Raw genomic sequence first — 57,671 nt, forward strand, 5'->3', positions numbered from 1 at the left:
GTGGTACATAATTGGTGTGTTAGGTGTAATAGCTTTATCGGTTTCCTTTGTTATAAAACGCGGATGGCCGAACCTTTTAAATAAACGATTAATTGGATTTTATTTAATTGTATTGGCGATATTAATGTTTAGTCATATTACATTATTTAACCTTCTTACAAAAGATGGAGCAGTGCAAAATACTTCTGTTATTGTGAGTACGAAAGATAACTTCTTTCTTGAAATGAAAAAGGGGCCAGATAGCGTTCATTTAGGTGGTGGTATGTTTGGTGCGCTTATGTTCGCAACATGTTACTTCTTATTTGACGAAGTAGGAGCTTATATCATTGGTATTATTCTAGTTATTCTCGGTATACTTTGTATAACAAATAAGCATATTGGAGAAGTGTTAGCTCCAGTTGGTAGAATTCTTAGAAGTCAGTTTCAAGTGATGCAAGGGGATTATAAAGATTGGAGAGCCAAAAGAACGGCTGAACAAACAGAAAAGAAAAAAACAACAAGAAGCACAAGAAGCAAACGTGCTGCAGAACAAGAAGAAATTATTGAGCCGATGGAAGAAATCTCAATTGATCCTCCGATTATTTCGAATTTCACTGAGAATTATCCTGTAAATGAAGAAGAGGATAAACGAATCGAAGTAGAGCAAGAAGAGTTGATCACTTCACCGTTTATTGAAGAGACTCCGCCAATTGAAGAACCAAAGAAAAAGCGTGGAGAAAAAATTGTTGAATCGTTAGAGAGTGAAGCGCAAGCACCTCCTATGCAATTTTCAAATGTAGAAAATAAAGATTACAAGCTTCCTTCACTTGATATATTAAAATTTCCAAAGAATAAGCAAGTTACAAATGAAAATGCGGAAATTTATGAGAATGCTCGTAAATTAGAACGTACATTCCAAAGTTTTGGAGTGAAAGCGAAAGTAACAAAAGTGCATAGAGGTCCTGCAGTTACAAAATATGAAGTGTATCCTGATATGGGGGTAAAGGTAAGCAAAATTGTCAGTTTAAGTGATGATTTAGCCCTTGCTTTAGCTGCAAAGGACATTCGTATTGAAGCGCCAATTCCCGGGAAATCAGCTGTAGGGATCGAAGTTCCAAACTCAGAGGTTTCGATGGTAACGCTGAGGGAAGTTCTTGACTCTAAGGCTAATAATCATCCGGAAGAGAAGTTGTTAATTGGTCTTGGCCGAGATATTACAGGTGAAGCTGTATTAGCCCGTCTAAATAAAATGCCTCATTTACTCGTAGCTGGTGCGACAGGTAGCGGGAAAAGTGTATGTATTAACGGTATTATTGTTAGTATTTTAATGCGTGCAAAACCACATGAAGTAAAATTAATGATGATTGACCCGAAAATGGTAGAGCTAAATGTATATAACGGTGTGCCTCATTTGTTAACGCCAGTTGTAACTGATCCGAAAAAAGCATCGCAAGCATTGAAAAAAGTTGTGAGTGAAATGGAACGTCGTTATGAATTGTTTGCTCATAGTGGTACACGTAACATTGAAGGATACAACGATTATATAAAAGAGCATAATAGTCAATCAGAAGCGAAACAACCCGAATTACCTTATATTGTAGTAATTGTGGACGAGTTAGCAGATTTAATGATGGTTGCTTCGTCTGATGTAGAGGATGCGATTATGCGTCTAGCGCAAATGGCTCGTGCTGCTGGTATTCATTTAATTATTGCAACGCAACGTCCGTCAGTTGACGTTATTACGGGTGTTATTAAAGCAAATATTCCATCACGTATTGCATTCGCTGTATCTTCTCAAACAGATTCTCGTACAATTCTTGACGGTGGTGGTGCAGAGAAGCTACTAGGTCGTGGAGACATGCTGTTTATACCAATTGGTGCATCGAAACCTGTACGTGTACAAGGCGCATTTCTATCAGATGATGAAGTTGAGAGAGTTGTAGAATATGTTATTGGACAGCAAAAAGCACAATATCAAGAAGATATGATTCCGCAAGATGTTCCTGATACGAAGCAGGAAGTAGAAGATGAATTATATGATGAAGCGGTTCAACTTGTAGTGGAAATGCAAACAGCATCTGTTTCTATGTTACAACGTAGGTTTAGAGTAGGTTATACGCGAGCTGCTCGCCTAATTGATGCAATGGAAATGAATGGTGTAGTAGGTCCGTATGAAGGGAGTAAACCGAGGGAAGTACTCATTAATGATGTACAAGAAAAAAGTTCTTAAAAAAAGCCTAATTGTTTTTACAATTAGGCTTTTTTATATAGTGTTTTTGTTATATACTATACTCAGCGATAAAGAAAGGGCTTACATTTAGGGGTTCCCTTTAGAATACGAATACTTTTAGTATGTTTTATGTAAATGTTCGATATTTAATGCAGAAAAATGTTAGATTTTGTTGACACGTATGAGAGCAAGTGGTAAGATTACTTCGAAAAGAATCACTGCCTCATATAATCTTGGAGATAAGGTCCATAAGTTTCTACCTGGCAACCATGAATTGCTAGACTATGAGGGGAAAAGTGTGTAACAAAGGATGTAAAGGATCTTTGTGCCGAACTTTTTCTCGAAATGAGGAATGTTTATGGTGCAAAGTTTTTTTATGCAATAAAGAGTGAAAATTTTATTTTAAAAAATTATTATTATTTATTCGACAATTACACTTATTTTGGTGTTTAGTCATTTGTACTATGTTGTAAGTTGAAAAAAGAGAAAAGAAGTCTTACATCAGAGGTCGAATAATTGAAATGCGGGGGAGTCTTATGTCAGTAAAATCTGATAGTCGTCACCTATATCTACGGGTGATTGATCACATCAAAGAAAAAATTAAAGATGGCGCTTATAAAGAACGACAAAAGTTACCATCAGAGTTTGATTTAGCGAAAGAACTTGGCGTAAGTAGAGCGACTTTAAGGGAAGCGTTGCGTATTTTAGAAGAAGAAAATGTTGTCATTCGTAGACATGGTGTAGGGACATTTGTAAATGCAAAGCCATTATTTTCTTCTGGAATAGAACAACTTTCTAGTATTACAGATATGATTTCTAGTGTGGGGAAAACACCAGGAACAATCTTTTTATCATCATCTACTACAACTTTAACAGAAGAGGAAAAAGAGAAGTTTAATAGTGAAGATGGTTTTAATGCAGTGATGATTGAACGCGTGCGTACAGCAGATGGGGAACCTGTTGTGTATTGTATCGATAAACTTGCAAAAGAAATATTGCCAGACTTATCGGGTTACAATGAGGAATCATTATTAACGGTGATACATAATAACACGCATAAGCGCATAACATATGCGGTTGCTCACATTGAGCCAATTGGCTATCACCCTAAAATCTCACCAATTTTAGAATGTGAGCCTGAAACAGCACTGCTTGTATTAAAACAAATGCACTATGATCAAAATGATGAGCCAATCTTATATTCTATCAATTACTTTAGAGCTGATAAATTTAGCTTCCACGTATTAAGAAAGCGTATGTAGGTAAATTCCTTTTTAGGGAGGTGACAGCAAGAAGTAAGGAACAGCAGCGTAAGAATAAATAAATATATATCATTTTTGGAGGGGTTTCTAGTATGAAGAAAAAAGCAGGCCTTTTATTATCATTAACTTTAGCAGCAAGTACAGTTTTAGGTGCATGTGGTAACTCGGATAAGGCGAGCAGTGACAAGAAAGACACGAAAGACAATAAAGATTTCAAGGTTGGTCTTGTAACGGATGTTGGGGGCGTTGATGATAAGTCATTTAACCAATCTTCTTGGGAAGGGTTACAAAAGTTTGGTAAAGATAATGGTTTAAAAGAAAAGACAAATTATCGTTACCTTCAGTCTGAAAAAGAAGCTGATTATATTCCGAATTTAAAAAAATTCTCAAAAGATAAATATGATTTAACATTCGGAATTGGTTATAAATTAGAAGGTGCAATTAAAGAAGTAGCAAAAGAATCTTCAAAACAACAATTTGCAATCGTAGATACTGTTGTAGATGCACCGAACGTAACGAGCATTACGTTTAAAGATCATGAAGGATCATTCCTTGTAGGTGCGGTAGCAGCTATGTCAACAAAATCGAATAAAGTAGGATTTGTTGGTGGAATGAAAAGTGATTTAATTAGTAAATTTGAAAATGGATTTAAAGCTGGTGCAAAGGCAGTAAATCCAAACATTGAAATCGTATCTGAATATGCAGAAGCATTCGATAAGCCTGAAAAAGGTACAGTTCTTGCTTCAGCAATGTATGGTCAAGGCGTAGACGTAATTTATCATGCTGCTGGTGGTACAGGTAACGGTGTGTTCACAGAAGCGAAAAACCGTAAGAAAAAAGGTGAAAATGTTTGGGTAATCGGTGTTGACCGTGACCAACATCAAGAAGGTATGCCTGAAAATGTAACATTAACTTCAATGATTAAACGTGTTGATGTAGCAGTAGAAAAAGTAGCTAAAGAAGCAAAAGATGGGAATTTAAAAGGTGGAAAAATTGAAGAGTTTGGCTTAAAAGATGACGGTATTGGTATTTCAAAAACAACTGATAACGTGAAAAAAGTTAACCCTGAAATTTTAACAAAAGTAGAAGAGCTTGAAAAGAAAATTACAGCCGGTGAAATTAAAGTGCCAGCTACAGATAAAGAGTATAAAGAATACGAAGCTTCTCTAAAAAAATAAATAGAGAAATAGCAAAGGTTAGTTCATAGAACTAACCTTTGTATGTATAAAACTTCCGAATTGCTTAATAAGTTAATAGTGTAATAGGGAATGTTCCCTGTTAAAAGGAGGAACACAATGGAATACGTAATTGAGATGAATAACATTACGAAAGTATTCCCAGGCATTGTAGCGAATGATGATATTACGCTGCAAGTAAAGCAGGGTGAGATACATGCTTTACTTGGAGAAAATGGTGCAGGGAAATCCACATTAATGAATGTACTATTTGGTTTGTACCAACCAGAGCAGGGTGAAATTAAAATTAAAGGTAAACCTGTAAAAATCACAAATCCGAATATAGCAAATGACCTTGGTATTGGAATGGTCCATCAACACTTTATGCTTGTTCATAATTTTACAGTTACAGAGAATATTATTCTCGGAAATGAACCGAAGAAAAAAGGGAAAATTGCTGTTGAGGAAGCTGCTAAAGAAATTCAAAAACTGTCTGAACAATACGGTTTATCTGTAGATCCATATGCGAAAATACAGGATATTTCAGTTGGTATGCAGCAGCGTGTTGAGATTTTGAAAACTCTTTACCGCGGTGCAGAAATTTTAATATTTGATGAACCAACAGCTGTGTTAACACCGCAAGAAATTCATGAGCTAATTCAAATTATGAAAAAGCTTGTGCAAGAAGGAAAATCTATTGTTCTTATTACACATAAGTTGAAAGAAATTATGGAAGTTTGCGATCGTTGTACGATTATTCGTAAAGGAAAAGGGATTGGAACGGTTGACGTTGCAAATACGGATGAAAATAAACTTGCAGAATTAATGGTCGGACGTCAAGTGAATTTTAAAACAGAAAAAATAGACGCGAAGCCAAAAGAAGAGGTACTTTCAATTGCAAACCTTGTTGTTCACGATGCACGTCAACTACCTGCTGTAAAAGGCCTTGACTTAACTGTTCGTGCGGGGGAAATTGTTGGGATTGCAGGGATTGATGGAAACGGACAAAGTGAATTAATAGAAGCAATTACTGGTTTACGAAAAGTTGAGTCAGGTTCTATTGCAATTAAAGGAAAAGAAATAACAAATTGGCCTGTTAGAAGAATAACAGAAGAAGGAATTGGTCATATTCCAGAAGATCGTCATAAACACGGACTCGTTCTTGATTTTTCTGTTAGAGATAATATAGTTCTGCAAACGTATTATAAAAATCCATTTTCAAAGAAAGGGATTTTAAATTTCAGCAAAATTACAGAAAAAGCAAAGGCTCTTATTGAACAGTTTGATGTGCGTACACCTAGTGAGCAAACGTTAGCACGCGCTCTATCTGGGGGGAATCAACAAAAAGCAATTATTGCACGTGAAGTAGACCGAAATCCAGATTTATTAATTGCGGCACAGCCAACACGTGGTTTAGATGTAGGAGCAATTGAATTTATTCATAAGAGATTAATAGAGCAAAGGGATAAAGGAAAAGGTGTATTACTTTTATCATTAGAGTTAGATGAAATCTTAAATGTTAGCGATCGAATTGCTGTTATTTATGAAGGGGAAATTGTAGCAATAGTTGATGCGAAAGAAACGAATGAACAACAGCTTGGATTGTTAATGGCTGGAGGAACAAAGAAGGAGCAGGTGGGTACAAATGGCTAAAAAGCTTTTAACAGAACGAACGATAAATATTTTAGTCCCAGTACTATCCGTTATTTTCGGCTTACTTGTAGGAGCGATTGTAATGCTAGTTAGTGGCTATGATCCAATTGTTGGTTATAGTGCACTTTGGACAGGAATGTTCGGCAGCGCAAGTGCGATTGGTGAAACGCTTCGTACAATGATACCGCTTATTCTTGCTGGCTTATCGGTGGCGTTTGCATTTCGTACAGGTTTATTTAATATCGGGGTAGAGGGTCAATTGTTAGTTGGTTGGCTTGCAGCGGTTTGGTTCGGTTATGCAGTCTCACTACCAGCTTTCCTTCATATTCCATTATCTATTTTATTTGCAGCATTGGTGGGCGGAATTTGGGGCTTCATTCCGGGATATTTAAAAGGGAAGTTTCAAGTGAATGAAGTTATTGTAACTATTATGATGAACTATATCGCGTTGTATGTAACGTATGACATCATTAAGCGTTTCTTACATGCGGGTAATGACAAAACGTATGATATTAAAGAGAGTGCGTCACTATCTTCAGACTGGCTTGCTTCTATTACTGATGGTTCACGTCTACACTGGGGAATTATTGTAGCAATTTTAATCGCTATTTTAATGTGGTTCTTATTAGATCGAACAACTTTAGGTTACGAATTAAAGTCAGTAGGATTTAATCAGCATGCTTCTCAATATGCAGGTATGAAAGTTTCTCGTAATGTAGTATTCTCCATGACAATTGCTGGTGCATTTGCGGGGATTGGTGGAGCGATGGAAGGATTAGGGACATTCCAGAGTATGACAGCGATGTCTTCGTTTACAGGAGTAGGATTTGATGGGATTGCCGTAGCATTACTTGGAGGGAATAATCCGTTTGGTATAATCCTTTCAGCTTTATTATTTGGTGGTTTGAAAAGTGCTTCCCCTCAAATGAACTTTGAGGCAGATGTACCGTCAGAGCTTATTAATGTAATTATTGCATGTATCATCTTCTTTGTTGCATGTAGTTATGTGTTAAGATGGGCGCTTACACGCATGAGCAAGGAGGGGAAATAAATGAGCTTTTTAGATATATTAGCCATTCTTGTGACGGGTACGTTATATACATCGGCACCTATCATTTTCACGGCACTAGGTGGTGTATTTAGTGAACGATCGGGTGTTGTAAATATCGGATTAGAAGGACTAATGCTATTTGGTGCATTTATTGGAGTTGTTACAAACTTATTAATGGGTGATACTTGGGGAACGATGACTCCGTGGATTGCGTTACTATTTGCGGCAATTGGTAGTGGATTATTTGCATTACTTCATGCGGTAGCTTCTATTACATTCCGAGCAGATCAAGTTGTAAGTGGTGTAGCCATTAACTTCTTATCTCTTGGTTTAACAGTATTTGCAATTAAGAAGATTTTTGATAAAGGGCAGACTGACTTTATTCAGTATCGTATTGAAAAGATTGATATTCCAGGCCTTTCGGATATTCCGGTTTTAGGGAAAATATTTTTCTCGAACGTACCAATAACGTCATATATTGCCATTATTTTAGCATTCGTTGTTTGGTATGTTATTTATAAAACACCGTTCGGTCTTCGTCTACGTGCTGTTGGTGAACACCCAATGGCAGCGGATACGATGGGGATTAACGTATATAAAATGCGCTATATTGGAGTCTGTATTTCAGGAGTGTTTGCTGGAATTGGTGGAGCGATTTTTGCAATGTCAATTTCTAATAACTTCTCAGGGGCAACTATTACAGGACAAGGTTTCTTAGCTTTAGCTGCTATGATTTTTGGAAAGTGGAATCCACTAGGCGCACTAGGTGCAGCTCTATTCTTTGGTTTTGCGCAATCTTTAAGTGTAACGGGCGGTACAATCCCTGTATTAGACCAAATTCCAAGTGTTTTATTAACGATATTACCATATGTATTCACAATATTAGCGCTTGTCGGTTTTGTAGGTCGTTCTGAAGCTCCTAAAGCATTAGGAACTCCTTATGAAAAAGGAAAACGATAAGTATTTTATAAGTATAAAAAAGCTCGCACATTAGTGTGGGCTTTTTTACATAGAATATATTTAATACGGAATTTTACTATGTTCCTTACATATTAAAGTTTTTAGAAAGAATCATATGTAAGCATAATAAGGGAGAAAAGTTGATTTTTTATTTCTAAAAACTGTATATTGAAGAGGAATATTCCTATATACGTAAAGGAGGGCTATAAATGAAACTAATGGAACAACAACTACATGAGTTAGGTGGTTTGCGCGTACATATTATTCCGACTGATAAATATAAAACGAATACCTTTGTATTTCGTTTTAAAGCGCCTTTAAATGAGGAGACGGTGACAGAGCGTGCCCTATTGCCATACGTATTGCAAAGTGCGACAGAAAAATTACCTTCTGTAATTCGTCTTCGTCAATATTTAGAAGAATTATACGGATCTTCTTTAGCGGTAGATGTAAGTAAAAAAGGGGAAGACCATATTATCTCCATTTATGTAGACATTGCAAATGAAGTTTATTTACATGATGCACCACCGTTATTTGAAAAAGCGCTTTCTATGTTGTCAGATATTGTGTTACATCCAGCAACGGAGGGGAACGGTTTCCTATCTTCTATCGTAGAAAGTGAAAAAAGAGCACTGTTACAGAGAATTGAAGCTACTTATGATGATAAAATGCGTTATGCAAACGAGCGTTTAATTGAAGAAATGTGCAAAGTAGAACCGTATCGTTTAAGTGCAAATGGAAAAAAAGAGAGTGTTATGTCTATTACAAATGAAAGTTTGTATCAGTATTATCAAAAGGTGTTAGCGGAAGATGAAATGGATCTATATATTATTGGTGATATTTCAGAAAACGCCGTTGATCTTGTAAGTAAGTATTTTTCTATTTCAACTCGTCCAGTGAGAGAAAGAAATGTACTCCTTCATAGACGAAACAATGAAGAAAAAGAAGTTGTTGAAAAACAAGAATTAAAACAAAGTAAATTACACATCGGTTATCGTACATTTGTCACATATAAAGATGAAGATTATTTTGCATTGCAATTGTTCAATGGATTGTTTGGTGGCTTTTCTCATTCGAAGTTATTCGTAAATGTGCGTGAAAAAAATAGTTTAGCGTACTATGCAGCATCGCGCTTTGAAAGTCATAAAGGTTTATTATTTGTTATGTCAGGAATCGAAGCGAAAAATTATGAAAAAGCAGTTGAGATTATTAAAGAACAAATGCTTGCGATGCAAAACGGAGAGTTTTCTGAAGAAGAAATACATCAAACAAAAAGTGTCATCCAAAATCAAATATTAGAGGCAATTGATACACCACGTGGCTTTGTAGAAATGCTATATCATGGTATTATTTCAGATCGTACACGTCCAGTTGAAGAATGGCTTACAGGTATAGAAAGTGTGACGAAAGAAGAAATTGTAAAAGTTGCTAAAAATATTGAACTAGATACAATTTACTTTTTACAAGGAACGGAGGGAGAGTAAATGGAGAAAATTGTTTATGAGCAATTAAAAGAAACACTCTATTATGAAAAACTTCCTAATGGATTAGATGTATATGTTTTACCGAAACAAGGATTTAATAAAACATTTGCGACGTTTACGACGAAATATGGTTCTGTAGATAATACATTTGTACCATTAGGGAAAGAAGAAATGATTCGTGTGCCTGATGGAATTGCACATTTTCTTGAGCATAAATTATTTGAAAAAGAAGATCACGATGCTTTCCAATTGTTTAGTAAACAAGGAGCATCGGCAAATGCTTTTACATCCTTTACACGAACAGCTTACCTTTTTTCATGTACTTCAAACGTAGAACGAAATTTAAATACATTGCTAAACTTCGTGCAAGAGCCTTATTTCTCTGAAAAAACGGTTGAAAAAGAGAAGGGGATAATTGGGCAAGAAATTCAAATGTATCAAGATAACCCAGATTGGCGTTTGTACTTCGGGTTAATTGATAGCTTGTTTGTAAAACACCCAATTAAAATTGATATTGCAGGGACAATCGAATCTATTAGTAAAATTACGAAAGATTTATTGTATGAATGTTATGAAACATTTTATCATCCGAGCAATATGTTATTATTTGTTGTGGGTGCAATTGATCCAGAGAAAACAATGGATTTAGTACGTGAAAATCAAGCGAAAAAAGATTATAAAAACCAGCCAGAAATTGTGCGTTCATTTGAAAAAGAACCAAATGAGGTAAATGAAAAGAAAAAAATTATTTCAATGCCTGTGCAAACACCGAAATGTTTAGTTGGTATTAAAGCGACTAATTTAAAGGAAAAGGGGCAAGCGCTTTTAAAACAAGAAATTGCGCTTACGTTACTCTTAGATTATTTATTTGGAAAAAGTTCTGTTCATTACGAAACTTTATATAATGAAGGGCTTATTGATGATTCATTCTCGTATGACTATACAGAAGAAAATAACTTCGGTTTTGCAATGGTTGGCGGTGATACGAAACAACCTGATGAATTGGCAAATCGTTTAAAAGATATTTTATTAAAAACAGATTATGATCAATTAGATGCGGCGGCATTAGAACGAGTGAAGAAAAAGAAAATTGGTGGTTTTTTACGCTCGTTGAATTCACCAGAATATATTGCAAATCAATTTACACGATACGCGTTTAATGAATCTAGCCTATTTGACGCATTGACTGTATTAGAAGGACTAACCGTTCAAGACTTACAAGAAGTAGCGAAATTATTGTTATCAGAAGACAAAATGAGTATTTGTCAGGTGTTACCGAAAAAATAAAATTAAAAAGATACCCTCATCTTATCATTGAAAAATTGTAAGATGAGGGTATTATTTAGTTATGTGAAAATTGAACTTGTAGAGATAAGAGAGGGACTTTATGAAAAAGTATGCGTTAGTAACTGGAGGGAGCGGAGGAATTGGCTCTGCTATTTCGAAACAATTAATTCAAGATGGATATACAGTTTATGTTCATTACAATAACAGTGAAGAAAAGGTATTGGAATTGCAGAAGGCATGGGGAGAAGTTATCCCTGTTCAAGCGAATTTAGCTTCTAGTGATGGAGCAGAGCAATTGTGGGGACAAATTGAACATCCTATTGATGTTATTGTATACGCAGCTGGGAAGAGTATTTTTGGACTAGTAACAGATGTAACAAACGATGAATTGGATTATATGGTAGAACTTCAAGTGAAGAACGTATATAAATTACTTTCTATGGCACTTCCGCCTATGATCGGGAGAAGAAGTGGTAATATTGTAATTGTTTCATCTATATGGGGACAAATAGGGGCTTCTTGTGAAGTGCTTTATTCAATGGTAAAAGGGGCACAAAATTCATATGTGAAAGCTTTAGCGAAAGAAGTTTCTTTAAGTGGATTACGTGTGAATGCAGTAGCACCAGGAGCAATTGAAACGGAAATGTTAAGTGTTTTTTCTGAAGAAGATAAAATGGGAATTGCTGAAGATATACCATTAGGTAGAATAGGATTACCAGAAGAAGTAGCGAAAACAGTTTCATTCCTCGTATCACCAGGAGCGTCTTACATAACTGGACAAATTATCGGAGTGAATGGCGGTTGGCACTGCTAAAAAATTCTTACATAAAAAATGAATAGTTGCACAAATTAAGGATGATTTTATTACTCAATAGTGAGGTGCTTAATTATGTCAGTATTAGATAATTTTGATCAGTGGAAGAGCTTTTTAGGAGAACGTTTAGAGCAAGCACAAGACAAAGGTTTAGATGGCGGTGCGGTATCAGATATGGCGTTTCGTGTTGGCGACTATCTTGCTAATGAAGTAGAAGGACGCAATGACCAAGAGAAATTATTAGCTGAGCTTTGGAAAGTTGCTGATGAACAGGAGCAACATACAATTGCAAATTTAATGGTTAAGTTCGTACAACATAAGTAAAAGTAGAGAGGAGATTCTCCTCTCTACTTTTTTTGTATAATAATTACACAGGGTAGATTATACATTTAGCTTCCCTATTAAGGTGAAATCATATAATATAGTACGTAGGTGTAAAGTAAGCAAGGGGAGTGATCTTGGATGATTGAATGGTATTTTGAATATGAAATACATAAAAACCGACCTGGCTTGCTTGGTGACGTTTCTTCGTTAATCGGTATGCTCGGCATTAATATTGTCACAATTAATGGTGTAGATAATGCACGACGTGGGTTACTTCTTATGTGTGATAATCAAGAGCAAATCTCTAGACTTGAATCAATTTTAAATACGATGGATAACATAACGGTAACGAAATATCGTCCGCCCAAGCTAAGAGATAAGCTAGCGGTTAGGCATGGTAGGTACATACAACGAGATGCAGATGATAAGAAAACATTTCGATTTGTGCGTGATGAATTAGGCTTACTTGTAGACTTTATGGCAGAAATTATGAAAAAAGAAGGCCATAAACTAATTGGGATACGCGGAATGCCTCGTGTCGGAAAAACAGAATCCATTGTTGCTGCAAGTGTTTGTGCAAATAAAAGGTGGTTATTTGTATCATCTACTCTTATTAAGCAAACTGTTCGTAGTCAATTAATTGAAGATGAGTATAGCGATGACAATATTTTCATCCTAGATGGAATTGTGTCAACGAAGCGTGCTAACGAAAGACATTGGCAGCTCGTTCGTGAAATTATGAGATTGCCTGCAACGAAAGTTGTGGAACATCCTGATGTATTTGTGAGTCAGTCAGAATACACATTGGATGATTTTGATTATATTATCGAGTTGCGTAACGATTATGATGAAGAAATTCAATATAATTTAGTAGATGAAATTGAGCAAGGTACGCAAAATAATTTCTCTATGTTTGACTTTTAAAGAAATATTGAGGTGTTAGTAGTGACGGAATTGGGACAAAAGCTGAAAGAAGCAAGAGAAGCGAAAGGCTTGTCTATTGATCAGCTGCATGAGATTACAAAAATTCAAAAACGCCATTTAGTGGCAATTGAAGAAGGCAATTATGATGTATTGCCAGGAGCTTTTTATGCGCGTGCATTCATTAAACAATACGCAGATGCGGTTGGATTAAATGGAGAGGAACTGCTCGTAGAACATCAGAGTACGATACCACAATCTGAAAAGCGTGAAGTTCCACAAGTATCAACGGGACAAAAAACACAAGAAACAATGCAAAAATCTTCATCATGGCCAATTGCAGATCACATGCCGAAAATCTTAGTTGCGCTGTTAGTAATCGCAGTTGGAGTGGTAATCTGGTTTGTGTTTCAAGCGTTAACTGGAAAAGATGATGAAAAAGTTCCGAGCGCTCAAAGTGAGAAAATTGAAGTTCAAAAAGCGAAAGATTCTCCGTTAGATACGAAGAAAGATGAAGTGAAAGCGGAAGAGCCAAAAAAAGAGGAACCAAAGAAAGAAGAACCAAAGAAAGAGGAGCAACCAGCACAACCAACTGGACAGCAAGAAGTGAAAGTAGTTGGAACAACTGGAAAGGTATCTACTTTGGAAATTCATAATAATAAAACATTAGAACTGGAATTATCGGGTAAAGGTGCGAGTTATGTAGATGTTAAAGATGATGCTGGGAATGTGATTCTAAACGCTACAGTACAAGAGGGCCAAATAGAAAAACGTGATGTATCAACATTAAAAGAAGTGCGACTTAATATTGGAAATGCAACGAATGTTGAAGTTAAACTGAATGGCCAAGTGGTCGCTTATCCATTGGATCCAGAAAAAGAACTTCACCAAAGATTGGTGATAAAAAACCAAGGGATAGAGCAACCTGCACAATAACAGTCATCGCTTCGATGACTTTTTTTCGATGAACAAATGTTTTTGATATGATGGAGGAATAGCTGTGAATTTACCAAATAAAATTACAATATCTAGAATCTTCTTAATTCCAATTTTTATGGTAATTATGTTAGCACCCTTTGATTGGGGTTCATACAAAATTGGTGATGTTGATTTACCGATTCAACATTTAGTGGGGGCACTTATCTTTATCATTGCTTCAGCTACAGATTGGATTGATGGACATTACGCAAGAAAATATAATCTTGTAACGAATTTAGGGAAGTTTCTTGACCCATTAGCTGATAAATTACTTGTTTCGGCAGCACTTATTACATTGGTAGAGATGCAATATGTACCGGCTTGGATTGTTATTGTAATTATCAGTCGTGAGTTTGCGGTAACTGGTTTACGTCTTGTACTTGCTGGAACAGGGGAAGTAGTTGCAGCAAACCAGCTAGGAAAAATTAAGACATGGACACAAATTATTGCGATTGCAGCATATTTATTACACGATGTACCTTTAAATTTAATCCATATTCCAGTTGCGGATATCTTCATATGGATTGCATTAATCTTTACTGTTATTTCAGGATGGGATTATTTCTGGAAAAATAGAGCTGCTTTTGTAAACTCAAAATAGAAGTTTATGGGGGAATTGGGATGAATGCTGAGATTATTGCGGTTGGAACTGAATTATTACTTGGACAAATTGCAAATACAAATGCCCAGTTTTTATCTGAAAAGTTAGCTTCAATCGGAATTAACGTGTACTATCATACTGTTGTTGGTGATAATAATAAGCGATTGCAAAAGGCGATTGAAGCTGCGGAAGAACGTGCTGATATACTTATTTTCACAGGTGGATTAGGACCGACAAAAGATGATTTAACGAAAGAAACGATAGCTACTAGTTTAGATGAAGAGCTTGTGTATGATGAAAAGGCATTAGCCTTAATAAGTAATTACTTTAAGCGTACAGGCCGTGAATTTACGGAGAATAATAAAAAGCAAGCGCTCGTTTTAAATGGAGCAACAGTATTTGCAAATGACCACGGTATGGCGCCGGGTATGGGGGTAAATAAGAACGGAAAAGTTTATATTTTATTACCAGGGCCACCAAAAGAGATGAAACCAATGTATGTAAGTTACGTAGAGCCTTTTTTACGTAATTTTACAACAGGAGAAAACATTTATTCTCGTGTGCTTCGTTTCTTCGGTATTGGGGAGTCCCAATTAGAGGTGAAAGTTCAAGATTTAATTGATGGACAAACAAACCCAACAATTGCCCCATTAGCAAATGATGGAGAAGTGACATTACGTTTAACCGCTAAGCATCAAAATGTTAGCGAAGCGGAGAAACTAATTCAATATGTGGAAGATTTGATTTTAGAAAGAGTAGGAGAATTTTTCTACGGATATGACCAAGAATTTTTGCATTATAAGGCAATCGAGTTATTGAAGAGAAAAGGGTTAACTTTAGCGTGTGCAGAAAGTTTAACAGGTGGTCTTTTTGGAAATCAAGTAACTGAAAACGCTGGTGTTTCTTCTGTGTTTAAAGGCGGTGTCATTTGTTATCATAATGATGTGAAGCAACATGTTTTACGTGTGCCTGAAGAAGTGTTGCATACTGATGGTGCAGTTAGTAAAGAATGTGCTCGTTATCTTGCTGAAAATGTTAAGGATGTACTAAAAGCGGATATCGGAATTAGTTTCACTGGTGTAGCAGGGCCAGATGCTTCAGAACAGAAAGAACCAGGAACAGTATTTGTTGGGCTTTCTATTAAGGATGAACCAACTGTAGTCTTTCCTCTTAATTTAAGCGGAAGTCGTCAACAAATTAGAGAACGAACAGCAAAATATGGATTTTATCATTTATATAAAAAGCTAGAAGAGATATAAGTTTCTTCTAGTTTTTTTACGGTTAAATTTAGATATTATTTGATAGAAAATAAAAAAATCGAATAAATGTTCGATTTTTGTTGGCAAATTGAATTGAAAATAGGTATAATAAGATTAGCAATTCAGTTAAGGAGGAATTTTGAATGAGTGATCGTCAAGCAGCGTTAGATATGGCGTTAAAACAAATAGAGAAGCAATTCGGTAAAGGTTCAATTATGAAATTAGGAGAACAAGCGGAGCGTAGAGTTTCTACAGTTTCTAGTGGTTCTTTAGCACTTGATGTGGCACTAGGGGTAGGCGGATATCCACGTGGCCGTATTATCGAAATTTACGGACCTGAAAGTTCAGGTAAAACGACAGTTTCATTACATGCAATTGCAGAAGTACAACGTCAAGGTGGACAAGCAGCATTCATCGATGCGGAGCACGCAATGGATCCTGTATATGCACAAAAATTAGGCGTTAACATAGATGAATTACTATTATCACAGCCTGATACAGGGGAGCAAGGATTAGAAATCGCGGAAGCACTTGTACGAAGTGGTGCGGTTGACATTATCGTAATTGACTCTGTAGCAGCTCTTGTACCGAAAGCAGAGATTGAAGGCGACATGGGTGACTCACACGTAGGTTTACAAGCACGTTTAATGTCACAAGCACTTCGTAAGCTTTCAGGAGCAATCAACAAATCAAAAACAATTGCAATCTTTATTAACCAAATTCGTGAAAAAGTTGGGGTTATGTTCGGAAACCCAGAAACAACTCCAGGTGGTCGTGCGTTGAAATTCTATTCAACTGTCCGTCTTGAAGTGCGTCGTGCGGAGCAATTAAAGCAAGGTAACGACATCGTTGGTAATAAAACAAAAGTAAAAGTAGTGAAAAATAAAGTAGCACCACCATTCCGTGTTGCTGAAGTTGATATTATGTACGGAGAAGGTATTTCAAGAGAAGGTGAAATCTTGGATATGGCTTCTGAGCTTGATATCGTTCAAAAGAGCGGTGCTTGGTATTCTTATAATGAAGAACGCCTAGGACAAGGTCGTGAAAATTCGAAGCAGTTCTTAAAAGAAAATACAGATTTAAGAGAAGAAATTGCCTTCTTTATTCGTGAGCATCACGGAATTAGTGAAGATTCTGGTGCTGAGGGCGCAGAAGATTCAACTCTTCTTGATTAAAAAAATAAAAGACACGGCCTCGTGTCTTTTATTTTTTTACTTCAAATGCGTTGTGTAAAGAGGGATATTTAAATATTTTAAGTAAAAGAAATGGGAATTACTAAGGTTTTCCAGTATAGTAGGCTCCTTACTTTTAAAATTTAGGTCACATTCAAGGCTGAAGGCAAAGAAAGTAAAAGTAGACAACGCTTGACAATGAAAATTACGATAGATACAATGAGAATGTATATTTTTTCTTATATACAATATACTCTTCTCAAGAAGAGAAGTAATATTCGGAGTAAGGTTTAAATCTTACCGAAATAATAATATGACATTTTAATTGTGAAATGAAGAAAGTCCCTTAAAAAAGCGGGACGACGGTCTTTGCTGTATGTTGTAATTCAATGTACATGCCGACAGTCTTTTTTCATTCATAGCAAGGGGAGGTGAAATCATGACGAGTACAGTTTGGATACTCATCTCCATTTTGCTTGCAACAGTCGGTGCAGTTGTTGGCTTTTTTGTTCGAAAGTCTATTGCTGAAGCGAAGATTAATGGTGCGGCTAATGAAGCGAGACGTATTTTAGACGAAGCGAATCGTGATGCTGAAGCACTTAAGAAAGAAGCGCTTTTAGAAGCAAAGGATGAAATTCATACACTTCGTACAGAAGCTGAATTAGAAATTCGTGACCGTAGAAGCGAATTACAAAAACAAGAAAATCGTTTAATGCAAAAAGAAGAGAACCTTGATCGTAAAGACGAAACGCTCGATAAACGCGAGCAACAGTTAGAGAAGAAAGAGGAATCTCTTGTAGCGAGACAACAACAGATTGAAGAGTTGGAAAGCAAAGTGGGAGAGTTAGTTCAAAAGCAACAAACAGAATTAGAGCGCATTTCCAATCTGACACGCGAACAAGCGAAAGCAATTATTCTTGGTAAAGTAGAAAGTGAAGTTTCTCATGAAATCGCTGTTATGGTAAAAGAAAGTGAAGTTCGCGCGAAAGAAGAAGCGGATAAGAAAGCAAAAGAGATTTTATCTCTTGCAATGCAAAGATGTGCAGCTGATCATGTTGCTGAAACAACCGTTTCGGTTGTAAATCTTCCAAATGACGAAATGAAGGGACGTATTATCGGGCGTGAAGGTCGTAATATTCGTACGTTAGAAACGTTAACGGGTATTGACTTAATTATCGATGATACACCAGAGGCGGTAATCCTTTCTGGATTCGACCCAATTCGTCGTGAAACAGCTCGTATCGCTCTTGATAAACTAGTACAGGACGGACGTATTCACCCAGCGCGTATTGAAGAGATGGTCGAAAAATCAAGACGTGAAGTGGACGAGTATATTCGCGAAGTCGGAGAGCAAACAACGTTTGAAGTGGGTGTTCACGGATTACATCCAGATTTAATTAAAATTTTAGGTCGTTTAAAATACCGTACAAGTTATGGTCAAAACGTCTTAAAACACTCTATGGAAGTTGCATATTTAACTGGACTTATGGCGGCAGAGCTTGGCGAGGATGAAAAACTAGCAAGACGTGCAGGTCTATTACATGATATCGGAAAAGCGATTGACCATGAAGTAGAAGGAAGCCACGTTGAAATTGGTGTTGAACTTGCAACGAAATATAAAGAGCATCCTGTAGTTATAAACAGTATCGCATCTCACCATGGTGACACAGAACCAACTTCTATCATTGCAGTTTTAGTTGCAGCAGCAGATGCTTTATCAGCTGCAAGACCGGGAGCTCGTAGTGAAACACTTGAAAACTATATTCGTCGTCTTGAAAAGTTAGAAGAGATTTCAGAGTCTTATGAAGGCGTTGAAAAGTCATTTGCAATTCAAGCAGGACGTGAAGTTCGTATTTTGGTAAAACCAGATACAATCGATGACTTAGAAGCTCATCGCTTAGCTCGTGATATCCGAAAACGTATTGAAAATGAACTGGATTACCCAGGACATATTAAAGTAACTGTTATTCGTGAAACACGTGCAGTGGAATACGCAAAATAAAGTGGTGAAACACCACTTTATTTTTTTGTGTTGGAATTGGATAAAATAAAGACAGTTAGTTATATAGTATAAAAGTGAAACAAACTTATAATAAACATATTATAAGGAATTTACTTGATGCTATAGCAATAAAAAATGCAGTACATAGAAAGGGTAAGACATATGAGAATATTATTTGTTGGGGATGTAGTAGGATCTCCTGGTAGAGGTATGATTCAACAATACGTACCGGCATTAAAGAAAAAATATACACCTACAGTAACAATCATTAATGGAGAAAACGCAGCAGGTGGCCGTGGGATTACAGAAAAAATATATCGAAACTTTTTAGAATGTGGGGCGCAAGCAGTTACACTTGGAAACCACGCTTGGGATAATCGTGAAGTATTTGAATTCATCGATGATGCAAAATATCTTGCAAGACCAGCTAACTTCCCAGAAGGAACTCCAGGAAAAGGACTTATCTTTGTGAACTGTAATGGAACAGAAGTTGCAGTTATTAACTTACAAGGACGTACTTTCCTTCCTCCGATTGATTGTCCATTCCGTAAAGTGGATGAATTAATTAATATTGCGAAAAAACGTACGAATATTATCTTTGTTGATTTCCATGCGGAGACTACAAGTGAAAAACAAGCGCTAGGTTGGTATGTAGATGGGCGTGCTACAGCAGTAGTAGGTACGCATACGCATGTCCCTACAGCAGATAACCGTATTTTACCAAGCGGAACAGCATACATTACAGATGTTGGGATGACAGGGCCATATGACGGAATATTAGGTATGGACAGAGAAGCAGTATTGAAGAAGTTTTTAACAAACTTACCAGTACGATTTGAAGTAACAAATGGTAGAACGCAATTAAGTGCAGTGTTAATTGATGTGGATCCAAATACAGGAAAAGCAAAGAAAATTGAACGTATTTTAATTAATGACGATCAACCATTTTTTGAGTAAATTCTCGTTAAATTTTAGATAAGTTATTATATTTTAATTTTTTAGAAAAATTACGAAAATTTAGCAGGAATACGCGCCATTCCTCGTGAATATAAGTTAAAGTGAAATAATTGCTAATACTTTTTAAAGAAACGAGGAGGAAACGCGGAATGGAAATATTAAAAGTTAAAGCAACGTCGGTCCCTAATTCTGTAGCTGGTGCACTTGCAGGTGTTATTCGCGAACGCGGAACAGCAGAAATTCAAGCTATTGGTGCAGGTGCATTGAACCAAGCGGTAAAGGCAGTAGCAATTGCAAGAGGATTTGTAGCGCCTAGTGGTTTGGACCTGATTTGTATCCCAGCGTTTACAGATATTATGATTGATGGCGAAGAGCGTACAGCAATAAAATTAATTGTAGAACCTCGTTAAGTTTTAAACAACCTGTTTGCAGTATGCAAACAGGTTGTTTTTATAATGGAGGAATGAAAATGAAAATTTTTGATGCTCATTGTGACGTGCTTCTTCAGTTATGGAGTGCACAAGGGAAAAGGAATTTTAACGATGATTCACAATTACATATTACATTTGAACAGTTAAAGAGAAGAAAAGGAAGTATACAATGTTTTGCTATATATGTACCAGAAACAGTGGCATATGAAAACCGATTTGAAGCAGCATTACAAATGGTAGATATTTTTTATAATGAAATTTTATCCCTACCAGGTGTAAAGTTTATTCAGACAAAAGATGATATTAACATGTTAAAACAGGACGAGGTTGGAGCGATATTAACACTAGAAGGATGCGAAGCAATTGGAAAAGAAGCAATGAAATTACGGTTGTTGTATCGCCTAGGAGTACGTTCTTTTGGACTAACATGGAATTATGCCAATCTCTTAGCTGATGGTGCGCTAGAGACACGTGGGGCGGGTTTAACGAATTTTGGTAAACAGGTTGTACAAGAACTGAATGCGCTACATGTATGGACTGATGTGTCTCATCTGAATGAAAGAAGTTTTTGGGATGTTATAGAGATTGCAAAAAATCCTATTGCTTCCCACTCAAATTGTATGAAACTTTGCGAGCACCCACGTAATTTAAACGATGAACAACTTAAAGCTCTTATAAAGAAAAATGGCATGATCGGTGTCACTTTTGTACCGCAGTTTCTAACGAATGAAAATGAAGCAAATATAACAGATATAGTAAGACATATCGAATATATTTGTTCATTAGGTGGAGAGTACAATATAGGATTTGGTTCAGATTTTGATGGGATTTTAGAAACAGTTGTAAATGTATCAGTTTATCGAGATTATGAAAATGTAATGAATGAGCTTTGTAAACACTATGCTGCATCTACTGTAGAACGATTTTTATATGATAATTTTGTAGAACATATGAGTTTTTAAGTTTTGGTTTAAAATTCAGAAAAATTAAAATTAATACATTTGATTTTATTGCTTTTTTTAAGACCTAATACTAGAATGAAAAACAAAATAGCTTTATACTAAAGATTCAGGGAAATCAGAAGAGGCATAATTTGCGTCCGTTGTAGTTTATTTGCATAAAAAATGCTAAACTATTACTGTAAAAAAATACACTACAATGAATGCAGCCAAAAGGGGTGTAGGAGATGATTAGTCAACTTTCATGGAAAGTTGGAGGCCAACAAGGTGAAGGAATTGAAAGTACAGGAGAAATCTTCTGTATTGCATTAAACCGATTAGGATATTACCTATACGGTTACCGCCACTTCTCATCACGTATAAAAGGCGGCCATACAAATAATAAAATTCGTGTAAGTACAACAGAAGTACGAGCGATCTCAGATGATTTAGATATTTTAATTGCTTTTGACCAAGAAACAATTGATTTTAATTTCCACGAACTACGTCCAGGTGGAATTGTAGTTGCGGATGCGAAATTTAATCCAACAATACCTGACAATACAGATGTAAATCTATATGTGATACCGTTTACAGATATTGCTTCAGAATTAGGCACATCATTAATGAAAAACATGGTTGCTGTTGGAGCATCAAGTGCAGTATTAGGATTAGATGAAACAGCTTATTTAGATGTTGTTGAAGAAATCTTTGGTCGTAAAGGAGAGCAAGTCGTTCAAAAGAATATGGACGCAATTAAACGCGGCTCTCAATATATGAAAGAATTACTAGGTGAGAAAGTAAACATGATGCAGCTTGAAAAAGCTGATGGTAAAAAACGCATGTTTATGATTGGAAACGATGCAATCGCATTTGGTGCGGTAGCTGGTGGTGCTCGTTTTATGTCAGCATACCCAATCACACCTGCATCAGAAATTATGGAATACTTAATTAAAAAATTACCGAAAGTCGGCGGAACAGTAATCCAAACTGAGGATGAAATCGCAGCTTGTACAATGGCAATCGGTGCAAACTATGCTGGTGTTCGTACATTAACGGCATCTGCTGGTCCAGGTCTTTCATTAATGATGGAAGCAATCGGTTTAGCAGGTATTACAGAAACTCCATTAGTAATTGTTGATACACAACGTGGCGGCCCAAGTACAGGATTACCAACTAAGCAAGAACAGTCTGACTTAATGGCGATGATTTACGGTACGCATGGTGAAATTCCAAAAATCGTAATGGCGCCAAGTACAGTTGAAGAAGCTTTCTATGACATTGTAGAAGCATTTAACTTATCTGAAGAATATCAAGTTCCTGTTATTTTCTTAACAGATTTACAGCTTTCTTTAGGAAAACAAACAGTAGAACCACTTAAATTAGATAAAGTGGAAATTCGTCGTGGTAAGCTTGATTTAGAAGTAGAATTACCAGAACGTGAAAATAAAGCATACTTCAAGCGTTATGAAGTAACAGAAGACGGCGTTTCACCACGTGTTTTACCTGGTATGAAAAATGGTGTTCACCATGTTACAGGTGTAGAACATGATGAAACTGGAAAACCATCGGAATCAGCAATAAACCGTAAAGATCAAATGGACAAACGTTTCCGTAAAATGGAGAACTTGAAGTTTAATACCCCTGTTTATAAAAATGTTAAGCATGAAGAAGCAGACGTATTGCTTGTTGGATTTAACTCAACTCGTGGTGCGATCGAAGAGGCAATGACGCGTTTAGAACAAGAGGGTATGAAAGTAAACCATGCTCATGTGCGTTTAATTCACCCGTTCCCAACAGCTGAAATCGATCCACTTGTGAAAAAGGCGAAGCGTGTTGTAGTAGTAGAAAACAATGCAACAGGTCAGCTTGCTAACATTATGAAAATGAATCTTGGTAATGGTGAGAAAATTTCTAGTCTTTTAAAATATGATGGAAACCCATTCTTGCCGAAAGAGATTTACAACGAATGCAAAAAAGGGGTTGTATTAAATGGCAACATTTAAGGACTTTCGTAACAGTGTAAAGCCAAACTGGTGCCCAGGTTGCGGAGACTTCTCAGTGCAAGCTGCAATTCAACGTGCGGCAGCTAACGTTGGCCTAAATCCAGATGAACTTGCTGTTATTTCTGGTATCGGCTGTTCAGGCCGTATTTCAGGTTATATTAATTCATATGGTGTGCATAGTATTCATGGTCGTGCCCTTCCAATTGCGCAAGGTGTGAAAATGGCAAATCGTGATTTAACAGTTATCGCTTCAGGTGGTGACGGTGATGGGTTTGCGATTGGTATGGGTCATACAATCCATTCTATTCGTCGTAATATCGACATTACGTACATCGTAATGGATAACCAAATTTACGGATTAACAAAAGGGCAAACTTCACCACGTAGTGAAGCTGGATTTAAAACGAAAAGCACACCACAAGGTTCAATTGAACCATCACTAAATGTAATGGAAATGGCCTTAACAGCTGGTGCGACATTTGTGGCGCAAAGCTTTTCGAGTGATTTAAAAGAATTAACACAAATTATTGAAGCTGGTATTAACCATAAAGGATTTTCATTAATTAACGTATTTAGCCCATGTGTTACTTACAATAAAGTAAATACTTACGATTGGTTTAAAGAGAATTTAACGAAACTAAGCACAGTAGAGGGATATGATCCATCTAATCGCATGATGGCTATGCAAACTTTAATGGAAAATAACGGTTTAGTAACAGGGTTAATTTATCAAAATACTAAGCAACCATCATATCAAGAACTTGTTAAAGGCTATAGTGAAGAGCCTTTAGTGAAATCTGATTTAAATATGGATCAGAAAATGTTTGATGAGCTTGTTGCTGAATTTATGTAATGTAAGAAGAGGAGGTTGCCGATTTGGTAACCTTTTTTTATGTACAAAAATATAGGGTAGCCTTATTTACTTAGAAAATTCAGAATGATAAAATAATATATAAATCGTTGTATGAAAATGGCAAGTTCATTGCTTATGAAATGTAAGATAATAAAGGGCCTCTTTATTGTTAAAATTGGCGAAATACATCATACTATGGTAATGTTTATAGGGATAAAGCAATATGCTTTTTGGTAGGACAACAAGAAATGATAAAAAGGGAATGTCTATTTGCGTGGGGAAGACTTCATTCTTATGAATGATTAGATTGATTACTCAAGTTTCAAAGGACAAGTTATCTCTCAAGCTATCTAACCATTTTTGAGGTGAGTCTAGGCGCATTAAAATGGACTATAGAGTATGTATAGTTAAGGGTGAAAGGAGATTACCGATGAACGAGCAACAACGATTAGCAAGTCAACAAGCAAATTCCTCTACGAAAAAAGAAGAGAAAGATTATAGTAAATACTTTGAAAATGTATATCAACCACCTTCCTTAAAGGATGCGAAAAAGCGTGGGAAAGAAGAAGTTAAAATTGAACGGGATTTTGGCTTACCTGAAGAGTTTCGCAATTTTGGTACAGGAAGAAAGTTCTATATTCGTACATATGGTTGTCAAATGAATGAGCATGATACGGAAGTAATGGCAGGTATTTTCACCGCACTTGGATATGAACCAACTTTTTCAACTGAGGATGCAGATGTAGTTTTATTAAACACTTGTGCAATTCGTGAAAATGCTGAAAATAAGGTGTTTGGTGAGCTAGGCCATTTAAAGTCACTCAAACGAAGAAATCCAGACCTTTTAATTGGTGTATGTGGTTGTATGTCTCAAGAGGAATCTGTTGTAAATAAAATTATGCAAAAAAATCAGCATGTAGATATGGTATTTGGAACGCATAATATTCATAGATTACCGTACATTCTAAAAGATGCGATGTTCTCGAAAGAGACGGTAGTTGAAGTATGGTCAAAAGAAGGTGACGTAATTGAAAACCTTCCGAAAGTACGTCGTGGTGATATTAAAGCTTGGGTAAATATTATGTATGGCTGTGATAAATTCTGTACGTATTGTATTGTACCGTATACACGCGGAAAAGAGCGAAGTAGACGTCCAGAAGATATTATCCAAGAGATTCGTCATTTAGCTGCAAATGGTTATAAAGAAATTACTTTACTTGGTCAAAACGTAAATGCATATGGTAAAGACTTTGAAGATATAGAATACGGTCTTGGCGATTTAATGGACGAACTTCGTAAAGTTGATATTGCCCGTATTCGTTTTACAACGAGCCATCCACGTGATTTCGATGATCACTTAATTGAAGTGCTTGGAAAAGGTGGCAACCTAGTAGAACATATCCATTTACCAGTTCAATCTGGAAGTACGGATATGTTGAAAATTATGGCACGTAAATATTCGCGTGAGCATTATTTAGAACTTGTAAGAAAAATTAAAGAAGCAATTCCAGATGCAGTATTAACAACAGATATTATCGTTGGTTTTCCAAATGAAACAGATGAGCAATTTGAAGAAACGATGTCGTTATATCGTGAAGTAGGGTTTGATACTGCCTTTACATTCATTTACTCTCCTCGCGAAGGTACACCAGCTGCAAAAATGAAAGATAATGTACCGATGGAAGTAAAGAAAGAACGTCTTCAACGCTTAAATACACTAGTAAATACGTTGGCAATTGAAAAGAATAGTCGTTACAAAGGTCAAATTGTAGAAGTGTTAGTTGATGGGGAAAGTAAAAATAATCCGGAAGTACTTGCAGGTTATACTCGTACGAATAAACTTGTAAACTTCGTCGCTTCAAAATCTTTAATTGGTCAGCTTGTGAAAGTAAAAATAACGGAAGCAAAAACTTGGTCTCTTAACGGGGAATTAGTTGAAGAGCCGATTGAGGTGAAATAATAGATGAAAGTATATTCGAAAGATGACATTGTTGAACAAGCGAAAGAATTAGCAAAAATGATTTCTGAAACAGAAGAAGTTGATTTTTTTAAGAAAGCAGAGGCGCAAATTCATAAAAATGAAAATGTAAAGCGCGCAATCGATGAAATTAAAGCACTGCAAAAACAAGCAGTAAACTTGCAACATTACGGGAAATGGGAAGCTTTAAAAAAGGTAGAAGCTGAAATTGATGCATTGCAAGATAAGTTAGACAGTATTCCAGTCGTACAACAATTTAAATCTTCACAAACATACGTAAATGACTTATTACAGTTAGTTGCTAGTACAATTTCTAACAACGTAACAGATGAAATATTAATTTCAACTGGTGGTGATGTACTAAAGGGTGAAACTGGCGCAGCGGTAGAAAGTAAAAAAGGAAATTGTGGTTGTTAAAGAGATGTCATATTGACATCTCTTTTTTTGTGGATTAAACGTAAGGTCTTCTCAAAAAAAGAATGACACATTCCGCTATTGTCACGCATATGATTAAGTGAATAGTGATTGAGGAGGGTTACGAATGTCCGAATTTAGAGAGATTATTACAAAAGCAGTGGTTGGAAAAGGACGTAAGTATACAAAGTCAACGCATACATGTGAATCGAATAATGAGCCAACAAGTATTTTAGGGTGCTGGGTAATTAACCACTCGTACGAAGCAAGAAAGAATGGAAAACATGTGGAAATTGAAGGTTTCTATGATGTGAACACTTGGTATTCATTTGATGGAAATACAAAGACTGAAGTTGTAACAGAACGTGTGAACTACACGGACGAAGTAAGTATTGGTTATCGTGATAAAAACTTTTCTGGTGACGATTTAGAAATTATTGCTCGTGTTATTCAGCCGCCAAATTGTTTAGAAGCACTTGTATCACCAAATGGTAATAAAATTGTTGTAACTGTAGAACGTGAATTTGTAACAGAAGTAGTTGGAGAAACGAAAATTTGTGTAAGTGTAAATCCTGAAGGCTGCGTAGAATCAGATGATGATTTCCAAATTGCTGATGATGAATTTGAAGAATTAGATCCGAACTTTATCGTTGATGCAGAAGAAGAGTAATAGAAAGCTAGGGAGAAGTTCTTCCTAGCTTTTTACTTTACATAAGTGGCGCTGAATGAACATGATTCTTTATGAAATATGTTATAATGAAGAAAGACTCCTGAAATAGGAGATAAGAGTGTCCGTGAAATGCGACATATATGAAAATAGATTATCATGTAAGAATTATGGAGGAAAAGTATGACTCAATATACGCCTATGATACAGCAATATTTAAAGGTTAAGGCAGATTATCAAGATGCCTTTTTATTTTTTCGCTTAGGCGATTTTTATGAAATGTTCTTTGAGGATGCTGTTAAAGCAGCCCATGAACTTGAAATTACATTAACGAGCCGAGATGGCGGTAGTAGTGAACGTATACCAATGTGCGGTGTACCATATCATGCGGCTAAAAACTATATTGAACAACTTGTTGAAAAAGGATATAAAGTAGCTGTTTGTGAGCAAGTAGAAGATCCGAAAACAGCTAAAGGTGTAGTACGTCGTGAAGTAGTACAATTAATTACGCCAGGAACGATGATGGAAGGGCGTACAATTGATGAGAAAGAAAACAACTTCTTAGCCGCATTAACACATTTTGAAGATGGATCATATGCATTAGCTTGTAACGACTTAACGACTGGACAAAATACAGTAACGTTACTGACTGGTTCAGTAGAAGATATTTTATTAGAAGTGTATGCAACTGGTTCGAAAGAAATTGTTGTTGATTCTTCATTTTCTAAAGATGAACTAAACAAGTTAACTGAAACATTGAAAATGACGATTTCGTATGAAGATGCAACGGCAATTCCGGAAGGATTAGAACATCTTGTGAAAAATGTTTCACAAGCAAAATTAATTAAAGCAGTTGGACGTTTATTTAACTATGTAATAAGAACGCAAAAACGTTCTTTAGATCATTTGCAACCAGTAGAAATTTATTATACGAATCAATTTATGAAAATTGATGTACATTCAAAGCGAAATTTAGAACTGACAGAAACACTTCGGACGAAAGAAAAAACAGGATCACTATTATGGTTATTGGACAAGACGAAAACAGCTATGGGTGGTCGTATGTTAAAACAGTGGATGGAACGTCCACTTATACAGAAAGAAAGAATTGAAGAGCGTTTAGAAATGGTTGAAACGTTTGTAAATGATTACTTCTTACGTGAAGATTTAAAAGAAAAGTTAAAAGAAGTATATGATTTAGAACGCTTAGCAGGAAAAGTTGCATTTGGTAACGTAAATGCAAGAGACTTATTACAATTAAGACGTTCATTACTTCAAGTGCCAGCTATTTTAGAAGCAATTAGTTTGTTAGATAACGCTTATGCATCGAGATTAATTCAAGGTGCAGATCCATGTGAAAGCTTAACAGAATTACTAGGAAGAAGTATTCAAGAAAACCCACCGCTTTCAATTAAAGATGGAGATATTATTAAAGATGGTTATAATGACAAGCTTGATCAATATCGTTACGTGAGTAAAAACGGGAAAACGTGGATTGCTGAGCTTGAAAAAAGAGAACGTGATATTACTGGAATTAAATCGTTAAAAATCGGATACAACCGTATTTTCGGTTACTACATTGAAGTAACGAAAGCGAATCTTGCAGCACTTCCAGAAGGTCGCTATGAACGTAAACAGACGCTTGCTAATGCTGAACGTTTCATTACAGATGAACTGAAAGAAAAAGAAACGTTAATCTTGGAAGCTGAAGAAAAAATCGTACAGCTAGAATACGATTTATTTACAGCACTTCGTGAAGAAGTAAAAGTATTTATTCCGAAATTACAACATTTAGCGAAAGTAATTAGTGAATTAGACGTACTGCAAAGTTTTGCGACAGTTAGTGAAGAAGAACAGTTTGTAAAACCTGTACTGACAACGAAGCGCGAAATCTTTATTAAAGATGGTCGTCATCCTGTCGTTGAAAAAGTATTGAACGGGAAATTGTATGTACCGAATGATTGTATTATGCCAGAGAATATGGATGTCTTTTTAATTACAGGGCCGAACATGTCTGGTAAAAGTACGTATATGAGACAATTAGCACTTGTAACGGTTATGTCGCAAATCGGTTGTTTCGTACCAGCAACAGAAGCAGTATTACCTGTATTTGATCAAATCTTTACGAGAATTGGTGCAGCGGATGATTTAATATCAGGTCAAAGTACATTTATGGTCGAAATGTTAGAAGCGAAAAATGCAATTGCAAACGCATCAGAAAGAAGTTTAATTTTATTCGATGAAATTGGACGCGGTACATCTACCTATGATGGTATGGCACTTGCACAAGCAATTATTGAACATATTCATGACCAAATTGGTGCAAAAACGTTATTCTCTACGCATTATCACGAATTAACGGTGTTAGAAGAGAGTTTAGATCAACTGAAAAATGTACACGTTTCAGCAATTGAAGAGAATGGAAAAGTAGTATTCCTTCATAAAATTCAAGACGGGGCAGCAGATAAAAGTTACGGAATTCACGTTGCGCAACTTGCAGAGCTTCCAGATAGCTTAATCGCCCGCGCGAAAGAAGTGTTAGCACAGCTAGAAGGACAGGAAGAAATTATTATTCCAAAACGAGTAGAAGTGAAAGTACAAGAAGCTGCTCCAGAACCTGTAGTTGTAAAAGAGGAAATAGCAGAAATACAGGAAACGAAAGTAGAGACTGAAGAAGAATCGCAACTATCTTTCTTTGGAGGAGAACAGTCTTCGAAGAAACAAGACAAACCTCTGCTAGATCAAAAAGAAACAGCAGTATTGGCGCAAATTAAAAAAATCGATTTACTTGATATGACACCTTTAGAAGCGATGAACGAATTGTATCGCTTACAGAAAAAGTTAAAGAAAGGATGAGTAAGTAGATGGGGAAAATTCGCAAACTCGATGACCAACTCTCTAACTTAATTGCGGCAGGGGAAGTAGTAGAGCGCCCTGCTTCAGTCGTAAAAGAACTTGTGGAAAATTCTATCGATGCGAATAGTACATCTATTGAAATCCACTTAGAAGAAGCTGGGTTATCGAAAATTCGTATCATTGATAACGGTGATGGTATTGCAGAAGAAGACTGTATCGTCGCTTTTGAACGCCATGCGACGAGTAAAATTAAAGATGAAAACGATCTGTTTCGCATAAGAACACTCGGTTTCCGCGGTGAGGCATTGCCGAGTATTGCCTCTGTTAGTGAATTAGAATTAATTACTAGCACAGGTGATGCGCCTGGTACACACCTCATAATTAAAGGTGGAGACATTATAAAGCAAGAGAAGACTGCGAGCCGAAAAGGAACAGATATTACAGTACAAAACTTATTCTTTAATACACCAGCGCGTCTTAAATATATGAAAACCATTCATACGGAGCTCGGGAATATTACAGATATCGTGTATCGTATTGCAATGTCACATCCAGAAGTATCGTTAAAACTGTTTCATAATGAAAAGAAATTGCTTCATACATCAGGTAACGGTGATGTAAGACAAGTACTTGCATCGATTTACAGTATTCAAGTTGCGAAGAAGCTTGTTCCAATTGAAGCTGAATCTTTAGACTTTACAATTAAAGGTTATGTAACATTACCAGAAGTAACGAGAGCATCTCGTAATTATATGTCAACGATCGTAAATGGTCGTTACGTTCGAAACTTTGTACTAATGAAAGCAATTCAGCAAGGATACCATACATTACTGCCAGTCGGCCGGTATCCAATTGGCTTCTTATCGATTGAAATGGATCCAATGCTAGTTGACGTTAACGTACATCCAGCGAAGTTAGAGGTTCGTTTTAGTAAAGAACAAGAATTGCTAAAGCTGATCGAAGAAACATTGCAAGCTGCATTTAAAAAAATACAGCTCATTCCAGATGCAGGCGTAACAACGAAGAAAAAAGAAAAAGACGAAAGTGTGCAAGAACAGTTCCAGTTTGAGCATGCGAAGCCGAAAGAACCATCTATTCCGGACATTGTTTTACCAACTGGCATGGATGCAAAACAAGAAGAACCGCAGGCTGTGAAACAGCCACCACAACTGTGGCAACCGCCGAAACAAGAATGGCAACCACCACAGTCGCTCATAAGAGAAGAACAAAGTTGGCAACCATCCACTAAACCGATAATCGAAGAACCAATTCAAGAAGAGAAATCGTGGGACAGTAATGAAGAGGATTTTGAACTAGAGGAATTAGAAGAAGAAGTTCGGGAAATAAAAGAGATTGAAATGAACGGGAATGACTTACCACCACTTTATCCAATTGGACAAATGCATGGAACATATATTTTCGCTCAAAATGATAAAGGCTTATATATGATTGACCAGCATGCCGCGCAGGAACGTATTAATTATGAATACTTCCGTGATAAAGTAGGAAGGGTAGCGCAAGAAGTACAAGAGTTACTTGTACCGTACCGTATTGATCTATCTCTTACTGAATTTTTACGTGTCGAAGAACAGTTAGAAGAACTAAAAAAAGTCGGGCTATTTTTAGAACAATTCGGCCATCAATCTTTTATCGTCCGCTCGCATCCAACATGGTTCCCGAAAGGACAAGAAACAGAAATTATCGATGAAATGATGGAGCAAGTTGTTAAACTAAAAAAAGTGGATATTAAAAAGTTACGTGAAGAAGCAGCCATCATGATGAGCTGTAAAGCATCCATTAAAGCGAATCAATATTTAACGAACGATCAAATATTTGCCTTACTGGAAGAATTACGTACAACAACAAACCCATACACATGCCCACACGGAAGACCGATTCTTGTGCATCATTCTACTTATGAGTTGGAGAAGATGTTTAAGAGGGTTATGTAGAGTGAATAAATTATATTTCAAAAGGGAGCAACATTTACTGTTGCTCCCTTTTCATATGTAGATTTAATAGTTAAACGAGAATAAGGTGGAGTAATTTTGCAGTTTATTTCTTGGTTGCGTTAGCTTAAATTTATCTATGTATAAAAAAGCGCTGTATACAGCACTTTTTAAAATGTGCATGAATTGTATCATTACTAACTAAATAACTATGCATGGCCAAATGTTGCTTCTTATTTGGCTAATTGTTATAAAGGTCTATACAATTACTTATTTTTATTATTATTAATTTTTTCAGTGTATAGAACTTGCTCTTTATAGTGCTTCTTAATTGGGAAGTTATGTGTACCTGTGCCGTTCTTGAATTTTTTATCAATGGGGTTCTTTAGAGGAACTGTTGTAGTTTCAGTAAATTCATATGGGTAATTTATTTTAGATTTATCTTCAAACATGAAAATGCCTCCTTTTAGGATCTCCTAAATTCTTTACTATAACATGATATGCATATAGATATTTTTTGGACTAGTTATTTATATAGGTTAATGGAATTTAATTACATAACCACTGAAACATTTTAAAGGAAAACAATTTGAGAAAGAAATGGTATGAATAGCTGTCGGCTCCTATTGTTGTTTTTTTGTTTGACAGCACAGTGAATTATGTATATAAATTCAATATAGATTGTTTTTATAATATGGTTTATATGGGGTTTTCCTGATAATATAATGTGGAATATTATAGTGTTATTAGGTTATTAGGAACATTTAATGCTGTTTCATAACTGAAAGGGAATTGAAAAAAAACTGAAACTTTTCTCATAAAAATTCAATCTAACTTGAAAAATGAAAGGAAAATGAAATTTTCCAAAAGATATTCTTTGTTAAGATAAAAAGCATACATACAAAAAGTATTGACATATCTTAAAAATGTATTTTCAAGATATAGTGGGGGAAAAGATGAGATTAGAAAAACAATTAATAAAAAAGATGTATTATGAAACATTCCTAATGGAGAATGAAACAAAACCAACTCTTGACGTACTTGGACAAGCTTATGTAAACGAAGAAAAAAATGAGATTTCTGATGGGTCTTATATTCGTTTTGCACAAGGTGAATTTTATTATCGTCATCAAGATTTTGAAGCAGCTATTTTTAAATGGGAGAAGGTTAGTAATGAATTAGCACCATGGGCACAAAAAAATATTGCGGATGCTTATTTCGAACTGAATCAGTTATCATTTGCTGAAAATATTTATACTTCTATTACTACTGATAATAAAATATTGATGACCGAAATTAGACTACAATTACTTTCTCTTTACATTGAGCAAAATAATTTTGACTCAGCTTTCGGTGTTATTAAAGAAGCAGTTTCTTTAAATCCTGATTATCCGAATGTCACAAAAATTGCCCGTTCCTTTTATGAGGAACAGCAAGATTTTGATAGTGCAGTAGAGCTTGCTGTGAATGAGTTAATTCGCATAGAATCGTATCCTTGGTTTGAGGTGTTAAAAGGATATATCGATAAAGGGTTTACTAAACATATTTCACCAGACTATTTTTATGATGCATTAGCTACATTAAATAATGTAGATCAAGTACAATTTACGCAAATGGTTTCATCACTCTGGAACAGTTATAAAAATGAAAAAAATTACTTATTGTGGCTTAACACAATAAATGAATTTTTCTTACATATTGAAATACATTCGTCCGATATATGGAACAAAGTTTCTGCTCTTTACGAAGAAACGTACTTTGCATTAATTCAAGGTCAATATACGCTTAGACAATTAAACGATATCATTCCAAATCTGTTAGCAAATTGGTTAAAGGTAGTCAATCCATCTTATGCTGTATTTCCATCTGCAGCTGTATTGGCATGGGATGAGATTTTCCCTTCCAAAATAGATTCAGCAAATATAGAACATGCGGAAAACTTACTGTCACATTCTATTAATCATGTAAATGGCTTAGAGTACAGCTTACACCTTTTTGAATCTATTACACAGTGGGCACAAAAGCAGAATATAGAAATAGGTCACCGATTTAAATGGTTAGTTGACGAGCTCGCAGATTTAAGAACAAATCGTATTTTAGTAACGGGAACTTCAGGGAGCGGAAAAACTACATTTATTAACTCTATATTAGGAGAAAATATATTAGAAAAATCAATTTCAAATGTAGTAGTTTTAAAAAATGATGCTCATATAGAAATAAACGCTATAACAGACTCAGCAATTACAACAACGGAAGATGTCTCTGATTACCATAATATGATGTCTCAGCACTATCAAACATATAGAGATAGAGCGTGTGTTGAATTTAAATTACCATGTAGATTTTTAAATGAAAATAAACTTACATTTGTAGTGACACCTGGCTTTAATAGGAATAACGACACTAGAGATGAGATATTCGAATATTTAAATTCTGTAGACGAATTACTGTTCGTATTGAATGCGGATTCACCTTTTACTGATAAAGAACGTGACATTCTATTAAGTATTCAAGAGCATACGCCAAATTTACAAATTCATTTCTTATTAAATAAAATCGATAACATTTACAGTGAAGCAGAAGTGAAAAGGGTATTACATGATACGGCAACGAGAATAAACACATATTTCCCGTATGCGAGAATTGTCCCTTATTCCTCGTTATATACAAGTAGTCAACAATTAAATGATTTAACTGAGTTTATTCATTTTAACTTTAATCATAAAAATATCGATGCAGAACGTACTGAAAAGTTATTATTTTTCATTCGAAAAACAATTACATATCTTTTGGATAAACGTGTTGAGAAAGAAAATAATCTGGTGGATGCTATTAATTGGAATGAAGATATGCTAGTGAAACTAAACGGTAGCATTAATAACCTTACTACATTTGAGAGGGAAAAAATTCATTTCATTACACAATCATATCGTTCAATGAAGACTGAAATTACAAATGATCTTACTGAAAATATTCCGAAGATATTAAAGAGCTGTTCTAATTTAATTAGTGAAGAAAGTGATTTCGGGCACATGGATACGGAACTAAATAAAGCAATGAATGAAAGAGTGCATAAATATTTAGAACAAACTGTTTTACCTAATCTGGCTCTTTCTATGCAAAATTGGATTGCAACTTCTAATAATGAGCTTCTTCAAAGTCAAACATATTTAGAAGAACTTAGTGAAGGGCTTAATTCACTATTTGGAGAAAATAGAATACAGTTAGAATGTGACTTTAAAGTACTTGATGACTGGCGCAGAGATACTGACAGGATGACGACTAGAATACAAATGGATGAAGTAAATATTTTACGTCGATTTACGCCAGCACAATTTTTACTGAAAAGTGCTGGTAAATTATTTGGAGTTCTTCCTAAAAATAAATCTATGCTATATAACAAATACAAACAGTATGTAGAAAATGAAGATTATACTGAAGTAACGGCTTCTATTATGAAGAAATTTTTCTTGCAATTTGAGCTGTTTGAAAACACACAAGAGCGAGATATTAATATATTCTTTAGGAATCCATTTAACTCCTTAAAGCAAGCTGTAGAAAACACGCATTTAGAAATACAAGAAAAACAAGAGATATTACATAAGATGAAATCAAATCCTGAAATCTATCACGATTCTATCATGCTCTTTGAATTGAGATTGCGTCAATGTGAAGTGATTTTAAATATAGGTGATGATAATACTTTTGCGGATGTAGTTTTAGAAACAAGCGTAGAATAAAAAACCTGATGTGTTATAAGAAAGTAAAAAGGAGCAACTGTAATAAGTTGCTCCTTTTTCATATAGATTATTTTTCTGTTTCTTTAATTTTAGTTTGTACTTCGCCAGTTTTAATTTTATTACTTTCTGAGAAACGTAATAAATCGCCTTCAATAATTTTGTCAGACATTCGTAATTCATTTTGTGCACGTTTAATGAGGGCTTGAGCTTCTTTTTTTGGTAAATCTACAATTTCACCTGTTATACGGTCGTAGAAAGTGTTGTTTTTGTATGCATACTTATCTGTAACGAAGCTACCATCACGTAAAACAACAAAGCCAGTATATTCATCTGAAAACATATCATGGCCAAAACGGATATCATTCGTAGAATCAACACCTAATAAATTTAGAATAGTAGGTTTCATATCGATTTGTCCCGTAGGCTTTGAAATAGTTTGACCTTCTGTTTGTCCAGGAATATGAATATATAAAGGTGTACGTTGTAAATTTAAAGTATCAAATTCTGTTATTTGATCTTTTTCTAAAAACTGTGCCATTGCACGATTATGTTTTTCGGAAATGCCATAATGATCACCGTATAACACAATAATAGAATTATCGTAAAGCCCCTCGGCCTTTAGACGGTCAATAAATTTTTTAATGGATTCGTCTAAGTAACGTGCTGTTACGATGTAACGATCAAATACGCCATTACCAGAGTTGTATGGTTCAATGAATTTTGTATCTTCATCATACGTAAATGGATAATGGTTTGTTAAAGTAAGGAAACGAGCATAGAATGGTTGATTAACAGTTTTTAATATATCTACTGATTGATCAAAGTATTCGATATCTTTTAATCCCCAATTTAAATTTGTTTCTGGCGTGATTTTGTAATCAAGTTCATTATAGTAACGGTCATAACCAAGAGCGGAGTACATAATATTACGATTCCAAAATGTTGCGTTATTCGCATGAAATACAGAAGTGAAATAACCTTGCTGACGTAAAATTTCTGGAGTTGCAGTATAATCATTGTTACCGTGTGTAAAGAATACAGCTCCTCGATTTAATGGATACAACGACGTATCGATTAGAAATTCAGAATCAGATGTTTTCCCTTGACCAGTTTGATGGAAAAAGTTATCAAAGTAATAACTTTCATTTATGAATTCATTTAGGAATGGTGTAACTTCTTGCCCGTTCACTGATGCGCCTATTAAGAAGGTCTGCAAGGATTCAAGAGTGACGACAATTACGTTTTTTCCTTTCGCTGCACCAAACATATTAGGGTTTGGCTCGCTTTGATTTGCTTTTACGTAGTTTTCAGTTTCTTGTAATTTACTACTATCAGCAAGTGCTTTTTGTGACCCAGCTTTTACTTGCAGTGTTAAGTCATATACTTGGTGAGTATATAAGCCTAAATTTTTGACAAGCATGACTCGGTCGAATGATCTTGTTAATAATTCAGGGCGCTCTTTTTCTGCAAGATGTAGATTCGCAAAGAATACACCAATCGTTAAAAGAAAGTATAACAAGCGCGTAGAATGAGTTACACGTTCTGTTTTAAAGACCAATGATTTCTTTTTTAATAAAATAAAGAAGAAAACAATGTCTACGAATGCGAGTATAATTTTGTAGTTTAATATTTCTATAATACTGCCGCCTAATTGGCCAAAGTTTGAGGTTTGTCCAAGTACTGGTAATGTAACGAAATCATTATAAAAATCATAGAACATTACATTTCCAACAAGCACGATTGTTAATAAGAAATTAATACAGAGCGCTATATAATTTCGCTTTTCACCAGTTGCAAATAATGCTAATCCAACAAATGCTAATGATGCGGCTAGAGGGCTAATAAACAAAATGAGCTCTTGCATCGAAGACTCGATTTTTAAATCAAAACTGAATCGCGTAATAAGATATGTTTTTAACCATACTGCTAAACCCATTATTATAACAAAACTTATATTTTGTATTTGTAAATTTATTTTGTTCTTCATTTTTACACCTTCTTTATATAATTTATTTAACTAAAGTTATATATTATGTTTTTATAACTATTAGAGTGTGATGAACCATTTAGATTTTGTTTTCTAAAGGGAATAATTTGAAGTATTCATATATATAATGGGGTTTTTTAAAGCGTAGTAGCATAAATATAACTCTTTTTGAGAAACGGGCAGAACAAGTCATAGTTGTAGTGAAATTGACTTATAGACATCCTACCATATTAAACACTATGATGATGTTACAAAATATCGAACAAATAAAAGTGAAAATGGATAGAGACTTTTAAAACGGTTGACATTCAATTTATTAGAATTGAATGTCAACCGTTTTAAATATACAGTTATATTACATATGTATTTTGTAAAATCAAAATCTTTTGTCTGTTAATCATTAGCCGTGAAGGGTAGGAGACTTATTAATATACTTTTACTATATAAGTAAAGTATTTTGAAATTGAAAATATTTGATTGACATCTTAATGATAAAAATTAAATGTCAGATAAGTACTTTCCAACATACAGACCACTTGCAGCTGCTTGAGATAATGAATGCGTAACGCCTGAACAATCTCCAATTAAAAATAGCCCATGTACACTAGTTTCAAAATGATTATTAATTTTTATCGTAGGAGCATAGAACTTTCCATCAATTCCATATAGTAAAGTATGTTGATCGATAGGCTCTTGTATAAATTGTTCTAAACCTAATAAAAATTCTTTTAGCCCTTCAATATATAATTGAGGAATTTCTTGATTCAAATCTCCATAATCTCCCTGTAGTGTAGGTTGTATACGATTATGTTCCATGCTGTTTTCCACCGTAGGTTGTTTCTTTAGTAAGTCCTCTAAGCGCTGTATAACAATCCGATCTCGTCCTTGGTTAATGCCTTGAATAATTGAACTTGCGTATACATTTGCTTCTTTGAGAGTTGGAAAATAGCGAGGAATAAATAAAGTGAAATTTAAGTTAGAAGTGCCAGTTCCTTGCTCTCGAAAATTTTGACCGTCAGGCATAACTAAACCTTCTTCGTACTTTCGAATGATGAGTCCTTTTGGATTCATACAGTAAGTAGTTGCTATGAAATGCTCACCTTGATAAGAAAGTTTTGTTTCAAAAGTATCTTTTAATATAGAGCGTAATTGATGTTCTTTCATTTCTACTCTAATTCCTAAATCTACACGTGTTTGCTCCTGAGAAATATTTAGGGAACTGCACATTTCTTTTAACCAATCGGCTCCAGAGCGCCCAGTTGCTAATACTAGTTGCTTAGTTTGAACTGTTCCTTGATTTGTCTCTATTGTAAAATGATCTTCCTGTTTCAGAATATGTTGTACATCTATATGAAATTGGATCTTTATTTTCGTCAGTAAAAATTCATAGAGCTGCTGAAAAATGTTACTGGAAAGTGTAGTACCAAGATGTCTTACTTCTGTTGTTAGCATTTGTAAACCACACGCTTCAGCTCTCTTAGTGAGACTTGAATTTTCAGTAGAATATTTTGAAACCGAACTTCCACCAAACTGACATAGAATTTCATCTACTTCAGCCATGAGTTGTATAAAACCCTCTTTACCGACTTTTTTCTCAAGTTCTCCGCCAAATCCGTTTGTATAATTAAATTTCCCTTCAGATTTGCCTAAACCACCAAACCCGAAATATTTATCACATGTAGTACAATTACACACTTTTCCTTCGTCTAAAGGACAATGGCGATCTTCTAGCGCTTTACCTTTATCAAGAATTAAAACTTTTTTGTTACTTTTAGCTAGTGAATAAGCCATAAAAATGCTACTTACTCCAGCGCCGATAATCGTAACATCATACATATTCTTCCACCTGCTAACGAATAGTTTGTTTTTTATTTTTCTAGTGTATAACAATTTTATGAAGTTAAGAAATAGCTTTTATTAATAAAGTGGGAGTTTTTGAACTTGATGCTTTATTAATTTCTACGAGTGGTGGAGTAAATACAAAAATTTTTATTTGAAAGAAAAAATAGTTTGAAAAATAACTATGTCATATGATTAATAACATCTTACATAGAAAAAAACAGACCTTTTAAGTGAAGAGGTCTGTTAATGATTTTAAATCTTATTTAGCAAACACATGGTTACCAATTACTGCTACTGTTTGACGTGTCGTAATCCACTTGTCTGTTGATGTTTTTGGATTGTAGAAATAAAGCCAGTCAGAATGTACTCCATTTGTGGAGATAGCCTCTTCTACAGCCATTTTTGCTTCTGCGCTTGCAGGCTGATTAATTCTTCCATCTGTAACAGGAGTAAATGCATATCCGTATTTAATAGGTTCATAAATAACGCCTGTTATTGTATTTGGAAAACCTTTTGCATTTACACGATTTAGTATAACTTTCGCTACTGCTACTTTTCCTTTATACGATTCGCCACCTGCTTCAGCAGTAACTAAGCGTGCCATTAAGTTTTTTTCTTTTTGTGAAATGGTTGAGTTGATTTTTAAATGTTGTCCTGTATAAAGCTTGTTTCCGACTGTATTGTTCATTTGTTTTATAGATTGGACAGTGACATTGTAACGCCTTGCTATCGTTTCTAATGAATCTCCCGGTTGTACTTGATAAATAATTTGTCCAGAAATGTTCGCTGGCTTGGCGTTTTGAGGGACAGTGATTTCATTTGATTTCACGGACCCTGGAATATGTAACTGTTCGCCAATAAAGGTTTGATCGTTTCCTTTATTATTAGCCTGTTTAATGGATTGTATTGAAACTCCGTATTGTTTACTAATGCCCCAAAGTGTATCGTTCTTTTTTACTGTATGAATGGTAGAAGCTTCAGCTGTGCTTTGACTACATACGAATGTAATTGCAGCTGCAGATAAAGGGATTATATGTTTTAGTTTTAGTAATTTCATTGTAAATCCTCCTAAGAAAAAATTAAGGTGAAACTATTAAGTAATGTAGTTTGGAATGTGTATATGCGTAATATATTAATGTAAGTATATTAGCACATATAAAATAAATAATCACTATAAGTTTCATATTCGTGTAGTGTAGAGTCCGAATATGAAATATTGCATATGAAAATACATTGAAGTTCATATTTCTGATTACTATAATCTATTTAGTAGAAAGGGAATACGTTATAGAAATAAAATCATTATAGATTAATATAATAATTAATTATTAATAGGAGGATTAATGGAATGAAAATATTTCAAAAAATGTGTGCGTCAACTGTAATCATTACAGCACTTTTAGGAACAGGAGGTACTATCAATAGTGTACATGCTGATTCTATAGAACAGCAGATTAAATCAGGGATAGAACAAGAAACAGATAAGCAAATCATTGTAAAATTTAAAGCGGATTTGGATTTGCCATATGAAGATGGTATTGAAAAACAAATACAATCTCAAACGAATGATAAAGTAATAAAAGATCTTTTGACAGAATATCCAGATGTAACATTTACTCGTTTATTCACATCTGTAAGCCCGGAACAAATACAAAACCTTGAAGTGAAAGCACCTAATCATGTATCTACAAGTTTATTAAACTACTATATTCTTCAAAATCAAAATAGTGGGTATGAAGAAGAAATAGTAGATAAGTTAAAGGCATCTTCTTTAATAGAAGATGCATATATGAAGAGAAAAGAGAAAATAATGCCACCTGAAGTGCAATCATCAAGTGTAGCTCTTAATCCTAGTAACAATCCTAGATTTAAAAAGCAAGGTTATCTTGAAGCGGCCCCATACGGTATTAATGCGCCTTTCGCCTGGGAAATTCAAGGCGGTAATGGAAATGGTATCACTTTTGTTGATATGGAATACGGATGGCTATTAAATCATGAGGATTTATTACATCAAAATATTGAATTAATGTCTGGAAGAAATATAGATCAGCATGTCGGTCATGGGACGTCTGTACTAGGAATTGTATCCTCTGAGGACAATGAAGTCGGGAATATTGGGATTGCGCCAAAAGCGAAAGCAAAGGTTATCTCTCAAATAAGAGATAACGGACAGTATAATACGGCTGATGCAATATTAAGCGCTGTAAATCAGTTAGAAGCTGGGGATGTTTTATTGTTAGAGGCGCAAGCATCTTTCGATGGATATGGTGATAAATATTTACCTGTTGAAGTACAACCAGATATCTTTGATGCAATTCGTGCTGGTACAGATAAAGGGATTGTAATTATAGAGGCTGGAGCAAATGGGTGGAATGATTTAGACCAGTTCAAAGATAGAAAAGGTAAGCAAGTCTTAAATCGTAATAGTAAAGATTTTAAAGATTCGGGTGCAATTATGGTAGGCGCTGGCTCTTCATCTTTCCCTCATGAACGTATGTGGTTTTCGAATTATGGAAGCCGTATTGATGTGTACGGATGGGGAGAAAATGTAGATACAACTACAGCTGAACAAAGTAGAAGTGCTGTAAATCTTTATACTTCAAGCTTTAGCGGAACATCTAGTGCTTCGCCAATTATTGCTGGGGCAGCGACTTTAGTACAAAGCATTGCTAAAGAAAATTTAGGACAACCATATAGACCTAGTGAACTAAGAGCAATATTAAGCAACCAGAGCACAGGAACAAAATCTAAAGATCCATATGCAGATAAAATTGGTGTTTTACCAGATTTGAAGTCTATACTAGTAAACTTAGGCTATGAACAAAGAAAACCAAACGGTGGGAATGAATTACAAGTAACAGAAAATGAACCAAATAATGAGCCTAGACAGGCAAATAAAGTTAACTTTCATACACCGGTGAAAGGAATGCTACATAATAGTGATAGAGTAGATGTATTTACTTTCCAAATTGACTCGCCGGAAAATATTAATATTTCTCTACTAAATGAACAAAATATCGGAATGACATGGGTACTTCATCATGAATCAGATTTAAATAACTATGTAGCATATGGTGAAAATGAAGGCAATGTAGTTAAAGGAACTTATAATGCAAAGCCAGGTAAATATTATTTATACGTCTATAAATATGAGAATACAGATGGTTCATACGTATTGAACATAAAATAAGTAAAAGGAACTTCAGATGAAGTTCCTTTAAATTTTTCTAATTTAGTATATGTGAATGATTTTTTAACTTTACTTCTATGCAATATTTCATATTGATGAAATGTTATTTATTTTTTCTGAACTAGCTTATATTATATTCAATAAGTTTGATATAAAAACAGAAAAAGAGAGGGATAATAATGAGCAATAAGAAGTTAATTTTGAAATTATTCATATGTAGTACGATATTTATCACATTTGTATTTGCTTTACATGATAAGCAAGTAGTTGCAGCTAGCTCTGTTAATGAGCTTGAAAATTGGTCGAAATGGATGCAACCTATACCTGATAATATCCCGTTAGCACGAATTTCAATTCCAGGAACACACGATAGTGGGACGTTCAAGTTGCAAAATCCGATTAAGCAAGTATGGGGAATGACGCAAGAATATGATTTTCGCTATCAAATGGACCATGGAGCTCGCATTTTTGATATAAGAGGACGTTTAACAGATGATAATACAATAGTTCTTCATCATGGGCCATTATATCTTTATGTAACACTGCATGAATTCATAAACGAAGCGAAACAATTTTTAAGAGATAACCCGAGTGAAACGATTATTATGTCTTTAAAAAAAGAGTATGAGGATATGAAAGGGGCAGAAGATTCATTTAGTAGTACGTTTGAAAAAAATTATTTTGTTGATCCTATCTTTTTAAAAACAGAAGGAAATATAAAACTTGGAGATGCTCGTGGGAAAATTGTACTACTAAAAAGATATAGTGGTAGTAATGAATCTGGAGGATATAATAATTTTTATTGGCCAGATAATGAGACGTTTACCACAACTGTAAATCAAAATGTAAATGTAACAGTACAAGATAAATATAAAGTGAGTTATGATGAGAAAGTAAAATCTATTAAAGATACAATGAATGAAACGATGAACAATAGCGAGGATTTAAATCATCTATATATAAATTTTACAAGCTTGTCTTCTGGTGGTACAGCATGGAATAGTCCATATTACTATGCCTCTTATATAAATCCTGAAATTGCAAACCATATAAAACAAAAGAATCCTGCGAGAGTAGGCTGGGTAATTCAAGACTACATAAATGAAAAGTGGTCACCATTATTGTATCAAGAAGTTATAAGAGCGAATAAGTCATTAATAAAAGAATAAAGATGGTGAGAGTGAGAAGCGATAAAATATATCGCTTCTTATTTCTTTTCCAATAACCAACAATATAAATTGTACTTTTATAATAGAAAAAAATAAAAACATAAGATATAATCATACATATAAAATTTGTACCTATAAATTTTATATGTATGATTGAATTTGATTTGTTGTAATGAAATGGAGGTATATACTATGAAGTTTCCACATGATTTTTTATTCGGAGCTGCTTCAGCTTCTTATCAAGTAGAAGGTGCATGGAATGAAGATGGAAAAGGTGTTACGAATTGGGACGAGTTTTCAAAAATTCCTGGCAAAACATACAATGGAACAAATGGTGATATAGCTGTTGATCATTATCATCGATATAAGGAAGATGTTCGCTTAATGGCTGAGATGGGATTAGAATCGTATCGTTTTTCTATTTCTTGGGCGAGAATATTGCCGACTGGAGATGGAAAGGTAAATGAAAAAGGGATTGAATTTTATAACAACTTAATTGATGAATGTTTAAAATACGGGATTGTGCCGTTTGTCACTTTATATCATTGGGATTTACCATTACCGTTAGAAAAAGATGGTGGATGGACGAATAAAAGAACAGCAGAGGCTTTCGTAAAATATGCAGAAACTTGTTTTAAGGCATTTGGTGACAGAGTTAAGCATTGGATTACTTTTAATGAGACCGTAATGTTTTGTGGATTAGGTTATTTAAAAGGTGCACATCCACCAGGAATACAAAATGATGTTCCAAAGTATTTTCAAGCGACTCATTATGTATTTTATGCACACGCGAAAACAGTTGCGGTGTACAAGCAGCTGAAACAATATGGGGAGATTGGGATTACACATGTTTTCTTACCAGCTTATAGTGTGGATGATCAAAAAGAAAATATACAAGCAGCAAATCATGCGAATGAATATGAAACGTATTGGTATTATGATCCAATTTTAAAAGGCGAGTATCCGTCTTATGTTGTACAACAATTAAAGGAAAAAGGATGGACTCCTAATTGGACGGTTGAAGAATTAGAAATCATTAAACAAAATGCAGAAGAAAATGATTTTATTGGCTTGAATTATTATCAACCAATACGAGTAGAAAGATACGATATGGATATAAAGAGTGAGGAACATTCTCGAGAAAACTCAACGCTTGCTCCAGGTAACCCTTCTTTTGATGGTTTTTATCGAACAGTTAAAATGGATGATAAAACATATACAAAATGGGGATGGGAAATATCTCCCGAAGGTTTCTTAGAGGGATTGCATATGTTGAAAGCGCGTTACGGTGACATAAAGATGTATGTAACGGAAAATGGACTTGGTGATGAAGATCCAATCATTGACGGAGAAATTGTAGATGTTCCGAGAATTAAATTTATTGAAGCGCATTTAAAAGTAATGAAGCGTGCAATTGAAGAGGGAATTAACTTAAAAGGTTATTATGCATGGTCAGTGATTGATCTTTTAAGTTGGTTAAATGGATATAAAAAGCAATATGGCTTTATTTTTGTCGATCATAATGATAACTTAAAACGTAAGAAGAAACTTTCGTTTCATTGGTATAAACGTGTGGTCGAAACGAGAGGGGAAGAGTTATAACAGATAAAAGCGTATTTTAGGAGAAAGTGTATGAGTGCAAAGTATAAACAAATTGCAGATGTGTTAGAGCAAAACATTCGAGATGGGCTTTTTAATGAAACGAAAAAACTACCTACAGAAGAAGCGTTGATGAATCGATTTGAAGTAAGCCGTAATACGATACGTAAAGTAATTAGTCAGCTTGTGAATAGAGGTTATATTTTTCAAGTGCAAGGTAGTGGCATGTTTTTACGCGAAACTTCTGTAACAGATTACATTAATTTAGGAAGTTTACGTGGATTAACGAAAAATCTTGTTTCACAAAATATTGAAACGAAAGTGTTAGAGCTGGAAGTAATAGATGCGGACGAAGAGATAGCAAAGCGGATGCAATGCGAAGCTGGAACTAGGTTGTATTTTTTGAAGCGCTTAAGAATTGTAGATGCTAAACCATTCTCTATTGAAGTAAGTTATTTCAAAAAGGATATTATTCCATATTTGAACGAAGAAATAGCATTAAGCTCTGTATACAGTTATTTCATTGAAGATTTACGATTAAATATTGGTTTTGCTAATAAAGTTATTAGTTGTGAAAAAGTAAATAAAGAAAATGCACAGCTTTTAGAATTAAATGAAGGTGATCCGGCGCTTCTTATTGAAAATACAGTGTATCTTGTAAATGGAACAATTTTTGAGTTATCTCAGTCGATGTTTCATTATGAAAAGGCGAAACTTTTAAATCGAATTAATTTTAAATGAAAAATTATCGTGTGAAAAAAGCAACTGGTCCTAAGTGATCAGTTGCTTTTTATTTTTTAAGTGGATGAGCAAAAAAACATGAAAGTGGTTGGTCCGCTTTTTGTAAACATCTATTATGATAAGAGAAGAAAGGTAGTATGTTATCGACGTTTTAAAGAGGAAGGTTTTTATGTAAGTTCTTTAATTAAAATAGATGGGTCTTAGAGAGGTGAAAAGACAATGAGTTTTGCAATTTCACTAGTCGTTATTATTGTAATTGTATCGCTATTTGGGACTGTACTAGTTGCAAGAAACGTGGAGGAGAATTACGGTAAGTCTACAAAAAGAAATGTGAAAAACTTATCTGCAATCTATATTCTTCTTCTTTTTGTTCTACTGGCCGGGGTAACATGGTACGCGGTAATGATTTAATAGTTTGTAAAAGAATTGAAATGAGAGTATGAAGTTGGAATTTCAGAAGCTATTGAGTAATCAGAAAGAGAACCATTTTGGATATATCCATTTACGGATAAGAAAATGTGACTAATTAATACTATTTTTACGGTGAATACTGTTAGTAAAAAATGAGGATAGTTCGTTTTGAAAGGAGGAAACTAGATGGAATGGAAACCAAATCGTGCAGATAAGACACCTGTATATAAACAAATTGCGGATTATATTGAAAGAGGCATTTCTTCAGGTGAATTTCCTTCTGATAGTAAGTTACCTTCTGAGCGTATGTTAGCAAAGAAATTACAGGTGAACCGGAGTACAATAGTAGCTGCGTATGAAGAATTAAAATCACTTGGAGTAGTAGAACGACAAAAGGGAAGCGGAACACGGGTCAATACAGATATATGGGGTGTCTCACATAAACGAATACCGAACTGGGGTAGGTACGTGGAGGATGGATCGTTCTTACCTAACGTACCACTCGTTCAACAAATTCGAACGGAAACACAAAAAGATGATTTAATTAATTTAGCAAGTGGTGAACTGTCACCAGAATTAATTCCAAGTGATAGATTTCGAACAATTTTGTCGGAGAAAACATTTATGGAAAACCTCGGCTATGACCATCCACTTGGAAATGAGATGTTGAGAAAAACAATTGCAGCACATGTTCAGCAATATAAACAAATTGAAGCAGATTCAAGCTCTATTCTTATTACGTCAGGAGCACAACAGGCGCTTAATCTTATCGTTCAATGTTTATTAAAACCTGGCGATGCGATTGCGATTGAAGATCCGTCATATTGTTTTTCGCTTCCAATGTTTAAATCGGCCGGTTTAAACATATTTCATTTACCTGTTGATGAGCATGGAATGAATCCAGATGACTTAATAGATTTGCACAAAAAGCATCGCATTCGTATGGTATTTTTGAATCCAGATTATCAAAATCCAACAGGTACTGTGCTTTCATTAGCGAGACGTAAAAAAATTTTAGAACTGTCTTCTGAGTTCGGTATACCAATTGTAGAAGATGATCCGTATAGTTTAATTTCTTTTAATGGAGAAGTGAACCCGACATTAAAATCAATGGACCAAAATGGAAATGTTCTTTATATAAGTTCATTATCAAAAATTGTTGCATCAGGATTACGTATTGGATGGATAATTGGTCCTACACGTGTAATTGAGCGTTTAGCAGATGCAAAGCAACAAGTTGATTTTGGCCATAGTGTATTTACGCAGTGGGTAGCAAATCAATTTTTAGAATCAAAGGATTTTCATACACATATTACGATACTTCGTGGACAATTGAAGCAAAGAAGAGATGAATTAATTGCAGAGCTTGAAGGAACATTGGGAGACCGAGTTGAATGTTTCGTGCCAGAGGGTGGAATACATGTATGGTGTAAAGTGAAAGGAAAGTTTGATGAATATCACTTATTAGGTGAATCTATACGGAATGGTGTCGCATTTGTTCCGGGCAGTGTTTTAGGTTCGAAAAATGAATATATACGATTTACGTTTGGTAGAGCGAATATAGAACAAATTCAACTTGGAATTAAACGGTTTGCCGACACGCTACATGAGATTTCATAATATGGATGTGTGATAGTGAAATGAGGGAAAGAAATGAAGTACGTGACGCTTTTACTTCAAGTAGGCGTGCTATATGTATTTAGCCTAGTGGGTACGTGGATTCAAGGAGTATTCCATCTATCAATGCCAGGAAGTTTAATAGGGATGTTAATGCTGTTCCTGCTCCTTTCCACTCGCATTTTACCGTTAAAATGGTTTGAGTTAGGTGCGGAAAAGTTAATCGTATTTTTACCGTTATTTTTAATCCCTTCGACAACAGGGCTGATGGAATACGGGTCTTTTCTTTTCAGTAAGGGGAGTATTATATTCCTTTTAGTAGTTGCAAGTACTGTAGTAACTTTGATTGTTTCAGGGTATATAAGTCAATTATTAATAACAACAAAAAAATAAAATCGACAAGGTGCACGATTCAAATGGTCTTAATTATTATTACTGTAGCAATTTATTTCTTGGCGACAAAGCTATATGAAAAATTTACGTTTGCATTTACGTTACCGGTGTTAACAGTTACGGCAATTATGATTTGTTTATTTTTCATTTTTGGTATTTCTCATCATGAGTATAGGGAAAATGGAGGAGACATTCTTTCAAGCTTATTGAGCCCTGCAATTGTAGCATTAGCCATACCTCTATTTAAAGAGCGAAAGATACTTATGAAAAATTTTTTATCGATACTTATTGGAGTAGTGATAGGTATAGTGGCTGTAACGAGTATGAATGTAGTGATTGGCGGAATTTTAAATATAGATAAGGAACTTATATTAACTACTTTACCACAGTTAGCAACGATGCCTATTGCCCTATCATTAGCGGATCAAATTGGTGGTATTCCATCTATGACTTCTAGTTTTGTAGTTGTTGCAGGAATAACAGGTGCTATGATCGGACCAACAGTACTTAAGTTTTTCCGTATAACAAGTACGATTGGAAAAGGAGTTGGAATGGGCTGTGCATCACATATTATCGGTGTGAGTCGTTTAGTGAAAGAAGGCGAGAAAGAAGCGACTATCGGTTCGGTAACGATGATTGTAACTGGAATACTTATTAGTATACTAATACCGTATGGAACGAAATTTATTTTTTAAATGTAATGGAGATGATAACAATGACAACATGGTTTATAGTTACATTATTTGTTTTTGGAGCTATTAAAGTATTAGTTTCTAGCATGCCCACTTCTGTTGTAGAATCAATTATTAGTAGATTTGAATTGCATCAAAAGCTTGAGGCGGAAAATACTTCTATATCGATAGATGGAAAAAATATAGAGGGAGAAATGAAACTACAAGTTATTCATGAATTTAATGAGGCGTTGTTTTTAGATAAACATTATTTCCCGCCGCACGGAGAAGGGACACCAATAGTCATTGATACGAAGAAAGGGAGTAAAGAGATTAAATTTTCGCTATATAGCTATGAGGAACATGTTGATGTCATTAAGCAATATAAGAAGAAAGTCGTTGCCTATCGTTTACGCTCTAAAAGCCTTCAAACATTGACACCATTAGTAATAACGGAAGAGTATGCGTAAGAAGAGACCTATAATGGTCTCTTTATTTTTTTATCCAATTATATACGTTCCAAATAAAAGAATGAAAAATTATATAACCAAATAAAGAATATGTATGGTTCCAATTCGCACTATGTACAAATAAACCTAAACTTTCAGCAATCTGTTCAAAAAGGCTAGCACAAATACCGATTGAAATAATAAATGAAATTCTAGAAACTTTAGATAATTTTTTTGAAATGTGTATAAAGATAACTGTTAAAATCGGCAGTACGAACAATGTAAAAGCTATATTAACCGAAAATGTGGATGAGAAGGGCCTAGCCGGAAAGGAATATATTTGTTTATGAACAAAAAAGGCATCTAAGCAAGTTGCAATAATAGAAGAGAGAAAGATTGTAACTACTAATGCTAGAAACTCATTCTTCTTCTCGGAGGAGGACATTTTTCTTTGCGAGAATGGCGATTTCAATTTTTTCGAGTGTTTTGCAGTAGTCTTCTGTAATTTGTCCATTTATATTTTCCTCCTTATCAACTAAGTAATTTACAACTTGCCAATCGGTAAACCAATCTTCACTGTCAACTTCTTCATGCTTCATATCTCGCCATGCATAGATGAGTGCAGGGCTGTATATACGATAAGCGCCATTTCGTAACTGGCATTTCTTAATTCGGCGCTTATAAAACTCACGGGAAAAAGATTCATTTACACTTGAAAATAAATGGGGCCAGTAATCTTTCCTAGATCCTGTATGTGGATGGTGTTGAGCCCAGCTTATTATTTGAGATAAAACATGTGTATCTCGAAATAATAATGAGTACAATCTTTTTCCGATTAATATCCGTTCATGTAAGGAAGTGAAATGTTTCATTGTATCACCAAATAGTAATACTTTTTGTTTCTTATCATTTTCGTAGAATGGGAAAAGAATATGATTAAACTGAAAGAAATCAAAGAGTTTAAATCCAATACTATTTAGTACAGTCTTTTTAAATTGTACATTTTGAATCACTCTTTTTTCTAAGTAGTTTTGTTCATTAATAATAGTTGCAATCGCTAAAGTTTTTTTGTTACCTGTTTTCCAAAAATGGTTCCACATCGTTTCCATAAATGTAGAAACATTTAGGTGAGAAAGAAGGTGAAATAACTTTTGTGATCTCTTTACACTTTGTTCGTAAAGTAAAAATTGAGGGTATACATCTTGGAAAATAAGCCAATTCCCTCTTTCTAAAAAAGAAAAAAATATGAATTGATCTTTCTCTGATAAAATTCTCGTATATAAATCCCCCTTTAAATCAGTCATATTCCAACCGCCGTTACGTGATACCATATGTCCAAGCAGTGCCCAATGTATTTCTGGATATTGAATGTAAAATTGGTAGTATGCGCGTGTTCTTGTAACATTATTTTTATTTAGCTGTTCTGTTTGTATTTTTATTTTGTTGATGATGAGTTGTTCTTCTTTCGTTAATTTATACATGGTGTCAGAAGGAATAAGCTTGCTTTTTTGTTTTAATTCATTTTTTACGTCGAATAGGGAGAGAGGCAGTGCTTTGGAAGGTCCGTTATATGTATGATTTGAATTGCTTCGGTCCATTCCGTTACCTCCCTTTTTCATAAATTTAAACATGATTATTGGCTATGAATCATTCTATTTATTTTATTACGAGTATAAGAAATAAATGAGCGGTGTTTTTTTACAAGGAATTTATTTATCATGCAAACAGTATAAAAAATCTTACTGTTGTGAGGTGAAATGAAAAACAGAAACTATGTTTAATAGTTTCTGTTTTTTTATTTTGTCAATTAAATGTAACAAACGACGATTATGATTTGAATCAATTGAAAATAATTCAATAAATATTATTTAAATTGAGATGTTTCGTAGGAGGAAAAAGAATGTTAAATAAAATAATTTTAATTACTGGTGGGACAGGTTCGTGGGGGCATGAACTTATAAAACAATTATTAGAAAAATCACCGAAAGAAATTAGAATTTTTTCAAGAAATGAAACGGTTCAGTTTGAAATGCAGCAAAAGTATATAAATGATGATAGGTTAAAATTTATTATTGGAGATATTCGTGATAAAGATCAACTAGTCTATGCTTGCCAAGGTGTACATTATGTGTTCCATCTTGCAGCTTTAAAACATGTTCCAGTATGTGAGTATTATCCTTATGAAGCTATAAAAACCAATATACATGGTACGCAAAATGTAATTGAAGCCTCTATACAGATGCAAGTTGAAAAAGTTATATATGTTTCAACGGATAAAGCAGCCGATCCATCAAATACGTATGGGATGACAAAAGCAATTGGTGAAAAATTAATGGTTCATGCGAATATACAAACGAAGAAAACAAAATTCATTTGTGTTCGTGGTGGAAATGTTTTGGGAACGAGTGGAAGTGTAGTACCACTTTTTAAACAACAAATTAAAAGATCTTCACCAGTAGGGATTACCGATGCGAATATGACTAGATTTTTCTTAACAGTTGAAGATGCTGTTGGATTGTTATTTAAAGCAGTATATCAAGGTAGAGGCGGGGAAATCTTTGTTATGAAAATGCCGGCATGTAAAATAACAGATTTAGCAGAAATATTAATTGAAGATTCAAAAAAAGAAAATATTAAGGTGAAAGAGGTAGGGATAAGACCGGGTGAAAAATTAAGTGAAATGCTTCTATCTGAGGTAGAGAGTAAAACAAGTATAAGTTTTGATCAAAATTATTTTGTGGTACTACCGACGATTCCTATCGAAGGACTTCAAGAATATTATTCTAGCTATCCGCTAGTGGATGTGAAGAGTTTTAGTTCTCAACAAGACTTGCTTGCAAAACATGAGGTGAAACAAATGCTATTAAAAGGAGGGTTTTTGCGATGAAAAAAAATGCGAGCCTTTTAATAACTGGTGCAAATGGTTTCACAGGACGCCATGCTTGCCACTATTTTTTAGAGCAGGGCTTTCATGTAATTCCTATGTTTCAAAATCGTGCACATAGAGAAAAAATTAGAAATGGTATTACGTGTAATTTAACTAATAAGAGCGAAGTAATGAAGGTAATGAAACAAATAAAGCCAGACTACGTATTGCATTTAGCAGGAAGGAATTCGGTTATAGAATCTTGGACAGCTGCTCTTGAGTATATAGAGATTAATGTAATAGGAACGTTATATTTATTAGAAGCAATTAAGCAAGAAGCCTCGCATTGTAGAACATTAGTTATAGGATCTGCTTTGCAAGCAGATAGTATGAACGAAATAAAAATTTCAAATCCATATAGTTTAAGTAAAACGATGCAAGTCATTATCGCAGAGGCTTGGGGAGGATTAATGGATTCAAATATTATCATTGCAAAGCCCTCAAACTTAATTGGTCCAGGGGAATCGAATGGCATTTGTTCGATTCTCGCAAAGAAAATGATAGATATAGAATCAGGTAGAAGTAAAGCCATTATTGAAGTAAACAGTTTGAAAGATAGTAGAGATTTTCTAGATGTACGTGATGCGATTAAAGCGTATCATGTGTTATTACGAGATGGAATAAATGGAAAACAATATAATATCGGATCAGGAGTAAAACAATCTTTATTAAATGTACTAGAACAATATAAAGAATTAACACAGCTAAATTTTTTTATAGAGGAAACAGGGAAAAGTGGGAGCGACTCAAATGAGAGTTTAGCAATAGAGGAAATAAAAAGGTTAGGTTGGATCCCAGAAATTGAATTTCATCAATCATTAAAAGATGTACTTGAGTATGCGAAGTGTAGTGACATCTGCATGCAATGAAAAACAAAAAAGGGTGTAAGAAATATATGAATGATTATGAAATAATAGATAATCAAAATACGCTATTTCTTTCAATTGTTGATACGTTGGATTGGAGAGATGAAGAAGCGCATGTATTGCGTCTGTATGAGGCAATACATAAATATCAAGCGTATGTAGAAGAAAAAAGGGTTAATCAAATAAAGTCAGCATTAGAGACGGAAACTAGGTATGTGATTCAAATCTTTGCTCAATACGAGTGTAGTGAGTATGGAAATGATTTTTATGAACTCATTAACGATCTTTTACAAGATATAGAGGTGGAGTTAAAGATTTATATAAAAAATAATAAGTTTATTTACATTTAAAAGGTAAAGAGAAAGCTAGATTTTTAATAATAAAGGTGGGTATAAGTTATGAGCAAAACGATTCTTTTTACTGGGGGCGGTACAGCCGGACACGTTATGATTAATATTGTATTAATTCCTAAATTTATAGAGAAAGGCTGGAGAGTCGAGTATATTGGATCCAAAAATGGAATTGAAAAATCATTAGTGCAAAATGTTAAATACAATAGTGTTTCAACGGGAAAGCTTAGGAGATATTGGGATTGGGAGAATTTTAAAGATCCTTTTAAAATTATACGCGGTTGTTTACAAAGTTATAATTTAATTAAGAAAACAAAGCCTGACGTTATCTTTTCAGCAGGAGGATTTGTTTCAGTTCCTGTAGCTATAGGAGCATGGTTAAATCGTGTGCCTATAATTATACGTGAACCAGATAGCACATTAGGGCTTGCCAATAAAATAGCATTACCTTTTGCTACAAAGCTATGCACAACATTTCCTCAGACAGGAGAAAATGTAAGTAATGAGAAGAAGGTTTATGTAGGACCAATTGTAAGGGAAGAAATTGAGAAGGGTAACGTATTACGAGGAAGAAGATATTGTGAATTTCAGCAAGATAAACCAGTATTATTAATTATGGGTGGGAGTCAGGGTGCTAAGTGGATAAATGATATGGTAAGGGAATGTGTAGATACAATACTATTAAACTTTAATATTATTCATATATGTGGTAAAGGGAAGGTAGACCCATCTATTGGCATGGAGGGATATATGCAATTTGAATATATAGGCGACGAGTTGCCGCATATACTAAATATGGCAAGTGTTGTAGTTTCTAGAGCCGGTTCTACTGCTATTTCTGAATTGTTATTTTTGAAGAAACCGATGTTGCTTATCCCGTTAACTAACAGTTCCAGTAGGGGAGATCAAGTTTTAAATGCTGAATATTTTTCACGGCAAGGATATGCGGAAGTTATACTCCAAGACAGAGTAAGTACGAATACATTTATACATGCAGTAAATAAGTTGTATACAAATAAGGAGAAATATATTCAAAACATGAATGGATATAAGAAAACAAATGATGAGGGAATTCATCAAATAATAGATATAATAAATGAAGTGGTGAAGTAATAGAAATGTAAATAGAAAAACAAAAGGAAAGAAGGTATCTTCTTTCCTTTTTGCTATATTTGTTCTAATTAGTTATGTACTATGGGTGAATGCCTTTTTCTAATAGCTCAGTAAATGCATGAATATGGATAGGTTTACTGTAATAATAACCTTGAATAAACTGACATTTATTTTTTTGAAGGAAATTTACGTGCTCTTTCGTTTCTACACCTTCAGCAATGACAGACATTCCTAATGTATTTGCTAATGTGATGATCGTTTTAATAATTTCCATTCCATCATCACATGTTTCAGACATTGTAATAAATTCTCTCGGGATTTTTAACGTATCAATTGGATACAAAGGTAAGTAGGCTAGCGAAGAATAACCTGTACCAAAATCGTCGATAGAAATGTGAATCCCTAAACTTTTTAGTGTACGCAGTTTTATCAATGTTTCTCGCTCATCCATCATTGCAATTCGCTCTGTTAATTCAAGATCAAGAGAGCTTGCTGGTAAACCTGTATTTGTTAAAGTAGAAGAAATAGATTTTACAAAATCCTCTTGTTCAAATTCCTTAGCAGATAAATTTACACCTATTTTTAAATGTGAATATCCGAGTGCGTGCCAACGTTTCATTTGTTTACAAGCCTGCTCTAATGTCCATTTACCTATTGAAATAATTTGTAGTGTTTCTTCTGCAATCGGAATAAACTCGTATGGAGAAATAATACCTAATTCAGGATGATTCCACCTAATTAAAGCTTCTGCACCGATAATTTTATTAGATTCACTATCAACTTGAGGTTGATACAAAAGGAACAATTCTTCATTTTGTAGTGCGTTTGGTAAATCTTTTTCTAATCGCAATCGTCTTTCAATTTTTTTAGCGATTACATCGTCATAAATAGATACAGAGTTAAGTTCTTTTGCTTTTGCATCATACATTGCAACATTAGCGTTTTTCAGAAGTGTAGCGGTATCGATTCCGGAATGTGGATAAATAGCGATGCCGATACTCAGTGATAAAGTTAATTTATGCTCATGTATGATAAATGACTTTTTCATGCATTTAAATAATTGGTTACATAATTGGAATAAGTAATCTTCGTCAGTATAGTTTTCAATTATGATTGTAAATTCATCGCCACCGATTCTTGAAAGATGAGTATGTGATGGAAGACATGATTGGAATCGCTTTGCTACTTCTTCTAATATGTAATCTCCTGATGAATGTCCAAGTGTATCGTTAATTGCTTTAAAGCGATCTAAATCTAAATATAATAATGCAAACTCGCTTTCTGTTATTTCAGCATTTTTTATAACTCTCTTTAATTTCTTATGGAAAAAGGCACGGTTACCAATTTTCGTTACAGTGTCATGGAATGCTAAATATTTTATTTCTTCTTGCTGTTTTTTTAGTGCAGTAATATCTTTCACCATAATATAGCTTCCTGAAATTTGTCCGTCTATTATAATAGGAATGATTGTAACGTATAAAAAATAAGTAAAGCCATCTTTATATTGAGAACTAAGTTGTAAGAATGCCGATTCTTGTTGTTTCACTTTTTCTAATGCCAATGCTAGCTTATGCTTATCTTCATCTAAAATGATCGAAAAACAAGTTTCACCTAGTAACTCATCCGTTGGTGCCCCAAGTAGTACACTCCCAGCCTTATTTACATTTAAGAATATTCCATTTAAATCAATGGTGAAGATAGGGTCAGGATGATATTCATATAATGATTTAAACTTTTGCTGTTTTTGAGAAAGAGCCTCTGATTTATGAACTAGATCAGACGTCCGTAAAGTAACTTTTTCTTCTAGTTGGGCATTAAATGCCTGCAAACGTTTTGTTAAGGAATTGTTTTGCATACGTACGATAGAATGACGAATGAGTACGAAAATAAAAGTAATACAATTTCCTGTAATGAGAGTTGAAGATGATGTTTGTTCTTTTAATGTAAACCCGATTAGTATTGCAACAGCAAGATAGGGAAATACAACTAAAGCTTTTTTTCCTATTATAGGGTTTACAAGGAAATAATTTTTATGGCTATTATGATCTTCTGAAATAGAGCCAGCTATTGCAATAAGTAATATAGGTATTCTATATAAAAGACGTAATAATATTATCGTTTCAGTTGATAAGTGGTTATTTAAGTAAAAATAAATATAGTTAAAAGTTGCAGAACTTATTAATACAAAAATAAAGATATAAATTTTCCGTTTGGAATTAAAAATTGTTGGACGGAAAATGAGACTAACACCTAGCAGTAGAAATAATAAATCTGCAATTGGGTATAAAAATGAAAGGAAAACATCTCCTAGTGAAAGAGCGAATATATTTAAATTTGGTTGATTAAATAAATACCATTCTAATGTAAATATGGAAGTAAGCACTATGCATATATCACAAATAAAGA

General features: G+C 34.5%; 47 protein-coding genes and 1 riboswitch (2 of these 48 only partly in view). Of the genes, 40 read left to right on the forward strand and 7 right to left on the reverse strand.

Annotated features, from left to right (window positions below; all coding sequences use genetic code 11):
* The 26 genes from HMAS_RS05570 to mutL form a co-directional block, all read left to right on the forward strand.
* A protein-coding gene (locus HMAS_RS05570; RefSeq protein ID WP_001118782.1) for a DNA translocase FtsK crosses the window boundary here: on the forward strand, positions 1-2,209 show its 3' portion. Its footprint begins 173 nt before the window's first position; only the last 2,209 of its 2,382 coding nucleotides appear in the window; the start codon falls outside the window, past its left edge; the stop codon is at positions 2,207-2,209.
* A 203-nt stretch (positions 2,210-2,412) separates the two neighbouring features.
* Positions 2,413-2,514, forward strand: a riboswitch (purine riboswitch).
* A 231-nt stretch (positions 2,515-2,745) separates the two neighbouring features.
* The gene (locus HMAS_RS05580; RefSeq protein ID WP_000114182.1) at positions 2,746-3,471 is read left to right on the forward strand and encodes a GntR family transcriptional regulator; all 726 of its coding nucleotides are present in this window, start codon (positions 2,746-2,748) and stop codon (positions 3,469-3,471) included.
* A 92-nt stretch (positions 3,472-3,563) separates the two neighbouring features.
* Positions 3,564-4,649 (forward strand): BMP family lipoprotein, encoded by a 1,086-nt coding sequence (locus HMAS_RS05585; protein ID WP_000725771.1) that lies wholly within the window; start codon positions 3,564-3,566, stop codon positions 4,647-4,649.
* A gap of 117 nt (positions 4,650-4,766) precedes the next feature.
* Complete coding sequence (locus tag HMAS_RS05590) at positions 4,767-6,299, forward strand: ABC transporter ATP-binding protein (RefSeq protein WP_000456914.1); 1,533 nt, start codon at positions 4,767-4,769, stop codon at positions 6,297-6,299.
* Positions 6,292-7,350 carry an ABC transporter permease gene (locus HMAS_RS05595; protein WP_001085254.1) on the forward strand — a complete coding sequence of 353 codons (1,059 nt, stop codon included), beginning with the start codon at positions 6,292-6,294 and terminating at the stop codon, positions 7,348-7,350. The genes HMAS_RS05590 and HMAS_RS05595 overlap by 8 nt, the downstream gene beginning before the upstream one ends.
* Entirely contained in the window at positions 7,351-8,310 is a 960-nt protein-coding gene (locus tag HMAS_RS05600) for an ABC transporter permease (RefSeq protein ID WP_000008857.1), read from the forward strand.
* Between the two features lie 209 nt (positions 8,311-8,519).
* Entirely contained in the window at positions 8,520-9,794 is a 1,275-nt protein-coding gene (yfmF, locus tag HMAS_RS05605) for an EF-P 5-aminopentanol modification-associated protein YfmF (RefSeq protein ID WP_000772418.1), read from the forward strand.
* Positions 9,795-11,081: an EF-P 5-aminopentanol modification-associated protein YfmH gene (yfmH, locus tag HMAS_RS05610; RefSeq protein ID WP_000411980.1), complete on the forward strand. Its 1,287-nt coding sequence runs from the start codon at positions 9,795-9,797 to the stop codon at positions 11,079-11,081.
* A 100-nt stretch (positions 11,082-11,181) separates the two neighbouring features.
* Positions 11,182-11,895 carry an elongation factor P 5-aminopentanone reductase gene (gene ymfI / locus HMAS_RS05615; protein WP_000759604.1) on the forward strand — a complete coding sequence of 238 codons (714 nt, stop codon included), beginning with the start codon at positions 11,182-11,184 and terminating at the stop codon, positions 11,893-11,895.
* Between the two features lie 75 nt (positions 11,896-11,970).
* Positions 11,971-12,219, forward strand: a complete 249-nt coding sequence (locus HMAS_RS05620; RefSeq protein WP_000114450.1) for a DUF3243 domain-containing protein — start codon at positions 11,971-11,973, stop codon at positions 12,217-12,219.
* A gap of 138 nt (positions 12,220-12,357) precedes the next feature.
* Positions 12,358-13,143 carry a DUF3388 domain-containing protein gene (locus tag HMAS_RS05625; RefSeq protein ID WP_000574107.1) on the forward strand — a complete coding sequence of 262 codons (786 nt, stop codon included), beginning with the start codon at positions 12,358-12,360 and terminating at the stop codon, positions 13,141-13,143.
* Positions 13,144-13,164: 21 nt separating this feature from the next.
* Positions 13,165-14,076 carry a helix-turn-helix domain-containing protein gene (locus tag HMAS_RS05630; protein ID WP_000137461.1) on the forward strand — a complete coding sequence of 304 codons (912 nt, stop codon included), beginning with the start codon at positions 13,165-13,167 and terminating at the stop codon, positions 14,074-14,076.
* A 64-nt stretch (positions 14,077-14,140) separates the two neighbouring features.
* Complete coding sequence (gene pgsA / locus HMAS_RS05635) at positions 14,141-14,719, forward strand: CDP-diacylglycerol--glycerol-3-phosphate 3-phosphatidyltransferase (RefSeq protein WP_001052967.1); 579 nt, start codon at positions 14,141-14,143, stop codon at positions 14,717-14,719.
* Between the two features lie 20 nt (positions 14,720-14,739).
* The gene (cinA, locus tag HMAS_RS05640; protein ID WP_006928395.1) at positions 14,740-15,978 is read left to right on the forward strand and encodes a competence/damage-inducible protein CinA; all 1,239 of its coding nucleotides are present in this window, start codon (positions 14,740-14,742) and stop codon (positions 15,976-15,978) included.
* Positions 15,979-16,121: 143 nt separating this feature from the next.
* A complete protein-coding gene (gene recA / locus HMAS_RS05645; RefSeq protein WP_001283860.1) occupies positions 16,122-17,153 on the forward strand; it encodes a recombinase RecA in 1,032 nt (343 codons plus the stop codon).
* Positions 17,154-17,589: 436 nt separating this feature from the next.
* On the forward strand, positions 17,590-19,152 hold the full coding sequence (gene rny / locus HMAS_RS05650) for a ribonuclease Y (RefSeq protein ID WP_000204911.1): 1,563 nt from the start codon (positions 17,590-17,592) through the stop codon (positions 19,150-19,152).
* A gap of 162 nt (positions 19,153-19,314) precedes the next feature.
* The gene (locus tag HMAS_RS05655; protein WP_001221095.1) at positions 19,315-20,109 is read left to right on the forward strand and encodes a TIGR00282 family metallophosphoesterase; all 795 of its coding nucleotides are present in this window, start codon (positions 19,315-19,317) and stop codon (positions 20,107-20,109) included.
* 149 nt (positions 20,110-20,258) lie between these two features.
* A complete protein-coding gene (gene spoVS, locus HMAS_RS05660) occupies positions 20,259-20,519 on the forward strand; it encodes a stage V sporulation protein SpoVS (protein ID WP_000404341.1) in 261 nt (86 codons plus the stop codon).
* A 59-nt stretch (positions 20,520-20,578) separates the two neighbouring features.
* A complete protein-coding gene (locus tag HMAS_RS05665; protein WP_000688045.1) occupies positions 20,579-21,502 on the forward strand; it encodes a dipeptidase in 924 nt (307 codons plus the stop codon).
* Between the two features lie 224 nt (positions 21,503-21,726).
* The gene (locus HMAS_RS05670; RefSeq protein WP_000625418.1) at positions 21,727-23,484 is read left to right on the forward strand and encodes a 2-oxoacid:acceptor oxidoreductase subunit alpha; all 1,758 of its coding nucleotides are present in this window, start codon (positions 21,727-21,729) and stop codon (positions 23,482-23,484) included.
* Positions 23,471-24,337 carry a 2-oxoacid:ferredoxin oxidoreductase subunit beta gene (locus HMAS_RS05675; protein WP_000190155.1) on the forward strand — a complete coding sequence of 289 codons (867 nt, stop codon included), beginning with the start codon at positions 23,471-23,473 and terminating at the stop codon, positions 24,335-24,337. The genes HMAS_RS05670 and HMAS_RS05675 overlap by 14 nt, the downstream gene beginning before the upstream one ends.
* Before the next feature lie 430 nt (positions 24,338-24,767).
* Complete coding sequence (gene miaB / locus HMAS_RS05680; protein ID WP_001005378.1) at positions 24,768-26,297, forward strand: tRNA (N6-isopentenyl adenosine(37)-C2)-methylthiotransferase MiaB; 1,530 nt, start codon at positions 24,768-24,770, stop codon at positions 26,295-26,297.
* Between the two features lie 3 nt (positions 26,298-26,300).
* Positions 26,301-26,732, forward strand: a complete 432-nt coding sequence (locus tag HMAS_RS05685; RefSeq protein WP_000870461.1) for a RicAFT regulatory complex protein RicA family protein — start codon at positions 26,301-26,303, stop codon at positions 26,730-26,732.
* A 124-nt stretch (positions 26,733-26,856) separates the two neighbouring features.
* The gene (cotE, locus tag HMAS_RS05690) at positions 26,857-27,399 is read left to right on the forward strand and encodes an outer spore coat protein CotE (protein ID WP_001288799.1); all 543 of its coding nucleotides are present in this window, start codon (positions 26,857-26,859) and stop codon (positions 27,397-27,399) included.
* A 180-nt stretch (positions 27,400-27,579) separates the two neighbouring features.
* Complete coding sequence (mutS, locus tag HMAS_RS05695; RefSeq protein ID WP_000196026.1) at positions 27,580-30,252, forward strand: DNA mismatch repair protein MutS; 2,673 nt, start codon at positions 27,580-27,582, stop codon at positions 30,250-30,252.
* Positions 30,253-30,260: 8 nt separating this feature from the next.
* Entirely contained in the window at positions 30,261-32,204 is a 1,944-nt protein-coding gene (mutL, locus tag HMAS_RS05700) for a DNA mismatch repair endonuclease MutL (RefSeq protein ID WP_000516455.1), read from the forward strand.
* Positions 32,205-32,467: 263 nt separating this feature from the next.
* Here the strand turns inward: mutL and HMAS_RS05705 are convergent, their stop codons facing one another.
* Positions 32,468-32,653, reverse strand: a complete 186-nt coding sequence (locus HMAS_RS05705) for a hypothetical protein (protein ID WP_000461138.1) — start codon at positions 32,651-32,653, stop codon at positions 32,468-32,470.
* Between the two features lie 504 nt (positions 32,654-33,157).
* Between HMAS_RS05705 and HMAS_RS05710 the strand changes: the two genes are divergently transcribed.
* A complete protein-coding gene (locus HMAS_RS05710; RefSeq protein ID WP_001235312.1) occupies positions 33,158-35,941 on the forward strand; it encodes a dynamin family protein in 2,784 nt (927 codons plus the stop codon).
* A 67-nt stretch (positions 35,942-36,008) separates the two neighbouring features.
* Here HMAS_RS05710 and HMAS_RS05715 read toward each other — a convergent pair whose 3' ends face one another.
* From HMAS_RS05715 to HMAS_RS05730, 3 genes are all read right to left on the reverse strand, one after another.
* On the reverse strand, positions 36,009-37,928 hold the full coding sequence (locus HMAS_RS05715) for an LTA synthase family protein (RefSeq protein WP_025709025.1): 1,920 nt from the start codon (positions 37,926-37,928) through the stop codon (positions 36,009-36,011).
* Positions 37,929-38,426: 498 nt separating this feature from the next.
* The gene (locus HMAS_RS05725) at positions 38,427-39,764 is read right to left on the reverse strand and encodes an NAD(P)/FAD-dependent oxidoreductase (protein WP_025709024.1); all 1,338 of its coding nucleotides are present in this window, start codon (positions 39,762-39,764) and stop codon (positions 38,427-38,429) included.
* 265 nt (positions 39,765-40,029) lie between these two features.
* A complete protein-coding gene (locus tag HMAS_RS05730) occupies positions 40,030-40,827 on the reverse strand; it encodes a cell wall hydrolase (RefSeq protein WP_016123271.1) in 798 nt (265 codons plus the stop codon).
* A gap of 291 nt (positions 40,828-41,118) precedes the next feature.
* Between HMAS_RS05730 and HMAS_RS05735 the strand changes: the two genes are divergently transcribed.
* The 9 genes from HMAS_RS05735 to HMAS_RS05775 all read left to right on the forward strand — a co-directional run bounded on the left by HMAS_RS05735 (position 41,119) and on the right by HMAS_RS05775 (position 50,031).
* Positions 41,119-42,960, forward strand: a complete 1,842-nt coding sequence (locus HMAS_RS05735) for a S8 family peptidase (protein WP_025709022.1) — start codon at positions 41,119-41,121, stop codon at positions 42,958-42,960.
* A 179-nt stretch (positions 42,961-43,139) separates the two neighbouring features.
* Complete coding sequence (gene plcA, locus HMAS_RS05740) at positions 43,140-44,129, forward strand: phosphatidylinositol diacylglycerol-lyase (protein WP_000066288.1); 990 nt, start codon at positions 43,140-43,142, stop codon at positions 44,127-44,129.
* 192 nt (positions 44,130-44,321) lie between these two features.
* A complete protein-coding gene (locus HMAS_RS05745) occupies positions 44,322-45,731 on the forward strand; it encodes a glycoside hydrolase family 1 protein (protein ID WP_025709019.1) in 1,410 nt (469 codons plus the stop codon).
* A 30-nt stretch (positions 45,732-45,761) separates the two neighbouring features.
* Positions 45,762-46,469, forward strand: a complete 708-nt coding sequence (locus HMAS_RS05750) for a GntR family transcriptional regulator (protein ID WP_116344715.1) — start codon at positions 45,762-45,764, stop codon at positions 46,467-46,469.
* 219 nt (positions 46,470-46,688) lie between these two features.
* Positions 46,689-46,880 carry a hypothetical protein gene (locus tag HMAS_RS05755; protein WP_000006458.1) on the forward strand — a complete coding sequence of 64 codons (192 nt, stop codon included), beginning with the start codon at positions 46,689-46,691 and terminating at the stop codon, positions 46,878-46,880.
* A gap of 186 nt (positions 46,881-47,066) precedes the next feature.
* Positions 47,067-48,500 carry a PLP-dependent aminotransferase family protein gene (locus HMAS_RS05760; protein WP_016123267.1) on the forward strand — a complete coding sequence of 478 codons (1,434 nt, stop codon included), beginning with the start codon at positions 47,067-47,069 and terminating at the stop codon, positions 48,498-48,500.
* 33 nt (positions 48,501-48,533) lie between these two features.
* Entirely contained in the window at positions 48,534-48,890 is a 357-nt protein-coding gene (locus tag HMAS_RS05765) for a CidA/LrgA family holin-like protein (protein WP_000878492.1), read from the forward strand.
* A gap of 23 nt (positions 48,891-48,913) precedes the next feature.
* Entirely contained in the window at positions 48,914-49,585 is a 672-nt protein-coding gene (locus tag HMAS_RS05770; RefSeq protein WP_025709015.1) for an LrgB family protein, read from the forward strand.
* 20 nt (positions 49,586-49,605) lie between these two features.
* A complete protein-coding gene (locus tag HMAS_RS05775; protein ID WP_025709013.1) occupies positions 49,606-50,031 on the forward strand; it encodes a YfmQ family protein in 426 nt (141 codons plus the stop codon).
* A 22-nt stretch (positions 50,032-50,053) separates the two neighbouring features.
* Here HMAS_RS05775 and HMAS_RS05780 read toward each other — a convergent pair whose 3' ends face one another.
* Together HMAS_RS05780 and HMAS_RS05785 are read right to left on the reverse strand one after the other, a co-directional pair.
* On the reverse strand, positions 50,054-50,455 hold the full coding sequence (locus HMAS_RS05780; RefSeq protein ID WP_033667178.1) for a CBO0543 family protein: 402 nt from the start codon (positions 50,453-50,455) through the stop codon (positions 50,054-50,056).
* A complete protein-coding gene (locus HMAS_RS05785; protein WP_025709012.1) occupies positions 50,430-51,608 on the reverse strand; it encodes a DUF2515 domain-containing protein in 1,179 nt (392 codons plus the stop codon). The genes HMAS_RS05780 and HMAS_RS05785 overlap by 26 nt, the downstream gene beginning before the upstream one ends.
* 302 nt (positions 51,609-51,910) lie before the next feature.
* Here HMAS_RS05785 and HMAS_RS05790 point away from each other — a divergent pair, with 302 nt between their 5' ends.
* Genes HMAS_RS05790 through HMAS_RS05805 form a run of 4 tightly spaced genes read left to right on the forward strand, consistent with a single transcriptional unit; the run spans position 51,911 to position 55,265 of the window.
* Positions 51,911-52,897: a UDP-N-acetylglucosamine 4,6-dehydratase family protein gene (locus HMAS_RS05790; RefSeq protein WP_025709010.1), complete on the forward strand. Its 987-nt coding sequence runs from the start codon at positions 51,911-51,913 to the stop codon at positions 52,895-52,897.
* A complete protein-coding gene (locus HMAS_RS05795; RefSeq protein ID WP_000739075.1) occupies positions 52,894-53,805 on the forward strand; it encodes an NAD-dependent epimerase/dehydratase family protein in 912 nt (303 codons plus the stop codon). Before HMAS_RS05790 ends, HMAS_RS05795 begins: the two co-directional genes overlap by 4 nt.
* On the forward strand, positions 53,802-54,152 hold the full coding sequence (locus HMAS_RS05800) for a DUF6572 domain-containing protein (protein WP_015055176.1): 351 nt from the start codon (positions 53,802-53,804) through the stop codon (positions 54,150-54,152). Before HMAS_RS05795 ends, HMAS_RS05800 begins: the two co-directional genes overlap by 4 nt.
* 48 nt (positions 54,153-54,200) lie before the next feature.
* Positions 54,201-55,265 carry an undecaprenyldiphospho-muramoylpentapeptide beta-N-acetylglucosaminyltransferase gene (locus tag HMAS_RS05805; protein WP_000047564.1) on the forward strand — a complete coding sequence of 355 codons (1,065 nt, stop codon included), beginning with the start codon at positions 54,201-54,203 and terminating at the stop codon, positions 55,263-55,265.
* Between the two features lie 79 nt (positions 55,266-55,344).
* Here the strand turns inward: HMAS_RS05805 and HMAS_RS05810 are convergent, their stop codons facing one another.
* On the reverse strand, positions 55,345-57,671 hold the 3' portion of the coding sequence (locus HMAS_RS05810) for a putative bifunctional diguanylate cyclase/phosphodiesterase (protein WP_025709007.1). The gene runs 394 nt beyond the window's last position; 2,327 of the gene's 2,721 nt are visible here — the last part of the coding sequence; its start codon lies off the right edge, out of view; it ends in the stop codon at positions 55,345-55,347.

The organism is Bacillus sp. HMA207 (assembly GCF_003402455.1).
GTDB lineage: Bacteria > Bacillota > Bacilli > Bacillales > Bacillaceae_G > Bacillus_A > Bacillus_A cereus.

Coding starts and splice junctions, on each gene's coding strand:
- HMAS_RS05580 (WP_000114182.1), top strand. CDS start 2,746: ATGTCAGTAAAATCTGATAGTCGTCACCTATATCTACGGGTGATTGAT.
- HMAS_RS05585 (WP_000725771.1), top strand. CDS start 3,564: ATGAAGAAAAAAGCAGGCCTTTTATTATCATTAACTTTAGCAGCAAGT.
- HMAS_RS05590 (WP_000456914.1), top strand. CDS start 4,767: ATGGAATACGTAATTGAGATGAATAACATTACGAAAGTATTCCCAGGC.
- HMAS_RS05595 (WP_001085254.1), top strand. CDS start 6,292: ATGGCTAAAAAGCTTTTAACAGAACGAACGATAAATATTTTAGTCCCA.
- HMAS_RS05600 (WP_000008857.1), top strand. CDS start 7,351: ATGAGCTTTTTAGATATATTAGCCATTCTTGTGACGGGTACGTTATAT.
- yfmF (WP_000772418.1), top strand. CDS start 8,520: ATGAAACTAATGGAACAACAACTACATGAGTTAGGTGGTTTGCGCGTA.
- yfmH (WP_000411980.1), top strand. CDS start 9,795: ATGGAGAAAATTGTTTATGAGCAATTAAAAGAAACACTCTATTATGAA.
- ymfI (WP_000759604.1), top strand. CDS start 11,182: ATGAAAAAGTATGCGTTAGTAACTGGAGGGAGCGGAGGAATTGGCTCT.
- HMAS_RS05620 (WP_000114450.1), top strand. CDS start 11,971: ATGTCAGTATTAGATAATTTTGATCAGTGGAAGAGCTTTTTAGGAGAA.
- HMAS_RS05625 (WP_000574107.1), top strand. CDS start 12,358: ATGATTGAATGGTATTTTGAATATGAAATACATAAAAACCGACCTGGC.
- cinA (WP_006928395.1), top strand. CDS start 14,740: ATGAATGCTGAGATTATTGCGGTTGGAACTGAATTATTACTTGGACAA.
- recA (WP_001283860.1), top strand. CDS start 16,122: ATGAGTGATCGTCAAGCAGCGTTAGATATGGCGTTAAAACAAATAGAG.
- rny (WP_000204911.1), top strand. CDS start 17,590: ATGACGAGTACAGTTTGGATACTCATCTCCATTTTGCTTGCAACAGTC.
- HMAS_RS05655 (WP_001221095.1), top strand. CDS start 19,315: ATGAGAATATTATTTGTTGGGGATGTAGTAGGATCTCCTGGTAGAGGT.
- spoVS (WP_000404341.1), top strand. CDS start 20,259: ATGGAAATATTAAAAGTTAAAGCAACGTCGGTCCCTAATTCTGTAGCT.
- HMAS_RS05665 (WP_000688045.1), top strand. CDS start 20,579: ATGAAAATTTTTGATGCTCATTGTGACGTGCTTCTTCAGTTATGGAGT.
- HMAS_RS05670 (WP_000625418.1), top strand. CDS start 21,727: ATGATTAGTCAACTTTCATGGAAAGTTGGAGGCCAACAAGGTGAAGGA.
- HMAS_RS05675 (WP_000190155.1), top strand. CDS start 23,471: ATGGCAACATTTAAGGACTTTCGTAACAGTGTAAAGCCAAACTGGTGC.
- miaB (WP_001005378.1), top strand. CDS start 24,768: ATGAACGAGCAACAACGATTAGCAAGTCAACAAGCAAATTCCTCTACG.
- HMAS_RS05685 (WP_000870461.1), top strand. CDS start 26,301: ATGAAAGTATATTCGAAAGATGACATTGTTGAACAAGCGAAAGAATTA.
- cotE (WP_001288799.1), top strand. CDS start 26,857: ATGTCCGAATTTAGAGAGATTATTACAAAAGCAGTGGTTGGAAAAGGA.
- mutS (WP_000196026.1), top strand. CDS start 27,580: ATGACTCAATATACGCCTATGATACAGCAATATTTAAAGGTTAAGGCA.
- mutL (WP_000516455.1), top strand. CDS start 30,261: ATGGGGAAAATTCGCAAACTCGATGACCAACTCTCTAACTTAATTGCG.
- HMAS_RS05705 (WP_000461138.1), bottom strand. CDS start 32,653: ATGTTTGAAGATAAATCTAAAATAAATTACCCATATGAATTTACTGAA.
- HMAS_RS05710 (WP_001235312.1), top strand. CDS start 33,158: ATGAGATTAGAAAAACAATTAATAAAAAAGATGTATTATGAAACATTC.
- HMAS_RS05715 (WP_025709025.1), bottom strand. CDS start 37,928: ATGAAGAACAAAATAAATTTACAAATACAAAATATAAGTTTTGTTATA.
- HMAS_RS05725 (WP_025709024.1), bottom strand. CDS start 39,764: ATGTATGATGTTACGATTATCGGCGCTGGAGTAAGTAGCATTTTTATG.
- HMAS_RS05730 (WP_016123271.1), bottom strand. CDS start 40,827: ATGAAATTACTAAAACTAAAACATATAATCCCTTTATCTGCAGCTGCA.
- HMAS_RS05735 (WP_025709022.1), top strand. CDS start 41,119: ATGAAAATATTTCAAAAAATGTGTGCGTCAACTGTAATCATTACAGCA.
- plcA (WP_000066288.1), top strand. CDS start 43,140: ATGAGCAATAAGAAGTTAATTTTGAAATTATTCATATGTAGTACGATA.
- HMAS_RS05745 (WP_025709019.1), top strand. CDS start 44,322: ATGAAGTTTCCACATGATTTTTTATTCGGAGCTGCTTCAGCTTCTTAT.
- HMAS_RS05750 (WP_116344715.1), top strand. CDS start 45,762: ATGAGTGCAAAGTATAAACAAATTGCAGATGTGTTAGAGCAAAACATT.
- HMAS_RS05755 (WP_000006458.1), top strand. CDS start 46,689: ATGAGTTTTGCAATTTCACTAGTCGTTATTATTGTAATTGTATCGCTA.
- HMAS_RS05760 (WP_016123267.1), top strand. CDS start 47,067: ATGGAATGGAAACCAAATCGTGCAGATAAGACACCTGTATATAAACAA.
- HMAS_RS05765 (WP_000878492.1), top strand. CDS start 48,534: ATGAAGTACGTGACGCTTTTACTTCAAGTAGGCGTGCTATATGTATTT.
- HMAS_RS05770 (WP_025709015.1), top strand. CDS start 48,914: ATGGTCTTAATTATTATTACTGTAGCAATTTATTTCTTGGCGACAAAG.
- HMAS_RS05775 (WP_025709013.1), top strand. CDS start 49,606: ATGACAACATGGTTTATAGTTACATTATTTGTTTTTGGAGCTATTAAA.
- HMAS_RS05780 (WP_033667178.1), bottom strand. CDS start 50,455: ATGTCCTCCTCCGAGAAGAAGAATGAGTTTCTAGCATTAGTAGTTACA.
- HMAS_RS05785 (WP_025709012.1), bottom strand. CDS start 51,608: ATGGACCGAAGCAATTCAAATCATACATATAACGGACCTTCCAAAGCA.
- HMAS_RS05790 (WP_025709010.1), top strand. CDS start 51,911: ATGTTAAATAAAATAATTTTAATTACTGGTGGGACAGGTTCGTGGGGG.
- HMAS_RS05795 (WP_000739075.1), top strand. CDS start 52,894: ATGAAAAAAAATGCGAGCCTTTTAATAACTGGTGCAAATGGTTTCACA.
- HMAS_RS05800 (WP_015055176.1), top strand. CDS start 53,802: ATGAAAAACAAAAAAGGGTGTAAGAAATATATGAATGATTATGAAATA.
- HMAS_RS05805 (WP_000047564.1), top strand. CDS start 54,201: ATGAGCAAAACGATTCTTTTTACTGGGGGCGGTACAGCCGGACACGTT.